General features: G+C 31.5%; 46 protein-coding genes. 25 read left to right on the forward strand and 21 right to left on the reverse strand.

What is annotated here, in order from left to right:
- The 8 genes from N4A42_RS02080 to N4A42_RS02115 form a co-directional block, all read right to left on the reverse strand.
- Positions 1-227 (reverse strand): SDR family oxidoreductase (locus tag N4A42_RS02080; RefSeq protein ID WP_294069191.1); only part of this gene is annotated, 227 nt, incomplete at its 3' end.
- 101 nt (positions 228-328) lie between these two features.
- The gene (gene recN / locus N4A42_RS02085; RefSeq protein ID WP_294069194.1) at positions 329-1981 is read right to left on the reverse strand and encodes a DNA repair protein RecN; all 1653 of its coding nucleotides are present in this window, start codon (positions 1979-1981) and stop codon (positions 329-331) included.
- A gap of 168 nt (positions 1982-2149) precedes the next feature.
- The gene (locus N4A42_RS02090; RefSeq protein WP_294069197.1) at positions 2150-3037 is read right to left on the reverse strand and encodes a DUF4835 family protein; all 888 of its coding nucleotides are present in this window, start codon (positions 3035-3037) and stop codon (positions 2150-2152) included.
- A complete protein-coding gene (gene coaBC, locus N4A42_RS02095) occupies positions 3030-4241 on the reverse strand; it encodes a bifunctional phosphopantothenoylcysteine decarboxylase/phosphopantothenate--cysteine ligase CoaBC (protein ID WP_294069200.1) in 1212 nt (403 codons plus the stop codon). The genes N4A42_RS02090 and coaBC overlap by 8 nt, the downstream gene beginning before the upstream one ends.
- Positions 4242-4247: 6 nt before the next feature.
- The gene (locus tag N4A42_RS02100; protein WP_294069203.1) at positions 4248-4574 is read right to left on the reverse strand and encodes a DNA-directed RNA polymerase subunit omega; all 327 of its coding nucleotides are present in this window, start codon (positions 4572-4574) and stop codon (positions 4248-4250) included.
- A 12-nt stretch (positions 4575-4586) separates the two neighbouring features.
- A complete protein-coding gene (locus N4A42_RS02105) occupies positions 4587-5384 on the reverse strand; it encodes an outer membrane protein assembly factor BamD (protein ID WP_294069207.1) in 798 nt (265 codons plus the stop codon).
- Between the two features lie 108 nt (positions 5385-5492).
- Positions 5493-6377, reverse strand: a complete 885-nt coding sequence (gene dapA / locus N4A42_RS02110; protein ID WP_294069210.1) for a 4-hydroxy-tetrahydrodipicolinate synthase — start codon at positions 6375-6377, stop codon at positions 5493-5495.
- Positions 6377-6895: a hypothetical protein gene (locus N4A42_RS02115; protein ID WP_294069213.1), complete on the reverse strand. Its 519-nt coding sequence runs from the start codon at positions 6893-6895 to the stop codon at positions 6377-6379. Before N4A42_RS02115 ends, dapA begins: the two co-directional genes overlap by 1 nt.
- Before the next feature lie 70 nt (positions 6896-6965).
- On the opposite strand from N4A42_RS02115, the gene N4A42_RS02120 reads away from it, so the two are divergent.
- Genes N4A42_RS02120 through N4A42_RS02130 form a run of 3 tightly spaced genes read left to right on the forward strand, consistent with a single transcriptional unit; the run spans position 6966 to position 9085 of the window.
- The gene (locus tag N4A42_RS02120) at positions 6966-7727 is read left to right on the forward strand and encodes a 5'-nucleotidase C-terminal domain-containing protein (RefSeq protein ID WP_294069216.1); all 762 of its coding nucleotides are present in this window, start codon (positions 6966-6968) and stop codon (positions 7725-7727) included.
- Positions 7724-8635 carry a bifunctional UDP-sugar hydrolase/5'-nucleotidase gene (locus N4A42_RS02125; RefSeq protein WP_294069219.1) on the forward strand — a complete coding sequence of 304 codons (912 nt, stop codon included), beginning with the start codon at positions 7724-7726 and terminating at the stop codon, positions 8633-8635. Before N4A42_RS02120 ends, N4A42_RS02125 begins: the two co-directional genes overlap by 4 nt.
- 57 nt (positions 8636-8692) lie before the next feature.
- Complete coding sequence (locus N4A42_RS02130; protein WP_294069222.1) at positions 8693-9085, forward strand: DoxX family membrane protein; 393 nt, start codon at positions 8693-8695, stop codon at positions 9083-9085.
- Here N4A42_RS02130 and N4A42_RS02135 read toward each other — a convergent pair.
- The 6 genes from N4A42_RS02135 to N4A42_RS02160 all read right to left on the reverse strand — a co-directional run bounded on the left by N4A42_RS02135 (position 9082) and on the right by N4A42_RS02160 (position 15455).
- Positions 9082-9816 (reverse strand): hypothetical protein, encoded by a 735-nt coding sequence (locus N4A42_RS02135; protein WP_294069225.1) that lies wholly within the window; start codon positions 9814-9816, stop codon positions 9082-9084. The genes N4A42_RS02130 and N4A42_RS02135 overlap by 4 nt on opposite strands.
- A gap of 99 nt (positions 9817-9915) precedes the next feature.
- The gene (ligA, locus tag N4A42_RS02140) at positions 9916-11910 is read right to left on the reverse strand and encodes an NAD-dependent DNA ligase LigA (protein ID WP_294069228.1); all 1995 of its coding nucleotides are present in this window, start codon (positions 11908-11910) and stop codon (positions 9916-9918) included.
- Between the two features lie 43 nt (positions 11911-11953).
- Positions 11954-13387: a hypothetical protein gene (locus tag N4A42_RS02145; RefSeq protein ID WP_294069231.1), complete on the reverse strand. Its 1434-nt coding sequence runs from the start codon at positions 13385-13387 to the stop codon at positions 11954-11956.
- 28 nt (positions 13388-13415) lie between these two features.
- Positions 13416-13997: a TIGR00730 family Rossman fold protein gene (locus N4A42_RS02150; RefSeq protein ID WP_294069234.1), complete on the reverse strand. Its 582-nt coding sequence runs from the start codon at positions 13995-13997 to the stop codon at positions 13416-13418.
- Positions 13998-14085: 88 nt separating this feature from the next.
- On the reverse strand, positions 14086-14961 hold the full coding sequence (prmC, locus tag N4A42_RS02155; protein ID WP_294069236.1) for a peptide chain release factor N(5)-glutamine methyltransferase: 876 nt from the start codon (positions 14959-14961) through the stop codon (positions 14086-14088).
- 2 nt (positions 14962-14963) lie between these two features.
- Complete coding sequence (locus N4A42_RS02160; RefSeq protein ID WP_294069238.1) at positions 14964-15455, reverse strand: GNAT family N-acetyltransferase; 492 nt, start codon at positions 15453-15455, stop codon at positions 14964-14966.
- A gap of 33 nt (positions 15456-15488) precedes the next feature.
- Between N4A42_RS02160 and N4A42_RS02165 the strand changes: the two genes are divergently transcribed.
- From N4A42_RS02165 to N4A42_RS02180, 4 genes are read left to right on the forward strand one after another with little or no spacing between them, the layout of a single operon-like run.
- Positions 15489-15974 (forward strand): LEA type 2 family protein, encoded by a 486-nt coding sequence (locus N4A42_RS02165; RefSeq protein WP_294069241.1) that lies wholly within the window; start codon positions 15489-15491, stop codon positions 15972-15974.
- Entirely contained in the window at positions 15975-16982 is a 1008-nt protein-coding gene (gene ribD, locus N4A42_RS02170; RefSeq protein ID WP_294069244.1) for a bifunctional diaminohydroxyphosphoribosylaminopyrimidine deaminase/5-amino-6-(5-phosphoribosylamino)uracil reductase RibD, read from the forward strand. It begins immediately after the preceding gene.
- A 39-nt stretch (positions 16983-17021) separates the two neighbouring features.
- Complete coding sequence (locus N4A42_RS02175; protein ID WP_294069247.1) at positions 17022-17633, forward strand: HAD-IA family hydrolase; 612 nt, start codon at positions 17022-17024, stop codon at positions 17631-17633.
- Entirely contained in the window at positions 17630-18478 is an 849-nt protein-coding gene (locus N4A42_RS02180; protein WP_294069250.1) for an EamA family transporter, read from the forward strand. Before N4A42_RS02175 ends, N4A42_RS02180 begins: the two co-directional genes overlap by 4 nt.
- A 38-nt stretch (positions 18479-18516) precedes the next feature.
- Here N4A42_RS02180 and N4A42_RS02185 read toward each other — a convergent pair whose 3' ends face one another.
- Complete coding sequence (locus N4A42_RS02185) at positions 18517-20109, reverse strand: aryl-sulfate sulfotransferase (protein WP_294069253.1); 1593 nt, start codon at positions 20107-20109, stop codon at positions 18517-18519.
- A gap of 198 nt (positions 20110-20307) precedes the next feature.
- Between N4A42_RS02185 and N4A42_RS02190 the strand changes: the two genes are divergently transcribed.
- Positions 20308-20916, forward strand: coding sequence for a YigZ family protein (locus N4A42_RS02190; protein ID WP_294069256.1), 609 nt, complete (start codon positions 20308-20310; stop codon positions 20914-20916).
- Here the strand turns inward: N4A42_RS02190 and N4A42_RS02195 are convergent.
- Entirely contained in the window at positions 20911-21324 is a 414-nt protein-coding gene (locus N4A42_RS02195; RefSeq protein ID WP_294069259.1) for a thioesterase family protein, read from the reverse strand. The two genes, N4A42_RS02190 and N4A42_RS02195, sit on opposite strands and share 6 nt — an antisense overlap.
- A 192-nt stretch (positions 21325-21516) precedes the next feature.
- Between N4A42_RS02195 and dnaA the strand changes: the two genes are divergently transcribed.
- From dnaA to N4A42_RS02215, 4 genes are all read left to right on the forward strand, one after another.
- Positions 21517-22944 carry a chromosomal replication initiator protein DnaA gene (gene dnaA / locus N4A42_RS02200; protein WP_294069263.1) on the forward strand — a complete coding sequence of 476 codons (1428 nt, stop codon included), beginning with the start codon at positions 21517-21519 and terminating at the stop codon, positions 22942-22944.
- 12 nt (positions 22945-22956) lie between these two features.
- On the forward strand, positions 22957-23421 hold the full coding sequence (locus N4A42_RS02205) for a low molecular weight protein-tyrosine-phosphatase (protein ID WP_294069266.1): 465 nt from the start codon (positions 22957-22959) through the stop codon (positions 23419-23421).
- A 64-nt stretch (positions 23422-23485) separates the two neighbouring features.
- Complete coding sequence (locus N4A42_RS02210) at positions 23486-24877, forward strand: PQQ-dependent sugar dehydrogenase (RefSeq protein WP_294069269.1); 1392 nt, start codon at positions 23486-23488, stop codon at positions 24875-24877.
- 2 nt (positions 24878-24879) lie between these two features.
- Positions 24880-25596 carry an SAM-dependent methyltransferase gene (locus N4A42_RS02215; RefSeq protein WP_294069272.1) on the forward strand — a complete coding sequence of 239 codons (717 nt, stop codon included), beginning with the start codon at positions 24880-24882 and terminating at the stop codon, positions 25594-25596.
- Here the strand turns inward: N4A42_RS02215 and N4A42_RS02220 are convergent.
- The 5 genes from N4A42_RS02220 to dapF form a co-directional block, all read right to left on the reverse strand.
- Entirely contained in the window at positions 25593-26249 is a 657-nt protein-coding gene (locus N4A42_RS02220) for a peptidoglycan-binding protein LysM (RefSeq protein ID WP_294069275.1), read from the reverse strand. The genes N4A42_RS02215 and N4A42_RS02220 overlap by 4 nt on opposite strands.
- 117 nt (positions 26250-26366) lie before the next feature.
- The gene (locus tag N4A42_RS02225; RefSeq protein ID WP_294069278.1) at positions 26367-27272 is read right to left on the reverse strand and encodes a DUF2279 domain-containing protein; all 906 of its coding nucleotides are present in this window, start codon (positions 27270-27272) and stop codon (positions 26367-26369) included.
- 3 nt (positions 27273-27275) lie between these two features.
- Positions 27276-28319: an endolytic transglycosylase MltG gene (mltG, locus tag N4A42_RS02230; protein WP_294069281.1), complete on the reverse strand. Its 1044-nt coding sequence runs from the start codon at positions 28317-28319 to the stop codon at positions 27276-27278.
- Between the two features lie 3 nt (positions 28320-28322).
- Positions 28323-28847: a GNAT family N-acetyltransferase gene (locus N4A42_RS02235; RefSeq protein ID WP_294069284.1), complete on the reverse strand. Its 525-nt coding sequence runs from the start codon at positions 28845-28847 to the stop codon at positions 28323-28325.
- Entirely contained in the window at positions 28841-29620 is a 780-nt protein-coding gene (gene dapF, locus N4A42_RS02240) for a diaminopimelate epimerase (RefSeq protein ID WP_294069286.1), read from the reverse strand. Before dapF ends, N4A42_RS02235 begins: the two co-directional genes overlap by 7 nt.
- Before the next feature lie 150 nt (positions 29621-29770).
- Here dapF and N4A42_RS02245 point away from each other — a divergent pair, with 150 nt between their 5' ends.
- From N4A42_RS02245 to N4A42_RS02305, 13 genes are all read left to right on the forward strand, one after another.
- Positions 29771-31183 carry a trypsin-like peptidase domain-containing protein gene (locus N4A42_RS02245; RefSeq protein ID WP_294069288.1) on the forward strand — a complete coding sequence of 471 codons (1413 nt, stop codon included), beginning with the start codon at positions 29771-29773 and terminating at the stop codon, positions 31181-31183.
- 141 nt (positions 31184-31324) lie between these two features.
- Complete coding sequence (locus N4A42_RS02250) at positions 31325-32773, forward strand: glyceraldehyde-3-phosphate dehydrogenase (protein ID WP_294069290.1); 1449 nt, start codon at positions 31325-31327, stop codon at positions 32771-32773.
- Positions 32774-32967: 194 nt separating this feature from the next.
- On the forward strand, positions 32968-33594 hold the full coding sequence (locus tag N4A42_RS02255) for a tRNA (guanine-N1)-methyltransferase (protein WP_294069293.1): 627 nt from the start codon (positions 32968-32970) through the stop codon (positions 33592-33594).
- Positions 33595-33740: 146 nt separating this feature from the next.
- Positions 33741-34067 carry a hypothetical protein gene (locus tag N4A42_RS02260; protein ID WP_294069295.1) on the forward strand — a complete coding sequence of 109 codons (327 nt, stop codon included), beginning with the start codon at positions 33741-33743 and terminating at the stop codon, positions 34065-34067.
- A gap of 90 nt (positions 34068-34157) precedes the next feature.
- Complete coding sequence (locus N4A42_RS02265; protein ID WP_294069298.1) at positions 34158-34559, forward strand: hypothetical protein; 402 nt, start codon at positions 34158-34160, stop codon at positions 34557-34559.
- Between the two features lie 64 nt (positions 34560-34623).
- The gene (gene trmD / locus N4A42_RS02270) at positions 34624-35301 is read left to right on the forward strand and encodes a tRNA (guanosine(37)-N1)-methyltransferase TrmD (protein ID WP_294069301.1); all 678 of its coding nucleotides are present in this window, start codon (positions 34624-34626) and stop codon (positions 35299-35301) included.
- Positions 35302-35578: 277 nt separating this feature from the next.
- Positions 35579-35929 carry a 50S ribosomal protein L19 gene (gene rplS, locus N4A42_RS02275; protein WP_294069304.1) on the forward strand — a complete coding sequence of 117 codons (351 nt, stop codon included), beginning with the start codon at positions 35579-35581 and terminating at the stop codon, positions 35927-35929.
- A gap of 727 nt (positions 35930-36656) precedes the next feature.
- On the forward strand, positions 36657-37229 hold the full coding sequence (locus N4A42_RS02280) for a pentapeptide repeat-containing protein (protein WP_294069306.1): 573 nt from the start codon (positions 36657-36659) through the stop codon (positions 37227-37229).
- A gap of 150 nt (positions 37230-37379) precedes the next feature.
- A complete protein-coding gene (locus N4A42_RS02285) occupies positions 37380-39599 on the forward strand; it encodes an NADP-dependent isocitrate dehydrogenase (RefSeq protein WP_294069309.1) in 2220 nt (739 codons plus the stop codon).
- A 130-nt stretch (positions 39600-39729) separates the two neighbouring features.
- Positions 39730-42105 carry a TonB-dependent receptor gene (locus N4A42_RS02290; RefSeq protein ID WP_294069312.1) on the forward strand — a complete coding sequence of 792 codons (2376 nt, stop codon included), beginning with the start codon at positions 39730-39732 and terminating at the stop codon, positions 42103-42105.
- 5 nt (positions 42106-42110) lie between these two features.
- Complete coding sequence (locus N4A42_RS02295; RefSeq protein ID WP_294069315.1) at positions 42111-42926, forward strand: DUF4249 domain-containing protein; 816 nt, start codon at positions 42111-42113, stop codon at positions 42924-42926.
- A gap of 132 nt (positions 42927-43058) precedes the next feature.
- Positions 43059-43871, forward strand: coding sequence for an N-acetylmuramic acid 6-phosphate etherase (gene murQ / locus N4A42_RS02300; RefSeq protein ID WP_294069318.1), 813 nt, complete (start codon positions 43059-43061; stop codon positions 43869-43871).
- Entirely contained in the window at positions 43858-44103 is a 246-nt protein-coding gene (locus N4A42_RS02305) for a DUF6095 family protein (RefSeq protein WP_294069321.1), read from the forward strand. Before murQ ends, N4A42_RS02305 begins: the two co-directional genes overlap by 14 nt.
- The last annotated feature ends 55 nt before the right edge of the window (positions 44104-44158 follow it).

Below are 44158 nucleotides of genomic sequence, written 5' to 3' on the forward strand. Positions count from 1 at the left end.
ACAAGGTTTTGTAAATCTTCTTCAGACGTTGCATCTGCAGGAATTATTTGAGATCCTGTTTTCTCAGCTAATTCATTAATTTGCCCCATACGCATTGCTATAGGTGCATTAGTAAGCACAAATTCACCACCTTCTTCATGTACACGTTCTGCTGTTTTCCATGCTATTGAGTCAGCATTTAATGCTCCAAAAATAATTCCTTTTTTTCCTTTTAGTAAGTTATACATAGTGTCTATTTTTAGTCAGTATTTTTATTTGTAATTCAATGTTCAAATATACTATTAAATTGAACATCTATAATAAGATTATTACCTATAAGACTAGCTTGCTAATTAAGTAATTGTTTAGCATGTGCAACTGCAGATTCTGTAATATCCAAACCACCTAACATCTGCGCAATTTCTACAACACGCTCTTCTTCTTCTAATCGTTTTAACCTAGTATGAGTAGCATCATCCTTATCAAATTTAAAAACTTTAAAATGAGAATTACCCTTTGCGGCAATTTGCGGCAAATGTGTTATGGCAAATACTTGCATTCTAGCGCTCATTTGCTTCATAATATCACCCATTTTGTTTGAAATTTCACCAGAAACACCTGTATCTATTTCGTCAAACATAATAGATGGTAACTGAATATATTCAGACAAAATAGCCTTTATAGTGAGCATAATTCTTGATAATTCACCTCCTGAAGCCGCCTTTTTTAACTCATTATAATTTGAACCTTTATTTGCGGTAAATAAAAACTGTAAATCATCTTTTCCGTTTGAAGAAAAACCATCTAAAGACTTAAGTTCTATTTTAAACTTAGCATTTGGCATTCCTAAATCTGAAAGTTTACGCTCTAACTTTTCTATTAATTTAGGAGCTACAGCCTTTCTCTTTTTACTTATTTGCGCTGCTATTTCATTAAGCTTGTTTTCATGTTTTATAAGCTCTTGTTCTTTTTCTTTAATAGCATCATCTAAACTTTCAGTTTTAAAAAGCTTAGATTCTAATTCCGTTTTTATTTCAATTAATTCTTCAATGTCAGAAACTGAATGTTTTTGAAATAAATTATTTATAATTTGAAGCTTAGAATTTATCTGCTCTAATTTTTGAGGATCTGAAGACAGTTGTTCTTCAAGATTATCTAGTTCTGCTAAAACATCGTCTAATTCTATAGTTACACTAGAAACCCTTTCATACAAAGATTCATAAGCTTTACCAAAACCCAAGATTCTATTTAGCTCTTGCTTTGCAGTATTTAACTGATCTATTACACCTTGGTTCTCTAAACTTAAAATTGACTTTACATTACCTAACTTCTCTTCTATTATTTCTATATTATTGAGTTGTTCGTATTGCGATTCTAACACTTCAATATTTATAGATTCTAAATTTATTTCGTTAAGCTCCTTAGTTAAAAAGAGATTATAATCATACTCTTTGATCATTTCTGCCTTTGAAGATTTTAAAACTTCTAAAGCTTTCTGAAGCGATTTGTAGGCGTTTAGTTGATTACTGAATAACTCTAATTTTTTATCATTATCTGCTAACGCATCAATGACTTTAAATTGATAATCATTTTCTGTAAGTTGTTGTGTTTGATGCTGCGAATGAATATCTATAAGATGCGAGCTTAGAGCAGAAAGACTCTCTAAAGTTACAGGAGTATCGTTTATAAAAGCACGCGATTTACCCGAAGGCAAAATCTCCCTTCTTATTATAGTTTGCACATCATAATCTAGATCTAAAGAAGAAAAAAGCGATTTTAAGTTGTAGTTTGCAATATCAAAACCTGCTTCTATAATACATTTTTCTTCTTTGTTTTTTACCTGACTTATATCTGCGCGTTTGCCTAAAACTAGAGATAAACCTCCCAAAAGAATAGATTTACCTGCACCTGTTTCGCCTGTAATTATGGTTAATCCATTATTAAAACCAACATTAAGTTCATCAATTAATGCGTAATTTTTTATGTAAAGTGTATTTAGCAAGTACTTAGAATTTGTTTTTACAAAAATATATAATTACAGATGTAAACTTCAGGTTGGTACTGAATTATTTAATTACAATGCATCTCTATTTACCTATAAAATTTTATCAAATTAAGTGAAACGCAATCAACACAGAGAAGACACCTACTCTTTCTATTAATTAGAAAGCTAAAATTTTATTTTTCGCCATTTTTGGGAATGCATTGGCGCAATTTTATTAAGAATATTTACAGCTTCTGTAATGTTAACGCTTGGACCACCAGAAAGTATATCTGCTAATTCGTCTGATTTAGCATCGAAAAACACTCGCAATAGATACGAGTTTGGTCTTTTTCTGTGGACTTTTTGAAGTTCTGATAAAGCAGAAATAATCTTTGTCTTACCTTTTTTTGCATCTTCTGCCATTACATCCATAGCTTCAATATGGTAGCTATACATTGTAGACCTCATTTCTTTAAATGTAGGCGACAGCAAATTATCTATTAAAGCAAAACGCGATTGCAGTCCATCTTCTAACTTCCAACCTTGTCCGCTTAATTGCTGAGAATAAGTAGCAATAGTCTGCGCTTGTGCAAAATAATCGTCACCACCATTGAGCGCAAAAGAATCTGCATCCATACCCAAAATCATAAACACATGAAAGGATAGCACAGAAACTAAATTAGACTCAAATTGAAGTGGATTAAATACTATATTTTGAAACTCTAAATACTGAAAATTAAAGTCTTTATCGTTATAATTATAAACAGGTGAACTGTATGTAGAGTTAAAAACAGGTCTTGAAGATGATACTTGCAAAGTGGCTTTAAATCTATCGTTTTCATAGCTCGTTACACTAATAACCATACTACAATTAATACGTTCTTCAGCTCCAAATTCTTTTTCTGTCCATTTTGTATTATTAATGAACTCATTTAATTGCTTTTCTAGCGTTTTAAAAACAACATTATTATCGTTTCCTGTTAACTGAGAAATAACATTTACTGTACAATTCAACTCTTGTGAAAACACAACCGTTGAACATAAAAAGGTTAATAAAACTAATATCTTACGCATGTAATTGTTTTAATATCTGCTGCAATAAATCTTCTGCAACTTCTGTTTTAGATTTAAGTGGTTGTTCCATAATATCGTTAGACGACGTTATAAATGTAACCTTATTTGTTGATACACCAAAACCAGCGCCTTTGTCTTGCAAAGAGTTTAGAACAATTAAATCTAAATTCTTTGACTTCAATTTTCCTTTAGCGTGTTCTAACTCGTTGTTAGTTTCGAGTGCAAAGCCTACTAAAAATTGTTCTCTTTTTATTTCACCAAGTGACTTTAGAATATCCTTTGTTTTTTCTAACTCTATACTAAACGTAGTATCCTTCTTTTTTATTTTCTGATTGGCTATAGTTTTTGGCCTGTAATCTGCAACTGCAGCAGAAAGTATTGCAATATCTGAAGACTTAAAATGCTTATGTACCTCATCGTACATATCTTCTGCGCTTACTACTGGTTTTACACTAACCAAACTATGCTCAATTTTTTGATGCGTAGGACCTGTAACTAAAATCACCTCAGCACCAAGATTTGCTGCCGCGTTAGCAATTTCAAATCCCATTTTACCGCTAGAATGATTACCAATAAAACGAACAGGATCTATAGCTTCATATGTTGGTCCTGCTGTAATTAAAACTTTTTTTCCTCGTAATGGAAGTTGATTTAATACATCTTTCTCTATAAAACCAACAATATCTTCTGGCTCTGCCATACGACCTTCACCAACCAAACCACTTGCCAATTCACCTGTTCCGGCAGGAATCATTTTATTTCCGTAAGAGGTTAGTTTTTCAAAAGATGTTTTTGTGGACTCATGCTTATACATATCTAAATCCATTGCTGGAGCAAAATAAACAGGGCATTTTGCTGAAAGATAGGTTGCCAGTAGGATATTATCGCAAACACCATTAGCCATTTTGGCCATAGTATTAGCTGTGGCAGGAGCTATAACAAAATAATCTGCCCACAATCCTAAATCAACATGATTATTCCACACCTCACCATCGTGCTCTTCATCTACAAAAGATGAACAGACTGGGTTTTTAGATAATGTAGAAAGTGTGAGTGGAGTTATAAAATCTTTAGAAGCAGGCGTCATAACAACTTTTACGTTAGCGCCTGCTTTAATGAATAATCTTACTAAACTAGCAGATTTATATGCGGCAATACCAGCAGTAATGCCTAATAAAATGTTTTTGTCTTTTAGGATAGACATGAAAACTTATTCCTGAGTATCCTCAGTATTTCTGTGATAAATCTTATCATCTAACCACTCTTTAACTGCTAAAGCGTGTGGCTTTGGTAATTTTTCGTAAAACTTAGAAACTTCAATTTGTTCTTTGTTTTCAAAAATTTCTTCAAGACTATCGTTATAAGTTGCGAACTCTTCAAGCTTATCAATCAACTCACGTCTTATATCTGTGTTAATTTGTTCAGCTCGTTTTGCTATAACAGAAATAGCTTCATAGATATTGTCTGTTGCCGCATCAACTTCATTTCTGTTATACGTTACTGTAGAAACAGGTGCATCTGTCTTTTTTAAATCCATTGTTATTAATGATTAACTTTTAGTAAATGTACTTAATTCTTTATTTAATTCTTCATTCATTTTATCAGCATCTTCCATAAATTCTGAATTTGGAAATGACTTCTTTAATGAATTAAAGTAACCAATTGCATTATTTAATCGCTCTTCTTTTAATTGGTCTATACTTAAAATAGCCAAATTATAGGCTGCATCTAATCTGTAAAACATGGCTTCACCTCTTAACGAAGTACCAGGGAATTCTAACAGAAAATTGTTAAATGACTTTATTGAAGCTTTATAATCTCTAATTTGATCATATTGCTTTGCTATCTCAAAAGCTTTCTTTTCTAATTTAAAATCTAACTCTTTAACTAAAGCATTAGCTTCTGCTAAATATTTAGAATTTGGGTACTGATTTACGAACAATTGAAATTTCTCTAATGCCTCAATAGTTTCCTTTTGTTCTTTTGAGTATACTGGCGAATTATAATAATAGCCTTTTGCAGCTAAAAACGCTGCTTCCTCAGCTTTTTCGCTTTGAGGATAAATATCTGTAAACTTATCAAAATGATAACTAGATATATAATAATCTTTCACCTGATAAGAGCAATACGCATGCATAAATGTTACCTTCTCAGCTTGTGGCTTGCCTCTATACTTAGGAAGAATTTGATCTAACAATCGTTTAGATTTGGTCCACTTCTCAGCTTCGTATAGCTCTGTTGCCATTTTAAATTTCTCTGAAACATCTTCAGATTTTAAAGCTCTCTGAAAATCGCTACAAGAGGTTAATAAAATAGCTATGAATAGTATATAAATTCCTTGCTTCATAAATTTTAAACAGGATGCAAAAGTACGCATTAATAACGGATTTTAAAAACAAAAATTATATGCTAAAATAAGCCTAGTTTTTAATGCTATATATAATTTAAATTAAGTTTAACTTTTACCTAAAACGGCAAGTGCTTCTTTAATATTCTTTTTGAGATTATCTGTTGCTTCCACCAATGGTAAACGCACATAAGACTTAGAGATATTTATTGCTTCTAACACAGCTTTAATACCAGCAGGATTATTTTCAGAAAAAATTAAACCCGTTATTGGCATTAGATTATAATGTATTTGATAAGCTTCTTTAGCACTACCTGCAATACCTAAACGAATCATTTCTGAAAATTGCTTTGGTAGGGCTTGCCCTATGACAGATATAACACCCGATCCGCCTGCTAACGCTACACCTAATGCTAAATCGTCATCTCCAGAAATCACTAAAAAATCTTTAGGTTTAATTCTTAACAATTCTAAATATTGTTGCATATCTCCTTTTGCTTCTTTTACAGCAATAATATTTTCACAATCATTTGCCAACCTAACAATAGTTGCCGGAAGCATATTAGAAGATGTTCTGCCTGGTACATTATAAAGTATTATTGGTTTTGGTGAAGCTTTAGAAATAGCTTTAAAGTGTTGATAAATGCCCTCTTGTGTTGGCTTACTATAATATGGAGACACAGATAATATAGCATCTATGTCAGATAAGTCTGTAGATGTAATTTCGTTAATAATAGATGCCGTATTATTACCACCAATACCAAGAACCAAAGGCAATCTATTATTATTTACCTTGGCTATAAATTTTATTAATTCTTTTTTTTCTTCGGCAGTTATCGTAACACTTTCTCCTGTGGTACCACTTATTACTAAATAATCTGTACCGTTATTTATATTATGCTCTACTAATTGCTTTAAAGCATCAAAATCTACACTTAAATCTGCTTTAAAAGGTGTGATTAACGCAACTCCTGTACCTATAAATTTGGTCATTATAATTTGTTTAAAATGTTTAAATATTTTTTTAGTTCTTTTTTAAATATCTCAATATCCTTGGGATTTACATCTATTATTAAATCGTACAAACGCTCATCATTTCTGCTAAGACCAACTTTTAAATTCGCTTTAGATGACGCTGTAATTAAGTTTAACTCTGGTGTTTCATTTTTATAATAACTTATTAAAACATCAAAGGTTTCATCAATAAATAATTGTAAATCAGTATTATTTATTTTGCCTTTCCACCCAAAATCTTTTGGTGTATAATAAGTCTCCCACTGGCTACCTTCATACTTATTATCATTAACAAAAGTCACAATCTTATGCTTTGGCGAAATTAAGTTTAAATCTTTAAAATAGCGTCTAAACACTTCAGAATCATTAAACTCATCTGCATTAAGTAAAACCGCAACTACTTTTATCTTATTGTTATTTACAATCGCCTTACGAACAGATAACAATTTGTTTATGTATTTTTGATTTGATTTTTCTTTAAATGCCTTTAAAATCATTTATCTTTAGCCTTTGTGCAAATTTAACAAAAGCCAAAATATTATTTAATCCTATTTTGAAAGTTATACAATGATTAAAAACACTCTTTTAATTGTTCTTTTATTGTTTCTAACAATTTCTTGCAAAGAAACTCCTAATAAAATAGAAGGAAAACGTATTGATATAGATGAAAATATCACCTCTAATAATGCAATAGAAGACTTTATAGCACCATATAAAACACAACTTAACAAAAACTTAGATAGCGTTATTTCTTATGCGCCAGAAACCTACTCTAAGACTGATGGAGAGCTTAATACAGCTATTGGTAATTTAATGGCAGATGCTGTATTTAGTGAAAGTAATCCAATATTTAATAAAAGGACTGGTAAGAATATAGATTTAGTTTTACTAAACCATGGAGGTATTAGATCTATAATTTCTCAAGGAAATATAACATCAAGAACAGCCTATGAGGTTATGCCTTTTGAAAATTCTGTAGTCGTTGCTGCAATAAAAGGAAAACAGGTAAGCGAAATGATTTCGTTTTTAGCAAAAGCTAAAAGAGCACATCCTGTGTCTAAACAATTAGAAATTTTATTAGATGATGATTTCAACATTAAAAAAGCACTTATAAAAGGCAAACCCGTTTCTGAAGATAAAATGTACTATATAGCAACTAATGATTACTTATACAATGGCGGTGATCGCATGTCTTTTTTTCATCCTAGCGACAGCTTATATGTTTTAGATTATAAAATAAGAAACGTATTAATAGATTATTTTAAAAAGACTGATACCATAAAACCAAAAATAGACAACCGTTTCACGAAACTTCCATCTAAACCATGAAAAGAAGAGATTTTATACAGCAAACAACTGCAGCAACAGCAATGCTTGGTTTAGGTGGATTAAGCCTTCAATCTTGCAATAACAACCAAAAGCACATTACTATTCTACATACTAATGATGTGCATAGCCATATAGACCCTTTTGGCCCTGATAATAAAAGAAATGCAAACAAAGGAGGTATTGCTAGACGTGCTACTTTAGTTGAATCTATTAGAAAAGAAAACCCTAATACTTTACTTTTAGATGCTGGTGATATTTTTCAAGGCACACCTTATTTTAATTATTATGGAGGTGAGTTAGAGTTTAAATTAATGAGTATGCTTAAATACGATTTGGCAACCATTGGTAATCACGATTTTGATAATGGTATTGATGGGCTTTACGCACAATTGCCTAATGCAAAATTTGAATTTGTATCTGCTAATTACGATTTTTCAAACACAATAATGGACACTCATGTAAAACCTTACAAAGTTTTAGTTAGAGATGGTGTTAAAATAGGTGTATTTGGCTTAGGTATTCAGCTCGAAGGGCTTGTAAATAAAAAGATGTACAAAGAAACCGTATATCATAATCCTATTGAGATAGCCCAAGATATGTCTCGTATTCTTAAAGAAGAAGAAGGTTGTGATTTGGTTATTTGCTTATCTCACATTGGCTATCATTATAAAAAACACCCAGATCGTGTTTGCGATTTAAATCTTGCTAAAGCAACAAAAGATATTGATCTAATTATAGGTGGTCATACACATACTTTTTTACCTAAACCAACTATTGCAAAAAATAGTGCTGGAGAAAATGTACTTGTAAATCAAGTTGGAGCTTATGGTTTGTATTTAGGCAGAATTGATTTTTATTTTGAAAAAGGTAAACCTGTTTATTCAGACAGCACAACTATTATTGTTTAGTTTTTTTGTAAGTAACTAAAAATGTAACGTCTAAGATTTCAATAAATTATATGTATTATGAAGTCTGACAAAATTATTTTAGTATTAAGAATAGCTGTTGCAATTATTTTAATTCAAACTCTTCGTTTTAAGTTTACAGCGCATCCAGATAGTGTTTACATTTTTGAAACTGTAGGCTTAGAACCCTTTGGAAGAATTGGAATAGGAGTCCTAGAACTCATTGCTGGTATATTACTTTTAATACCAAAAACTGTTTGGGCTGGCGCATTATTAACTTTAGGTCTTATTGGTGGTGCAATAATAATGCATTTAACACGGTTAGGAATTGAAGTAAAAGGAGATGGAGGTGTATTATTCTACACAGCATTAATAACTTTTATACTAAGTGCTATACTTCTATATTATTACAAAAATGAAATTCCCTTTATTGGTAAAAAACTAAGCTTTTAACCGTTCGTTATATCAAAATATTCAGGCTCCGGGTCACTAAATTTTAGTTGTGATTGTACATAAAAGAACACAAAAGATACGACTAAGAAAAACGAAAATATAAAGGCTAAGGTCTTATCATCTATTATATAATAATATGCTAGCTGAATAATTTCTGAAAAAACCATACAGATAGAACCTACAAGAAACAACATAGATTTATTATCATTTTTATACATATAATCTAACAACGCTACAGATAATAACACCATTATTACTGCATTATACACAAACTCTAACATATATTCATTATTAGAAAGTGTACCTTTTGTAGTGTCTGTAACCAAAATAACACAAAACACATCTAATGCAAAAAGAATAACTATAGGTATTACTAACTCTTTAAAAACTTTTTTAATATTAACAGGTAAAATGATTTTGAAAATTAAAAACAAGTACGAAATAATATATAAAATGTTAGAACCATAATAATAATAATCAACCTCTCCTTCTTTAACCTCAGCACCATACCAAGCTAAAAAACTTAATATATGCCCTAAAGTAAACGCGATTAAAAAACCAATGAAAAGTTTTGATTTTCTTTTAGTCCACACACAATATAAAATAGTCAACAAAACAAGCATTAAAGCACTTAGTGTGTCGCCTTCTTTTTCTAGCACAAATCCTTGTAATACTATAAAAACTCCACCTAAAAGCAATAGCACTACTTTTAAGATTTTATTTAATAACATAATTAATCCCTTATTATGGGAACGAATATAATAAAAAATTGCAATTAAACGGTAAAATATTACTTTTTATCGGTAAAAAACTTGTTTTTACGTAGGAATTCACCTCAAAACATCTAAAAAGGCTTGCTCTGTAAGAATTGTAATGTTTAAATTTTCTGCTTTGATACGTTTGCTTGGTCCCATTTTATCACCTGCAACAACATAACTTGTCTTAGAGGATATGGATGAAGATACTTTCCCACCATTATCTTCAATAAGTTTTTTAAGTTCATTACGAGATACTGTTTCAAACACACCAGATACCACAAAAGTTTGTCCTTTTAACTTTTCGGTTTGGTTAGCTAGCTTATCTGCCGACACTCGAAGTTGAACTCCATGTAATTTTAATTGTTCAACAATATTTCTATTTTCTTCAGAAGAGAAAAATTCCACCACACTTTCAGCAATACGTTCACCTATTTCATCTACTGCTACTAAATCTAACATTGACGCAAACATTAATGCATCTATTGACTTGTAATGCTTAGCCAGTTTTTTGGCAACAGTTTCACCAACATATCTAATTCCTAATGCAAACAAGACACGCTCAAAAGGAATTTGTTTTGAAGCTTCAATACCATTAACTAAATTTTCTGCACTTTTTTCCGCCATACGTTCTAATGGAATGACTTGCTCAATAGTTAATTCATATAAATCAGCATAATTCGTAATTAACCCTTCATTGACAAGTAAAGCAACTGTTTCGCCACCTAAACCTTCAATATCCATTGCCTTTCTAGAAATATAATGCTGAATTCGACCTACAACTTGCGGAGGACAACTACTATAATTAGGACAATAATGTTTTGCCTCACCTTCTGGTCTTATTAATTCTGTATCACACTCTGGGCAATTAACAATATATTCTGTTGGTTGAGAATCATTAGTTCGCTTAGATAGATCTACTGATATAATCTTCGGTATAATCTCACCACCTTTTTCAACATATACCTCATCACCTTCTCTAATATCCAGCTTTTCAATCTGGTCTGCATTGTGCAATGAAGCACGTTTTACAATAGTACCAGCCAATTGTACAGGCTCTAAATTAGCCACTGGAGTAATCGCACCTGTACGACCTACTTGATAAGTTATTTTATTAAGTTTAGTAGAAACCTGCTCTGCCTTAAATTTATATGCCATTGCCCAACGTGGTGCCTTGGCTGTAAAACCTAACTCTTCTTGCTGATACAAGCTATTTACTTTCACCACTACTCCATCAATCTCATAAGGCAAATTATGCCTATGTTCATCCCAATAGGCTACATAATTTAAAACCTCGTCAATAGAGTTTACCAATTTTGCTTCTTTTGGCACTTTAAATCCCCAAGCCCTAGCTTTATCTAACCCTTCAAACTGCGTTGAAATATTTAAACTATTCCCCTTAATACTATACAATAAACATTGTAATGGTCGTTTTGCTACTTCAGCACTATCCTGGAGTTTTAAACTTCCTGAAGCTGTATTTCTAGGATTTCTATAAGGTTCTTCATCATTAGCAATACGCTCTTCATTCATTTTTTGAAAACCTTTTATTGGCAAAATAATTTCGCCTCTAATATCAAATCGCTCTGGATAATCACCTTTTAATTGCAACGGCACTGTATTTATGGTTTTCACATTTGCCGTAACCTCATCACCTTGCACACCATCACCTCTAGTCACTGCTCTTAGCAACTTTCCGTTTTCGTAAGTAAGATTCATTGACGCTCCATCATACTTCAGCTCACAGGTGTATTGCACTTCACCATCTACCATTTTTTTGATACGTTTTTCCCAATCGAGTAAGTCTTCTTTTGAATATGAATTATCTAAAGAATACATTCTAAAATCATGAACAACCGTATTGAAATTCTTTGTTATCGTACCACCAACTCGTTTGGTTGGTGAATTTTCATCAAAAAACTCAGGATTTGCTTCTTCTAAAGCCTGAAGTTCTTTTAATTTCATATCAAACTCATAATCGCTAATAGTAGGATTATCGAGTATGTAATAATTATAATTGTGTTGACGTAGTTCGTCTCTAAGGTTTTGTATTTTTTTTTGTGTGTTCATGGTTTTCATGCTTCCCTCGAAATTAGGAATCCTTTTAACTAAATTAAAATTTTAGTTTCACTTTTAAATATTGCGTCTTGTAACCTCCTCTTCCTTTTTCATCTACAAAGCTTATCGTCATTAGGAATTCGTTATTGGAAATCCACTTTAATTTATTCGTTGCATTTTCTGCCCAAAACATAAATTGAAATCCTTTTTCAAAATTAATCGTCTTATCTGGGTTTATTTTAAAAATTTGCAAATAACTTTTATTCTCATAAACATCGTAATGAAATGCTACAATTCTGTCTTTATTTGGTGAAATATTAGGAAACCCATTAAGCATTAAAGTTTCCTTGCCAGTTGTTTTATCTACAAAAGCATAAAATGCTTCTTCTGCTTTATAATACACGTGAAACATTAAATATTGATTTAAAAAACTGACATCACCATAAAAAGTATGGGACGACTCATTATAATCTATTTTGCTATTATAAATTAGAGTAGAATCTTTTAATGGCAAGCTAACATTCGTAGTTTCATCCTCATTTTTTGTAATAATAACAGCTTTATTTTCTTTGTAAAGATCTGTACTAATTTCTGGTGCAGAATCATACTCTCTTTTTGAAATAAGTTGAAAGTCGAAATATGTATTTAGACACTCTGGATAAGCATCATCTAAAACCTCATAAATTTGCTGATTTTCAAAAGTAGTTCCGTAACAGATTTTATCTTCAAAAACTTTAACATCCTCTCTACCTCCCAAGTAACCATTAAAAACATATCGTTTTTCAGTCCATCCATTTTGTCTCCATTTAATAATTGCCCAAACATCTTTAATCCATTTTTCATCACCCTCTATTTCTACAGAATCTTGTGTATACCCAACAATTTCTACAGGTTCACCATAATTATATTTTCCTATTTTATTGCCATCTTCATCTCTTACATTCAATCCGTTTTGTGCTATTACATATTTATGGCTAATTGTTTTTTCAAACCTAAAATTATTTCTATAGAACTTATCAATTTCATTAAACAAAGTACTCTCTTCATTATAATTTTTTACAAATTTTGAAGTTTCATTGTACATTAATAACATACCATAATTACTTTTAAAATCATCTAATCTGTCTTTATAACGAATCCTATTTCCATCATCAACTGCAATTATCCGTTTAGATGATTGAGATATTTTTATAGCCTTAGGAAATTTTAAATACTTCTTTATTTGCTTAATGTGTTCCTTGTATAATGAGTCTTGATATAATAAATCTTTGTTATGAATTGCTATTATATTCAACTCTTCTTTTGAAGGTACAAAGAAAACTATTTCTTTTCCATAAACCAGTAACGTATCTTTCGCTACACCACTAAAATCATACTGAAATCCTATAGTTTCCTTTTTCGCAACTTCTGTTTTGTCTAGAAGGTCATTCTTCTCTTTTTTACAACAAAGACAAAGAATTAAAGTTAATATAAACATGATCTTTTTCATAGAATGCAATTTCTATCTAAATAGAAATCTATAACCCTTCTTTATTCAACCATTTTGGTGCTGGCAGTGGCACATAATTATTCATTTTATTAAATAAACCTTCAATAGTATTATCTACAACTACAGCATCTAGATTTTCTTGTTTTAAAAAACCTCTTTCAACCATCATCTTACATTGCGTAATTAATGCATCATAGTAACCATTGATATTTAAAATACCTATTGGTTTTGTATGCAAACCTAATTGTCCCCAAGTAGTGATTTCAAAAAACTCATCCATAGTACCAAATCCACCAGGAATAATAATAAAACCATCACTCTTTTCGTACATAAGTATTTTACGATCGTGCATATTATCTGTTACAACTAATTCTGTAAGCTCTGTATGAACTATTTCTTTTGTTTTTAAAAAATGAGGGATTACACCAATGGTTTTTCCATTAGCATCAATAGCACCTTGCGCTACTTTACCCATAACACCAATCTTTGCTGCGCCATAAACCAAAGCTATATTTTTCTTAGCCATATAGAAACCTAATTGATATGCTGTTGTAATAATATCCGTATCATTACCCTCACTGCTTCCGCAAAAAACTGATATACTTTTCATATTCATTTCCCATGCAAGCGGGAATCTTTTAATTATTTTTTTTTAGTCTTAACTACGCTCAATCTAGCAATTCAAATCTGCTTCATCTTCAACTTCTTGTGCCCTTCAACATTCTATCATTTCCGTTTAAATCTTTTTTTAATTCTATATTATGGAAATTAGCATCTACTAAAAGCTGTTTTGTTTCTTCACCAAGATACTGGTTAATTTCAAAATAAAGCTGCCCTTGTTCTTTCAAATTATCAGCAGCAAAACTGGTTATAGTTTTATAGAAAATCAACGGGTTTTCATTTTCCACAAACAATGCTAAATGTGGTTCATTATCAAGTACATTTGGCTTCATTTCTTGTTTTTCGAGATGACGTACGTATGGTGGATTGGATACAATGATATCAAACTTCAAATTTTTCAACTCCAAATTCCAAGTACTATCATCTAAAATGTCAACTTCCAAAAAATTAATATCAACTTGATTTAATTCTGCATTTGCTTTGGCAACGTCTAGGGCTTTATCTGAAACATCCAAAGCACAAACCTTTGCGCTTGGCATAAACTTTGCCAAACTAACTGCTATTGAACCAGAACCCGTTCCGATGTCTAAAACCGTTGTTGTTTTGGGATTTGTCTTTTTGTTTTTGGAATTTGCGATGATAAGAGACACGAGCTCCTCTGTTTCTGGTCTAGGAATTAGCACATTTTCGTTTACTTTAAAAGTAAGTCCGAAAAATTCTGTCTCTCCTAAGATATATTGAATAGGTTTTTGCTGTTTTAAATCTTCAAGTGTCTTAAAAAAAGTATCTGTTTCAGTTTTTGAAAATGTAAAACCTGGCTCTAATGCTAATTGAATTCTGGAAACATTAAGATAGTGTTCCGTTGCTAAAAAGAAGAAACTTTCTACTTCAGCTTTACCATAAATTGCATCCAATTCTGTGTGAAAAATATGTTTTAAATCTAAAGCTTTCAATATTAAAGAGTTTTAAGCATCCAAACTGTACACGAATAATGACCTGTATTCCCCATAGGTTTATCAATAAACTCAAAACCTACTTTTTTGTATAATTTTCTAGCAGCATCCATATATGGCATGGTTTCTAAATAACATTTATCAAAACCAGCATCTTTTGCAAATAACAGGCATTTTTCCATCATTTTACTGCCAACACCTTTTCCTCTTGCTTCAGGCATAAAATACATTTTTTGCAATTCGCATACATTACCATTATAATTATCTAATGGAGAAATACCTGCTCCACCTATAATCTCACCAGCTTTTTCTACTACATAATAAATTTTGCGTGCCTGGTCATAAGTTTCGGTCATACAATCTAAAGCTTTATCCTCATAAGCTGTACCAACTTTTGGCACACCAAATTCTATTAAAACACTACGAATAGCTTTAGCAATTTTAGGATTATCCTTTTGTTCTATTTCTCGAATAACAATAGTATCTTTACTCACTTAAATTAAGATTTAATACTGATTAATTTCGGTATGAAGATAGCTATAATTATCTATGTTATGCACAAAAGAACTATTCTCATTTTATTGTTTTTTTCACTGGTTTTCAACTGTACTGTAAATGAACAACCTCAGTTTTCTGGACTAGAAAACATAAAAGTTGTAGACTCTAACATTAAAAACATTACACTTAGTGCAGATGCTTTATTTGTTAACCCTAATGATGTTGGTGGCATATTAAAAGCTGAGGACTTAAAAGTTTACATAAACGATACCGAAGTAGCCACATTAATTTCTGAAGAGTTTAAAGTACCATCAAAGAAAAATTTTAAAATCCCACTAACTGTAGCTGTGGCAACTGATAGTATTGTTGACAAAAAAAGCCTTGGAGGTTTAATCGGTAGCTTAATTTCTCAAAAACTAAAAGTGCAATACAAAGGTGAAATTAAATACAAAGTACTCGGTTTTTCCTCTACTTACAATGTTGACGAAACTCAAAATATTAAAATTAAGCTGTAATTGAATACCAATGAATATTATATAAAGCGCTGCTTACAGATTGCAAAAAATGGATTAGGCTCTACACAACCAAACCCAATGGTTGGTGCTGTTATTGTACACAAAAACAATATAATTGGTGAAGGTTACACAAGCCCTTATGGCGGACCACATGCAGAAGTAAATGCAATAAATGCTGTAAAGGATAAAACATTATTAAGCAAAAGCACACTTTACGTTACCCTAGAACCTTGTAGTCATTTTGGAAAAACACCACCTTGTAGCGACTTAATTGTGAAACATAAAATTCCGAAAGTGGTTATTGGCTGTGTAGATGATAACCCTGAAGTTGCTGGTAAAGGTATTACTAAACTAAAAAACTCTGGTTGCCACGTTATTGTTGGTGTACTCGGAAAAGAATGCAAAACACACCATAAACGATTCTTTACCTTTCACAATAAAAAGCGTCCATATATCATTTTAAAATGGGCAGAAACTAGAGATGGATTTATAGCTCCTAAAAGTAAAGATAAGCAAAAGCCAGTATGGATTACCAACAAATACTCTAGACAGTTAGTTCATAAATGGCGCGCTGAAGAACAAAGCATCCTTGTAGGAATCAACACTGTAATAGAAGACAACCCTAGTTTAACAGTTAGAGATTGGACAGGAAAACATCCTGTTAGAATTGTTTTAGACAAAAAAAAATCACTCTCCTCAAGCCTGAACGTTTTTAACAACATCACTGAAACCATAAGAATAACAAATTCGCATATTGATTTTAACCAACCAATTGCTACCCAAATTTGTAAGCTATTGCATAAAAAAAGTATTAACTCGGTAATTATTGAAGGAGGTGCAAAAACACTTCAAGCTTTTATTAACGAAAACCTTTGGGACGAAGCGCGAATTTTCACAGGTAATGCTGAGTTTAATAACGGTATAAAAGCTCCAAAACTTAATGGAACATTGAATTTTGAAACTAGTATTTTAGACGATATACTTAGGATTTATACTAGAGAAGACTAAGAACAAATTAAAAGACTCCTGTTTACACAGGACATAGATATGATTAAAACGTTAATATTCGATTTTGGCGATGTGTTTATCAACTTAGATAAACTAGGCGCAATGCAAAATGCACTAAAGCTTTTTGGCTTAAATACTTTTGAAGAAGATATGATAGCCGCTAATATTCAGTATGAAATTGGCAAAATTTCCACTACTGAATTTATTGAATTCTATCAATCTAAATTTCCACACTTAAACGAAACTCAAATTGTTGATGCTTGGAACTATATTATTAAGGATTTCCCTAAATATCGTCTAGATTTTATCGAAAATTTAGCTAGAAACAATCAATACAAATTGATTCTTCTTAGCAACACTAACGATATGCACATAGATTTTATTAAGAATAATGTATGCTTCTATGAAGACTTTAAAAATTGTTTTGACAAATTCTACCTTTCTCAAGAAATTCATCTAAGAAAACCTAATAAAGACATTTTTGATTTTGTTTTACAGGAAAACAATTTAATTCCAAATGAATGTTTGTTTATAGACGACACTAAAGAAAACACAGATATGGCAGCTACCATGAAAATAAACATCTGGAATATTGACGAAACCAAGGAAGATGTTGTGAGCCTATTTGAAATTAAAAAAGATCTCTTTTGATTTCCCTTACACTAAGCATACTATCTTCTACAGCAATTTTTGTGCTTTTTAAACTTTTCAATAAGTATAACGTTAACACACTACAAGCCATCGTCATTAATTATATTACTGCAAGCACTTGTGGTATTTTACTTTATGATCAACAAATTGAATTATCTAAAATAATTAATACTAACTGGTTATACTCTGCTATAATTCTAGGCTTTTTATTCATTAGCATTTTTAACGTTATGGCACTTACAGCTCAAAAAAATGGATTATCTGTTGCTTCTGTAGCGAGTAAAATGAGTGTCATTATTCCTATTCTTTTTGGAATACTGATTTATAACGAAAGCTTAGGTATTAGAAAAATTTCAGGAATAATTCTCGCTTTGGTTGCTGTTTACTTAACGTCCATAAAACCAAAAAAAGATGTAGTACTAACCAAAGCTGTTTACCTTCCTATTATATTATTCTTAGGTTCTGGAACAATAGACACTAGTGTAAACCATTACGCACCTGAAGGAAAAATGCCCTTATTTTTAGCTGTAATTTTTGCAGTTGCAGGGATTATAGGCTTATTTGTTTTGAGCTATAAATCACTAAAAAAGCATCAACAATTCAATAAAAAAAGTATTCCTTTTGGCATAGCATTAGGCATCGTTAATTATAGCTCTATGTTTTTTTTATTAAAAGCTTTACGAGTAGATAACTTTGAAAGCTCTTCTGTATTTACAATAAATAATGTAGCTATAGTTGCCGTTTCTTGTTTGACAGGTCTTTTATTATTTAAAGAACAGATTACAAAAACAAATTGGTTAGGAATCTTTATAGCACTATTATCTATAGTTTTAGTAACACTATAGCCACATAAAACCACTTAATCTTTAGAAAAACGGCATATTTAATTCTTCAATACTTTCACATATTTAGAAGTATTACCTACAGAAATTTTCACCATATACAGTCCTTTTGTTATATTTTCTAAATTAATAGAATTAGAATCTGTTTTTCTCAAAACCATTTTTCCAGTAATGTTATAAACTTCTATTTCATCTATAAGTTGAGTAAAATCAAAATTTAAAATATCTTCCGTAGGATTAGGATAAACTTTAAGACCTACTAATTGAGAATCTTCAATTGACAATCGATTAACACAATCATCTGTTAAGACATTTACATCTTCTATCTTTCCTGTATTGTTAAAAGTAACACCATTAAAGCCAACATAATTAGAAGGATATCTATGAGCCCTAAAAGACGCATTATCACTAGGATCATCTGTTTGATTAAAAACTGTATTGTTAGCAACTGGAATTATATATACCCAAACCACGTTTCCTAAATTATCAACCTCAGTAATCCTACCTTTTTCTGACTCATTTATTAAAGCGTTTCCATTAGACATAATTTGCATGCCGCATCTAGAGCTTCCTAGCATAGTTTCACCCAATATAACACCATCGTATGACCAAAAATAATCTTCAGGTAAAAACTTACCCAAACTCATACTATAGATCCCATTAGAATCATTTTGATCTATTATATGAATTGAAGATGCTGTTATATCAACTCCATAGCCATCATTAGAAAACACAGACATTTTACCTTGATTAGGACCTTCAGTTATCCATTTTATATCATGTTGTCTCCCTAGTTTTCTATCGTCTATAGTTCCCATGTTATAAACCGCTGGATTACCCCATCTCCATAAAAAATCACCTCCTTTATTATAAATTCCACCTGCATGAGAAGCTGCTTCTGCTGTTGTAGTACTGTGGTCTATTACAAACACTTCATTTAGGTGCCTAGATGATATAGCTATTTGATCTAATTCTTCATTATAATCTATTGCATTTGCGTGAACAAAATTTTCAGGGTTACCTCCATCGTAATTCATATTCAATAACTGAGGGTTATCAGCAACGACTCCATAATTAGGTTTAGAACTATCAAAATCTTGTATTAAATGATCAAACAGCTTCCATTCCCAAACAATATTTGCAGAATTAGCACCAACAGGTTCAATTTCAATAATTTTTTCTAACATAAAATTATTACCACTAAAAGACGTATCCTTTCCTTCTGCAAACATTTCTGTATTAGAATACACATCCCTAACTAAAACCAAGAAATTCCCATTAGGCAATGGCTCTATATCGTGATGAATACGAAAACCAAACTCATCTTGATAATTAATTCCCCATAAAATATTATTATCCCAATCTCTTAACTGCGCCTCAAACCCACTACTTTGCAAAAGGTTTCCATTTTCTAAGAAATAATTATTACGACTTCCATCAATAGAGTTATTCCATTGATTAACCACCTCACCGCAATTATTAATTAAAAACACCCTTTCATCTGAAGTTGCTTTAAACAGAGTAAAACCTTCAGATTTTTCTTTATTAATATCATCAAAAACCAAACCGATTGTCTCTTGCCCATTAGACAAATTAATGAATAAGAGTAGAATAGAATAAATAAAATTTTTCATAACTTTTTTTTACGCTAATATAATCTAGGAAATTATTTTAATCTATCACAAATCACATTTTAACACAAAATCACAAGTCGTTTTTAGTCTATTTAATTCAGAAAAATTGAATATAAAAAAACGATTGAGAAGCTAATAAATATATAAAGTTCTTTTATAAAGATTTCATAATTTTATAGTAGTTTCGTACTAATGAACATGAATCTTAAGGACACATACAAAACCATAGCTAAACCAGCATACGGCGAACTATTTAAAGATAAAAACAGTAAGTTTTATGGTTACGCATTTCCTGTAACTTCAGAAAATGAGATAAAAACTCATCTGAATAACGTAAAAAAAGAACATTATTCTGCAAGACATTGGTGCTATGCTTACCAATTAGGAACAGAAGTGACAAATTACAGAGCAAATGACGATGGAGAACCTAACAACTCTGCTGGTATGCCAATCTACGGACAAATTCAATCATTTAATGTTACTAATGTTTTAGTTGTTGTTGTACGCTACTTTGGTGGAGTTAAGCTAGGTGTTGGTGGTTTAATTAATGCCTACAGAACAGGAGCTCAATTAGCCTTAGAAGCCTCAGACATTATTGAGAAAACAATAGATAAAAGTTTTCTACTTCAATTTGAATATAAAAACATGAGTAAAGTAATGCGTATGTTAAAAGAAAATAATGTAGAAATAAATAATCAAACTTTAGAACACAACTGTTTGTTAGAAATATCTGTCAGAAAAAGTAACGCTTTAAAGGTTTTTGAACTTTTTAGTCAATTTTACGGTGTGAAAATCAATGAATTATAACGAATAATTTTGCAGTTTATCTAAAAGATATTTTGGACATCGAGTCGGTCTATTTCGCTTTGCATCAATAAAAGCTAAAATTGTATTTCCAGTAGCCAATATTTCACCCTTATCATTTCTCAATTCGTAATCAAATTCTATTGAAGCAGTTGGCATTTTTTTCAACTGAGTTTTTACTTTAAGCACATCATCATAACGTGCTGAATTTTTGTAATTTATACTTAACGAAACTACAGGCAACATAACTCCTTCTGCTTCCATAGCACTATAACTAAGCCCAAACTCTCTTAACCATTCTGTTCTACCTACCTCAAAATAAACGGCATAGTTAGCATGATAGACAACTCCCATCTGATCTGTCTCACCATAACGCACTCTTATTTTTGTTTCGTTAAAATTAAATTTCAATGTTGTATTTATTAAAAAATTTGTAAATTTAAGTGATTTTAAACATGCTAAAAAAATTCTAAAAATTCAACCAGAATTGATTTTTTTTTTAATTTTTTTGTTCACATATTTGTCATGTTCAAAACGGTAAGAGAATCCTAATTCTCTTTTTTTTTGCTAAACTAACTATCAATTATAAACTAATACTAACTAATGGAGATCACAGCGGAATCTGTATGGCGTAATTGTCTCAATTTTATTAAAGATAATATACAACCTCAAGCCTACAAAACATGGTTTGAACCCATACAAGCTGTTAAAATTTCTGGTAATGCACTAAGTATACAAGTTCCTAGTAAATTCTTTTATGAGTGGCTAGAGGAACATTACGTAAAAATACTTAAAGTAGCTTTAACCAAAGAGTTAGGCAATGATGCAAAGTTAGTATATGTCATAAAGATGGAAAACACTTATGGCAATAAACAACCGTTTACAGAAAAAATTCCTAGTGCTAATAGAACACCTGTTAAGTCTCAAGATGTTGATGTTCCTTTTAATAATAAAAGTCCTGAATTAAAGAACCCTTTTATTATTCCAGGTATAAGAAATGTTAAGATTGAATCGCAACTAAACCCTAGTTATACGTTTGAAAATTTCTTAGAAGGTGACTCTAATCGTTTGGCTAGAAATGCAGGTATTGCAGTTGCTAATAAACCAGGAGGCACTTCGTTTAATCCGCTTTTAATTTTTGGTGGAGTTGGCTTAGGAAAAACTCATTTAGCACATGCTATTGGTGTTGATATAAAAGACAAATATCCTGAAAAAACAGTTCTATATATTTCTGCTGAAAAATTCACACAACAGTATATTGATTCTGTAAAAAAGAACAATAGAAATGACTTTATACACTTTTATCAAATTATAGATGTGTTAATCATTGACGATGTTCAATTTTTATCTGGAAAAACAGGCACTCAAGATGTTTTCTTTCATATCTTTAATCACTTACACCAAAATGGAAAACAGGTAGTACTAACAAGTGATAAAGCACCTGTAGATATGCAAGATATTGAGCAACGCCTATTATCTCGTTTTAAATGGGGACTTTCTGCCGAATTACAAACGCCAGATTTTGAAACCAGAGTTTCAATCTTAAAAAACAAACTCTATAGAGATGGTGTAGAAATGCCAGAAGAAATTGTAGAGTATGTTGCTAAGCACATAAAAACTAATGTAAGAGAATTAGAAGGAGCAATCATTTCCTTAATTGCTCAGTCTTCTTTCAATAAAAAAGAAATAACTCTTAGTTTAGCTAAAGACATTGTAGATAAGTTTGTAAAGAACACAAAACGTGAAGTTTCTATAGATTACATTCAAAAGGTGGTTTCAGACTACTTCCAAATGGACGTAAGCACTTTACAGTCTAAAACTCGTAAGCGTCACATTGTACAAGCACGTCAACTTGCTATGTTCTTTGCTAAAAAATACACAAAAGCGTCTTTAGCTAGTATTGGTTCGCAAATTGGTCAGCGCGATCACGCTACTGTATTACATGCTTGCAAAACAGTTGACAACCTATCTTCTACTGACAAACAGTTTAGAAAATATGTTGAGGATTTAGCTAAAAAACTATCACTTTAAAAACACTTAGACATGACTCGTATTTTAATGGTGTGTCTCGGTAATATTTGCCGTTCACCATTGGCTCATGGTATATTAGAATCTAAACTTAATAATCAATTATTCTATGTAGATTCTGCTGGTACAGCTGCTTACCATGTAGGCAACAAACCAGATCATCGCTCAATACAAGTAGCGCTAAACAATGACATAGATATAAGCACACAAAGCGCAAGACAATTTAAAGTATCAGATTTTGATACTTTTGATTTTATCTATGCTATGGACTCGTCTAACTACAATAATATTATTAGTTTGGCTAGGAACAATGAAGACCTTGGCAAGGTAAAATTGTTTTTAGAAGAAAACACTCAAATTTCTAATAAAAATGTACCAGATCCTTATTATGGTGACATAAGTGATTTTGAATATGTTTTTGATATCATTGAAGCTACTTCTACTATAATGGCAAAAAAACTACAAAAGACAAACATATAAGCATTTCATATCATTTCTTTGATTTTTTGTAATTTAGGAATGTAAACAACTCAAAATTAAAGCTATGAAAAAATTATTACTACCACTTTGCGCTTTGTGCTTTTGCTTTTCTTTTTCTCAAGATATAGAATTAGAAGCATTTGCTTCAGGATTTAATAGACCTGTAAACATTAAACATGCTGGTGATGATCGATTATTTGTTGTTGAACAAGATGGTGTTATTAAAATTGTAAATACTGATGGATCAACAGAAAGCACCAACTTTTTAGATATCGATTCTAGAGTCGGAAGCTCAGGTAACGAACAAGGTTTATTAGGTTTAGCATTTCATCCTAACTACGCTACAAATGGTTATTTTTTTGTGAATTATACAAACAACTCAGGCGATACTGTAATATCTAGATTTTCTAGAATTAGTGTTAATCCAGCCATTGCAGATCCTAATTCTGAATTAATTATACTCACTTACTCACAACCTTACAGCAATCATAACGGAGGTGAATTACAATTTGGTCCAGATGGCTATTTGTATATCTCTAGTGGAGATGGAGGTTCTGGTGGAGATCCACAGAACAACTCTCAGAATACCAATAGCTTATTAGGAAAACTCCTAAGAATAGATGTTAATAATTCATCAGCTTCTAACCCTTATGCCATACCTTCAGATAATCCTTTTGTTGGCAATTCTGCTAGTAGAGAAGAAATTTGGGCTTATGGTTTGCGTAATGCATGGAAATTTTCTTTTGATAGCCTTAATGATGATTTATGGATTGCTGATGTAGGACAAAATTCAAGAGAGGAAATTAATATGGTAGCATCAACAGATGCTGGCCTTAATTACGGCTGGAGATGTTACGAAGGCAACAATACTTACAACACCAGCGGCTGTCCAAATAGCAACACTTTAACGTTTCCAGTATCTGAATATTCACATTCAGGTGGAAGATGCTCCATAACAGGAGGTTATGTTTACAGAGGATCAACTTACCCAAATCTAGAAGGCTTATATTTTTTTGGAGATGTATGCACTCAAGAAATAGGATATTTAAGATATGAAAATGGCAACTGGAACTCTACTTTTGAAGGATTTTCTGGTAATTGGGTTGCCTTTGGTGAAGACATCAATGGTGAACTTTATGTATCTAGTCTTGGCGGAAGTATTTTTAAAATTACTGACACACTTCTCAGCATAGATGACAACTTATTAAATTCTATTTCAATTTCTCCCATTCCTGCTAAAAACATTTTAAATATTGATTTCTCTAATGTTAATGTTTCATTTTCTGCAAATATTACTGTTTATGACATACAAGGAAAAACAGTTAAAACCATATTTAAAGATAAAGAGAATAAAAGCACAAGCATTAACACCTCTGACTTAAAGAGTGGTTTTTATATTTTGAAAATAGAAACCGAAAATGGCAGACAAATCACAAATAAGTTTATTAAAAACTAAACATGAACAACGCAAAAGGCACTTTATATCTTATACCTACAAGGCTTGGTGACAATCCACCTCTTGAAGTATTACCAATTTCTATAAAAAAAATCATAGAAGATGTAGATTATTATATTGTTGAAAATGAAAAAACAGCACGACGTTTTATAAAGCGTGTTTCACCCAGCAAATCTCAACCCTCATTAAAATTAAGTGTTTTAAACAAATACACTACAGAAAGTGAACGAGACACCTATTTAAATGCTTGCTTAGAAGGACACTCTGTTGGTCTTCTTTCTGAAGCTGGCTGCCCAGCAATTGCAGATCCTGGATCTGATATTGTAAGTATGGCTCACAGAATGGACATTAAAGTTATTCCACTTGTTGGACCATCATCAATAATTTTAGCCCTTATGGCATCTGGCATGAACGGACAAAGCTTTTGCTTTAACGGTTATTTACCAATAGATAAAAGCGAAAGAAAATCTAAATTAAAAACTTTAGAGCGTTTATCAGCAGAACACAATCAATCTCAGATTTTTATAGAAACTCCTTATAGAAATATGAAAATGTTAGACGACTTAGCAAACACACTACATCCTCAGACTAGAATTTGTGTTGCCTGCGATTTAACTTTACCAACAGAATTTATTAAAACAATGCCTGCCAAAGCATGGAAAAATAATACAGAAGACCTTCACAAAAGGCCTGCAATATTTATAATACACAAAAATTAAAGGATAGCCTTAGCCTTCTTATTAGGCTTAATTAGAGATGTATCGTAACCAGAAAACTTTTTCATGTAATATTTTACTGTAGAACCGTAGGCGTCTGCAAAATTATTGCTACCATAACTACGTAAAAATTTCTTCACACTACCAGGTCCAGCTAGGTGAGCTGCTGCCAAAATACCAGATTCGGTAACCTTAACTCCTCCTATCCATTTTCCATCAAAACGTTGAATATCTCTTCTTAACACCCATTTATTTCGCGAGGCATTTGCCATAAATGCTTTTTCTTGTAATTCTGGATTATACAGAAATTGATTAGGATTATAGATACCGATCAGTTTTAATGTTTCTGAACCAAATTGATATTTCCCTAAATATCCAAGTGTATTAACCGTAAAATAATTCCCTCTAGATTCTTTAAAAGCTAAAGCTTCTTTAAAACCTTCAAAAGATTTTCCTAAATGAGGTGTGAAAATATTTGATTTAGATGTTTCCAAATCCTCAGCCATTGCTAATTCTTCAGAAATGTTATAATCTAAATGAAGTCCATCAGTAGAATATAACTCAGAATCTAAATTAGAATCTGGATATATTGCTAATGCAATAAACAAACAAATTGAAAAAGGCAGTAAAAAATTCTTAACCCTATTTTTTGTCATAACAGCCAATTTTAAACTCATAAAACTTTCCCCTTTAAGCTTTAGTAAATTCGCGTGCAAATATACAATATTTTTTTAACATTTGAAAACCAACTACTTAAAGCTCACCAAAAGTTATTAATAGTACAAATAATGCAGCTTTAAACGACCTTTACTATTTAGTTCTAAAGCAGGAAAAGGTATTTTAATAACGTTGAAAACGTCAAAAATAGTTTTAAGAACACTCGATTTTGTTTTAATTCTGCTTAAATCAATATCTAAGCTAAGGTAATATTGGCGTGTTCTATTCTGGTTTAAAAACAAAGGATCGTAAGTATCTCCTGTTAACATACCATTTGCTCCATAGCCAAAAGCTAGATTTAACCAATTAGGAATATGTTCTGATTTTAAAAATGAGTTAATGTTGGCACTCAACCAATAGGTTTGGCCATTATAATCTTTCAAAAATTCTTCTGCTAAACCACTACCTAATTTTTCTGGTCGTTGTTTTGCAAATCGTGTACGGTGAAACGAATACTTTAGTAAAATACGCTGTTCCTCCCATAATAGTTCTTGCCCAACATATAATCCTGTTCCTGCTGCGTTAGCCGCCATATCAGTCCAAGAAAATCCCCATTCTTCAGAAAAACCATCCATTACCTCAACAGCTGTTAAAAAAACCAACCCTAAAGTTGAACCGTATATTAATTGGTCTTTTTTACTAACTCCTGCCCAATTCAACACATTAGCACCTAATCTTCCTAATTGATAAGATGAAAATACATGTCCCATTTTATCCATTTGCAACCATTCATCACTATCGTTTATAGTTTTAAATTTTGAACGTGGATAATCTGCATACCATAATTGGTCTAAACCAACAAGAGCTACAGAAGCTAAAGAAACTTCTGTAAGAACCACAGCATTTCTTCTAGATATATTTAAAGAATCGCTTGGCTTTAAAAACTGATTAAATTTTGATTGCGAATGAAGTGATCCTGAAATACAAATCAGAAAAACTATATAATATAAAGACGATTTCAAAATTTAGCGATTAATACCTTGAGACGATAAGTATCTTTGATATTCTCTAGCATTATTATTGTGCTGCGCTAAGGTTTTAGCAAACTTATGATAGCCTATACGCTTTGCATCTGCTGCAAAATAAAGATAACTATGTTTCTCAGGATTTAACACTGCATTTATAGCCGACAAATCTGGCATAGCAATTAGTCCTGGAGGTAATCCTAAGTTTTTATACGTATTATAAGGCGAATCTATTTCCTTATGTACATTAAGCACACGACGAATAACAGTATTCTTGTATTTTGGCAATTGATAAGCTGCATACTTAAGCGTTGGATCTGCCTGAAGTGGCATTCCAATTCTTAAACGGTTAAGGTAAACACCTGCAACTCTAGGTTGCTCGTCTCGTTGCTTAGATTCTTCATGCACAATAGAAGCCAATGTCATCACCTCATCTGGCGAAAGATTTAATTTTTTGGCTCTATTTAATCTGTCTTCATTCCAAAAGCGTTCATATTTTTTTAGCATTTTATTTCTAAACCCTTCAGCTGAAGTGTTCCAAAAAAATTCATAACTATCTGGCAAGTACATTCCTAAAGCTGTTTCTTTAGTAAATGTACTCTTGCTAAAAAAAGCATCATCTGTCATAGCTTTTAATAAAGATAAACTATCAGCTTCTATTTGATAACTAATTCTTCCTGCTAAATCTGCTAATGTATGCTGATTATTAAAGGTTACTTTAATAGGCAAATTTTTGCTTCTAATGGAATTTATAATATCATTATTATTCATATCCTTAGAAATAGCAAAACGACCAGCTTTAATATTAGAAGTATATTTTTTTTGTTTCGCCAAAGCATCAAAAGCACTCATATCATTCAATAAAGGCTCTAGTTGCTTTCTAACCATTAAATAATTAGCATCTGTAGGAACATTAATGTAAACCTTGTCTTCTGTAAACTTGGTATTAGGCTGAAACATAGCTCCATAAATATAATAGGCCATAAAACCAAAAATCACTAAACCTATTATGGCAACTGCCCAAAGAATTTTCTTTATGTACATAAATTAATCGTTAATACGTTGTAAAATATATTCGTTTAAAAACTTTTGACCATTAAAGGTCCAATCTTTTTTTAGCCCAATTTTTTTAAATCCGTTATTCTCAAATAACCCTAAACTGGCTTCATTATTTTCAGAAATATTAGCATATACCTGATGTAAATGCAAAACACTAAAACAATAATCTATCAAAAGCCTAAGTGCTTCGCTTCCAAAACCGCTATTTCTGTTTGGTTGGTCTTTAATTAGAATTCCGATACCAGCACGTTTATTTTTAAAATTGAAATCAAAAACATCTATCAATCCGATAGCATCATCATTTTGAGTACAAATTACTAAACGTAATTGTTTAGCTTCAAAAATGTCTTGCTGTGCATTTTCGAGATATTGCTTTATTAAAAACCTAGAATATGGTGTTTGAGTATCACTCAATTCCCATAGTGATGCATCATTTTCTACCTGATATATAAAATCTAAATCCTCAGGTTCTAAAGCTCTTAAATAAATATGTTCGCCTTGCAAGCTTACCATTCTATATTACCTTTAAAAACTTGTTCTGCTAAACCGATAAGCCAAATATCTTTATAGCCATTTGCATCAGCTAAAAAACTAACTTTTAGTTGACCACCTTGGGTTTTAAGGTGTATTTCATTAGTTAAAGCTTTGGCTGTTTTATGCATTGCCAAAGCTACTGCTGTAACTCCTGTACCACAAGATAGGGTTTCATCTTCTACTCCACGCTCATAAGTTCTTACAGCAAATTGGTTATTAGAAATTTGCTCTACAAAGTTAACATTACTTCCTGCTTTGCCATAAGGCTCACCATATCTAATAGCTGCGCCTTTTTCCTTTACATTATATTCATTTAGGCTTGAGACCATTTCTACATGATGTGGAGATCCTGTATCTAAAAACAAATGCTGACTATAAACATTAATTTCATTAACATCTTGCATCTGCAAATGCACTATATTGTTTTCAATTTTAGCTTTATGTAAACCGTCTATAGCATGGAATGCTGCTTTATTTTTAATAATTCCAAGAAACTTTGCAAATGCTACGATGCAACGACCACCATTGCCACACATGCTACTTTCGTTACCATCAGAATTATAATAAACCATCTTAAAATCTGACGCTACATCATTCTCCAATAGAATAAAACCATCAGCACCAATGCCAAATCGTCTATCACATAACTCAGCTATACGTTTGGTATTGTTTTTGTCTATGATTTGTAAACGATTATCAACTATAATAAAATCGTTTCCTGTGCCTTGGTATTTGTAAAATGTCATTATCATAATTATCGCACAAATATAAGAATAATAGGATGCAAATAGACTTGTTAAAGCGTCGTTAAAGTTGGCGTTAAATAGTCGTTAAAATAGAATTTAAAATTCAATATATATCTAAATTTAAACGTTAAAAAGTAATTTAAATCCTGAAAAATTATGAAGAAGATTTTAACTTTAGTAGGAGTTTCGGTATTAGGTGGTATACTAACCTTAGGTGGATACAAACTTTTTATAGAAAAAAAACACAAAGAACAACTAGCTGTTGAACAGGTTTCGGATTTACCAGTTTTTGTGCCTACAGCTACGAATACAAATAACAACGCTTTAATAGTACCAAACTTTACTGATGCTGCAGAAAAATCTTTAGATGCTGTAGTACATGTTAAAAACACAGCCATTGTTTCCTCGCCTGCAACTATGTCTGACTACTTTTTTGGTAGAAGTCAGCCACGTGCGCAAGTTGGTACAGGTAGTGGAGTTATCATTTCACCAACGGGTTATATAGTCACTAATAACCACGTTATACAAAATGCAAATGAAATTAGTATTACCTTAAATAATAACAAATCTTATATGGCTGAGTTAATAGGTACTGATGAAACCACAGATATTGCACTCATTAAAATTGACACCGATGAAGATTTACCGTTTTTAGCCTTTGGAGATTCTGATAACGCCAAGATTGGCGAATGGGTTTTAGCGGTTGGTAATCCGTTTAATTTAAATTCTACAGTTACTGCAGGTATTATTAGTGCAAAATCTAGAGACTTAAGTGGTAGAAACACACAATCGTTTATACAAACAGATGCAGCTGTAAACCCAGGAAACTCTGGCGGTGCTTTAGTAAACACTAATGGAGACTTAATAGGTATTAATACAGCTATATCATCTAGAGATGGATCTTATATTGGATATTCCTTTGCAGTACCAAGCAACATTACCAGAAAAATTGTTAACGATATTATGGAATATGGTAATGTACAAAATGGCATACTTGGTGTTGTTGGAGGTGCTTTAAATAGTAAAGCTGCAGAGCAACTTGGCACAGATATTACTGAAGGATTTTATGTTAGTGATGTTACTGAAGATACAGGAGCTGAAAAAGCAGGCATTCAATCTGGTGATATCATTAAGAAAATAGATAATGTTGAAATTAATAAATCTTCAGACCTAACAGGCTATTTAAAAACAAAAAGCCCAAATGATGTGGTTAATGTTACTCTACTTAGAGATGGAGATGAAGAAATCTTACCTGTAACATTATTAAAAAATTCATTACTTGAGATTCCTACTATAGGTGTCGTAAAAAATATTTCTACCGAAGAATTAAAAGATTTTAATCTTGACTATGGATTGAAAATTTCGCGCCTTACAGAAAGTCCAAGACTTGAGTCTTATTGGAGAAAAAATGGTGTTGAAGAGGGCAGCATTATTACAAGATTAAACGGTAAAAAACTATACTCTATAGACGATGCACAAAAAGCTCTAAAAAGCCGTAGTTATAATGAACCTTTACAAATTGAAATTATAAACAAACAGGGAGAAAAAGTTGTATATAACTTTAGATAAGACAATTAAAAAAACAAGTTAAAACGTCCCTTTAAAGAACGATTCTTTAAAGGGACGTTTTATTTTCGTTGAAATACACAACGAAAACGTTTGAAATATGTATTTTTGCGCCTAATAAAAAAATCAATAAACCAAAACAAAATGGGTTTTAACGACACTTACGAAAAAGAGTTAGCGTTTCAAGCAGATCGTCGCAGAGCTACGGTAGAATTTATTAAAACCGTCAACGACCTTTGGTACGACAACTCAATTGAACTTGTTATATTTAGAAATCAATTAATTGATAGAAAAGTGAGCGAAATTTTAAATCTGCACGAGTATGCAGGTGAATTTGTTCAAAAACCTATTTCTATTTTTGATTCTGTAGAGATTGCACAAGCAATTAAGAAATTAAACTTACCACCTGCTAAATTAGATATTGGTAAACTAACTTATGAGTACCACTTAGAAGATCAAAAGCACGAAAATGCAACGGCTTTTGTTTCTGCTAAACTAAAAGAAGCTAATAATTCAAAAGAATTAGAACCAAAAGATGTTGTTCTTTACGGTTTTGGTAGAATTGGAAGATTAGTAGCTCGTGAATTGATGACACGTACTGGAAAAGGTACTCAATTACGATTAAGAGCTATTGTAACGCGTGGAGAAATTAACGAAACCGTTTTAGAAAAGCGTGCTTCTTTACTTAGAAACGATTCTGTGCACGGAGATTTCTCTGGTATGGTAAGTGTAGATGTAGAAAATAGTGCTTTAATTATTAATGGTACTACTGTAAATATTATTTCTGCAAATGCACCTGAAGATATAGATTATACAAAATACGGTATAGACAATGCATTAGTTATTGATAATACTGGTGCTTTTAGAGATGATAAAGCTCTTGGCAGACACTTAAATGCTAAAGGTGTTGACAAGGTATTATTAACTGCACCAGGAAAAGGTGTACCAAACATTGTACATGGTGTTAATCACCTAGAGCATAACCCAGATGAAGTTAATATTTTCTCTGCTGCTTCTTGTACTACAAATGCTATTACACCAATTTTAAAAGCTGTTGAAGATTCTTACGGTGTTAAATCTGGTCACTTAGAAACGATTCATGCGTACACTAACGATCAAAACCTTGTAGATAACTTCCACAAAAAATACAGACGTGGTAGAGCTGCTGCTTTAAACATGGTAATTACAGAAACTGGAGCTGGTAAAGCAGTAAGTAAAGCATTACCATCATTAGAAGGTAAATTAACTTCTAACGCTATTAGAGTACCTGTACCAAACGGATCTTTAGCTATTCTTAATTTAGAATTAGAAAAAGAAACTTCTGTAGAGAGCATGAACGCTATCATGAAAAAATACGCACTTGAAGGTGATTTAGTTGAACAAATTAAATATGAATTAAGTGACGAATTAGTATCTAGCGATATCGTTGGTAGCTCTGCACCTTCAATCTACGATAGTAAAGCAACTATTGTAAGAGCTGATGGTAAGAATGCAGTATTATATATATGGTATGATAACGAGTATGGTTACAGCCACCAAGTTATTAGACTTGCAAAATATATTTCTAAAGTAAGACGTTTTACTTACTATTAGAATGATTATATCATTTAGATTAAAAAAATCTTGTCTTACGGCAAGATTTTTTTTTTTGCTATATGCATCCAAATACAGAGTATAGTCGTATATAAAAATGGCTCATCTATTGAGATGACCAAAAGCCTTAAAATTTATTTATAATTACTATCTTGGCACCTAATTAATTTAACTGAACCAAAAATCTTATTAAGATGAAGCTTTTCACCAAAGTTGTTGTAATTCTTATAGTTATATTTAACCTACAAACCACAAATGCTCAAGAACAGCAAGACAATACTGAGGAGCAATACTCATTAAACAAAGGCAATATAGACAGCCAATTTGAGTATGTTTTTAGAAAATCTGGAAATTTTAAAGGTACTAACGGCCAACCATACGAAGCCGTAAAGCAAGCTTGGTTAATTAAACTAAAAGCAAACGTATTAGATTCTCTAAAAACCACATATCAAAACTTAGCAAACTCTAAAACAACAGTTGCTAACCAAGCCAAAGAAATAGAAGACCTTAAAGCAAAATTAGGCAATACTCAAACAACACTAGACCAATCCAACGAAGAAAAAAACAACATGGCTTTATTAGGTATGCAAACTAGTAAAACCAACTATAATGTAATTATGTGGTGTATTGTAGCAGCACTTACAGCACTACTGTTGTTTTTTATCTATAAATTTAAGAATAGCAACTCACTCACAAAAGAAGCAAAGCACAAACTCGAAGAAGTCGAAACCGAATTTGAAGAACACAGACGTGTGGCTCTCGAGCGCGAACAAAAAGTAAGACGTCAATTACAAGACGAGATTAACAAAAATAAAGCATAACATTTATGTTATTATAAACGCAAGTGAAAAATCCACATATAATCCGCAATGCTTATTGCGGATTTTTTTTGTTGTAACCTAGGTATTAATGTGTTAAGTTTACTTGCATTTGATAAGCATAAATATATATCATCAATGGATTAAACATGACAATTGAAAAAATAAAACATAAATTGGAATCTTACGCTCATGAAGTTAATGAGTTTCATCCTTTTTTACAAAATTTTCTTGGACAGATTCCTACAATTAAGCATGTTGAATACACCCATGGAAATAGAGAGTATGGTGCAGATTTTATTTTAATTGTTGAGGATGAAATTTTGCTCAAGGAAACTTATATAGGTGTAGTTGTTAAAAGTAAAAAAATACTACAATCTGATGTTGATAATATTGAACGCCAAATAAATGAATCATTTCGTTTACCAAAAATTATTTTCAACGGTAAAAAAAAAGTTTCATTGGACACCGTATAGTTATTAACAAATAAAACCATTACCACTAATGCCAAAGAAAAAATTAGAGAATACTTTAGAAATAAAAACTTATCAATTATAGATATTGATATGCTTGCCAATTTAATAAATAAGCATCATCGAGAATTTATAAATGAAATGAAAGATGATATTTTTACCATAGAGAATAATCATATTGACAGTTGTGGAAAAATACCTAGAGTCAATACAAAAGACAAATACTTAGGATATTATGAAAATGAACATAAAGAACAATTCTTCTTTATTGGAGATTATGATGAGAAAAAGGCTATTATTCTTGGCGGAGATTTTGGTTGGGAAGAAGAAATTGAGATTCATTTAGGAATGACTAAATTTGATTTCATTTTTTCCAAACCTGAAATTTTATGGATAAGTAATTGTTTTTCAACAATGATTAATAAAAATTTCATGAGTATTTATGAAGATTTCATAGATATATTAGGTTTTCCCAAAAAAACACAAAAGCGGTGAAGTTTATAAAATAACGACTAAATTACTCAATTAAACCTATCTTTGCACTCTATTTTCATTCACCATGCGTATAGATATCATTACTGTTTTACCAGAATTGTTAAAAAGTCCGTTTGAAGCTTCAATACTTAAACGTGCTATTGATGCCAATTTGGTAGAAGTTCACTTTCATAACCTTAGAGATTACACCACAAATAATTATAAATCTGTGGACGATTACCAATTCGGTGGTGGAGCTGGTATGGTTATGATGATTGAGCCTATAGACAAATGCATCTCTGGTTTACAAGCTGAGCGCAATTATGATGAGATTATTTATATGACGCCAGATGGTGAGCGCCTTAATCAAAGTATTGCCAACCAAGTATCGCTAAAAGAAAACATAATCATTCTTTGTGGTCATTACAAAGGTGTAGATCAACGTGTGCGCGATAAATTTATAACCAGAGAAGTATCTATAGGTGATTATGTACTCTCTGGAGGAGAATTAGGAGCTGCTGTGTTATGTGATGCGGTAATTCGGTTAATACCAGGTGTATTAGGTAATGAGACTTCTGCACTAACTGATTCGTTTCAAGATAATTTATTAGCACCACCAATTTATACCAGACCAAGAGAATATAAAGGTATGAAAGTGCCAGAAGTTTTGTTTAGCGGTAATTTTGGAGAAATAGAAAAATGGCGTGAAGAACAAGCCTACGAAAGAACTAAAGAAAGACGACCAGATCTTTTGAATGATTAGTGATTAGTGATTAGTGATTAGTGATTAGTGATTAGTGATTAGTGATTAGTGATTAGTGATTAGTGATTAGTGATTAGTGATTAGTGATTAGTGATTAGTGATTAGTGAAACTAAATAATCAACTAATCACTTAAAAGATTAAACAACTAACATTAAAACTTTTCACTTTTACACCTCATACTTTATACTTTTTAACTATCTTTGCAGCCAATTTTGGATTAACCTCTGGCGAAAACCGTGAATGTTGATTTAAAACAACCATAATAAAAGAAAAAACATGGATTCTTTAGTAAAATTTGTACAAGACGAATTTGTAACAAAAAAAGATTTACCAGAATTTAGTGCTGGTGATACAATTACAGTATATTACGAAATTAAAGAAGGAAACAAAACACGTACTCAGTTCTTTAAAGGTGTAGTTTTACAGCGTAAAGGAAGTGGAACTTCAGAAACATTTACTATTCGTAAAATGTCTGGCACTATTGGTGTAGAACGTATCTTCCCAATAAACTTACCAGCTTTACAAAAAATTGAAGTAAACAAACGTGGTAAAGTACGTAGAGCACGTATATTCTACTTTAGAGGTCTTACTGGTAAAAAAGCAAGAATTAAAGAAGTTAGAAGATAATCTAACACACATACTATTTAAAAAGCCTTCAATACTGAAGGCTTTTTTAGTTATTAACCATTGTTAATAAGTGTAGTTTATAAATTGTGCACATCTAAATTGTTAAAAAATTTGAATATTCGCAATCTAAATGTAATTTAGCTAAACAATTAACAAGAAACATGACTTATGTCTAAATTTATGTTAAATTGTATTTAAAGAAACGTTCTTTACATATTGAGTTAGTTTTTTGAGGTTAGCTAACCTCTTGTTTATACAAGTATTGGGTAATTAACCATGAAGCTTACGTTTTACAGCATGCTTGCAGGTTGTAAAGTAATAGTGAAAAGCTCTGAGAAAGTAATGGAATCGAAAGTGAACACGAAAAAGATGAGCAATGTTTTTTAGAAGTATAGAACACGTAAGTGAAGCATAAAAAAGAAAACATCAAGAAAAACTAATCTTAAAGGAGCTTAGTAGTATCAGGTCAATACATTTTGAAAGATATGAAACGTTTCATTGAAACAGAAACACTTGAACTGAAAAGGATGATGGTAAAAACCTTACAGCCGATTTTGTGAAAGCTTAATAAGTCACGTTAGTACTGTTTCAAGAAAAGCCATGTCAGCACAGATTTTTCTGAGTGATATGGCTTTTTGTTTAGCTAAACTTATAAGCTTTCTAATCCTAAATTTACTTCTGTATTTTAGAACTTCATTTATTTTTGTTCTTACACTATATTTACTTCATGAATTTACAAGTAATAGACAGCAAAACCTTCAGCCATAAAGATTATACATCTATTATTTTACCTAAAGCAGAATACAGCTATTGCACCTTTACTAATTGTAATTTTGAAAATTCTGATGTTTCTAATAATGTATTTCTAGAATGTGAATTCAATGACTGCAACTTTAGCAATGTTAATGTTAAGCACACCACATTTAATGATGTTATTTTTAATTCTTGTAAACTGGTTGGTTTAAATTTTAAAAACTGTAACGACTTTTTGCTAGCTTTTGGTTTTAAAAATTGCAACCTTAACCTAAGTTCATTTGCTGAAATGACTATTAATAAAACTCAATTTACTAATTGCAAAATGAATCAGGTTGATTTTTCTCAAGCCCAAGCCAAATCGTGTCTATTTCAAAAATGCGACTTAAAGAATTCTATTTTTGATAGCACCAATCTTCAAGATTCAAACTTTTCTACTGCATTTAATTTCATAATAAATCCTACCTCCAACAACATTAAAAATGCTACCTTTTCAAAAGAAAATATTGTAGGACTCTTAAAACCCTTTGGTATAAGAATAATGTAGTAATTATCATTTTTTGATAACTATTTTTATCAAATTCATAATTTTTTAGTCATGCTCTTGCTAATCTCATACCTATAAAACTGTAGGGTTTTTGTATATTTGCTCAGCTTAAATTTAAGCCTAATACAATCACTATATTTTTTACTTCCTATGACTAAAACAGCAAAGATTGTTTATACAAAAACAGATGAAGCACCAGCTTTAGCAACACGTTCTTTTTTACCAATTGTTCAATCATTTACAAAATCTTCTGGGATTACTATCGAGACAAAAGACATCTCATTAGCTGCTAGGATTTTAGCAGTTTTTCCAGATTTCTTAACAGAAGAGCAACGCGTTAATGATGCATTAGCAGAACTTGGTGAATTAGCTAAAAAACCAGAAGCTAATATTATCAAATTACCAAATATTAGTGCATCTATTCCTCAGCTAACAGATGCTATTGAAGAGCTACAGGCTAAAGGCTATAAACTTCCAAACTATCCTGAAGACCCAAGTAACGATACCGAAAAAGAAATAAAAGCACGATACGATAAGGTAAAAGGTAGTGCTGTTAATCCTGTTTTAAGAGAAGGAAACTCGGATAGACGTGCGCCAAAAGCTGTAAAAAATTATGCTAAGAAAAATCCTCATAGCATGGGAGCTTGGGCATCAGATTCTAAAACACATGTTGCAACGATGTCTCAAGGAGACTTTGCACATAACGAAACTTCTGTAACAGTTAATGAAGCTACAACAGTAAAAATTGTACACACAGATAACAATGGTAACCAAACCATTTTAAAAGATAATTTAGCCTTATTAGATGGTGAAATTATTGATACTACCTTTATGAGTAAGAAAGCATTGCTTAATTTCTTAGATAAAGAAATTAAAGATGCTAAAGCCAAGGATATTTTAATGTCTTTACACATGAAAGCAACCATGATGAAGGTTTCGGACCCAATTATTTTTGGTCATGCAGTTAAGGCTTATTTTAAATCTGTTTTTGAAAAGCATGCAGAAACACTAGAAGAGATTGGTGTAGATGTTAATAATGGTTTTGGTAATTTACTTGACAATTTAAACGATTTACCTGAGTCTAAAAGAAGTGAAATTGAAGCTGATATTAAAACTGCCTTAGAAAATGGACCAGATTTGGCCATGGTAAACTCAGACAAAGGTATTACCAATCTACATGTACCAAGTGATGTTATTATTGATGCTTCTATGCCAGCAATGATAAGAACTTCTGGACAGATGTGGAATAAAGAAGGAAAACAACAAGATACTAAAGCAATTATACCAGACAGTAGTTATGCTGGTGTTTATATTGCTACTATAGATTTCTGTAAAAAGCATGGAGCATTCAATCCAACAACTATGGGTACAGTTCCTAATGTTGGTCTTATGGCTCAAAAAGCTGAAGAATACGGATCTCACGATAAAACTTTTGAAATAACTACTAACGGAAAAGTAGAAGTAATTAACACTGAAGGTGATATTTTAACAAGCCATAATGTTGAAGAAGGTGATATATGGAGAATGTGCCAGGTTAAAGATGCACCTGTTCAAGATTGGGTTAAATTAGCCGTAACAAGAGCAAGAGCTTCTCAAACACCTGCTGTTTTTTGGTTAGATAAAAACAGATCTCATGATGCAGAATTAATTAAAAAAGTAAATCAGTACTTACCAAGCCATGATACTTCTGACTTAGATATTAGAATTTTATCGCCAATTGAAGCGACTGAATTTACTTTAGAGCGTGTTAAAGACAGTAAAGACACTATTTCTGTAACAGGAAATGTACTAAGAGATTATCTTACTGACTTATTCCCAATATTAGAATTAGGAACAAGTGCAAAAATGCTATCTATCGTTCCATTAATGAATGGAGGTGGTTTATTTGAAACTGGAGCTGGTGGATCTGCACCTAAGCACGTGCAGCAATTTGTAAAAGAAAATCACTTACGTTGGGATTCTCTTGGTGAGTTCTTGGCATTGGCTGTATCCTTAGATCATTATGCAGAAGTTAACGATAATGCAAAAGCTAGAGTACTTGGAGAAACTTTAGATATTGCAACTGAAAAATTATTAGAAAATAAAAAAGGGCCTTCTCGTAAAGTTAATGAAATAGACAACAGAGGAAGTCATTTCTACATAGCACTATATTGGGCTGAAGCTTTAGCTAATCAAGATAAAGACCAAGCGCTTAAAGCTGAATTTACTGAAGTTTACAATCAATTATCATCTCAAAAAGATAGTATCGATTCTGAATTGATAGACTGCCAAGGAGATGCTGTTAATATTGATGGGTATTATTTCCCAGATGAAAATCTTACCAGTAATTCTATGAGACCTAGCAAAACGCTTAACGCCATATTAAACTAAAATTTGATTAAAAAAGCTTCATTAAAAAATGAAGCTTTTTTTCTGTTTAAATTTGTGTAACAATAGTTTTTATGAGTCGTTTAAACAAATAGTAACATCAATCATCAATCAAAAGACATAGTTTTTAATTATGGTTACATCAAATAGAGTGTTATTACTCTTTCTTTTTCTAAATTCACTTGCCCTTTTAGCTCAAGAAAAATTCACTTTAAGCGGTACAGTAAGAGATAGCCAAAGTAATGAAACCTTAATTGGAGTAAATGTTATAGTTCCAGAAATACAATCTGGTACCATGACCAATGAATATGGCTTCTACTCCATTACACTACCAAAAGGCACATATAAAATACAAATTAGCTATTTAGGGTTTAAAACTATTACAGAAACCATAGCTTTAAATACTGATGTAGTTAAAAATTTTCAACTTACAGAAGCTGATGAAAGCTTAGATGAAGTTGTTATTACAGAAAATATAGAAAAACTAAACATTAGAAAACCACAAATGAGTGTTAATGCATTATCTATTAACACCATTAAGCAAATGCCTGTTGTATTAGGTGAAGTAGATGTTATAAAATCTATTACACTTCTTCCTGGTGTAACCAATGCAGGTGAAGGGTCTTCTGGTTTTAATGTTCGTGGAGGATCTGCAGATCAAAATCTTATTCTTTTAGATGAAGCTACTATTTTTAATTCATCGCATTTATTTGGTTTCTTTTCGGTTTTTAATCCAGATGCTATTAAGGACATTAAACTATATAAAGGAGGAATACCTGCAAAATATGGTGGACGTATATCTTCTGTGTTAGACATTTATCAAAAAGAAGGCAATAGTAGTAAATTTAACATGAATGGTGGCATTGGCTTAATATCTAGTCGTTTATTAGCTGAAGGACCTATTAAAAAAGATAAAGGCTCTTTTTTATTTGGAGGAAGAAGTAGTTATGTTCATTTATTTTTACCGCTTTTTGACATAGATAATGTCGCTTATTTCTATGATTTAAACACAAAATTGAGTTACAGACTTAATGAGAGAAATAATATTTTTCTTTCTGGCTATTTCGGTAGAGATGTTTTTGAACTAGCAGATAGTTTTGAAAACACTTACGGTAATACCGTTGTTAATTTCAGGTGGAATCATTTATTTTCCGATCAGCTTTTTTCTAATCTATCGTTAATATACTCCGATTATTATTACGGATTAAAGTTAGATTTCGTAGAATTCGATTGGGAATCTGGCATTAGAAATTTCAACCTTAAATACGATTTTAAGCATTATATAAACAATAATTTTAAACTCGAGTATGGTTTAAATAGCATGTACTATAAATTCAATCCTGGTGAAATAAACCCTACAACAGAAAGTTCTGGTATAAATCCATTTAAACTCATAGATAAATATGCTTTTGAAAATGCAATATATTTAGATGCCGAGCACAAACTGAGTAATAAGTTATCTGTAAGCTATGGTGTAAGGTTTAGTACATTTCATCGTTTAGGGCAAGATGAATTAAATATTTATGAGAACGATAATCCTGTAATTTTTAACGAAGATCTTGGTATTTACGAAAAAGCAGAACCATTAGGCACAGAAAGTTTTAGTAGAAGCGATGTTATTGAATTATTTTCCAATATCGAACCTCGTTTAGCAATCGCATACCAATTAAATGATAATGCTTCTGTAAAGGCAAGTTATAACAGAATGAGTCAGTATTTACACTTGCTATCTAACACAAATTCACCAACACCATTAGATGTTTGGACACCAAGCGGCAAATACGTAAAACCTCAATTACTAGATCAAGTCGCTTTAGGATATTTTAAAACATTTAAAGATAATCTGTTCTCTTTAGAGGTTGAGACATTTTATAAAACCATAAAAAACCGAATAGATTATATAGATGGAGCCGATTTAATTGCTAATAATGCTATTGAGCAAGTTATTCTTAATGGTGAAGCCAGAGCTTATGGTATGGAAATCTTATTTAGAAAAAACGAAGGCAAACTAAAAGGTTGGTTGGCATATACATTATCAAAATCAGAACAGCAAACATCAGGTAGAACACAAACTGAAAACGGAATCAATAATGGTAAATGGTATAACACACCTTTCGATAAAACCCACGATATTTCATTAACTGCCAGCTACGAATTAAATAAAAAATGGTCGTTAAATTCAAATTTTATATTTCAAACAGGGCAACCAACAACATTTCCTAACAGTCAATACGAATTTAATGGCATAGTAGTACCAAATTATGAATCCAGAAATTCTAGCAGACTACCCTCATACCATCGTCTAGATGTATCAGCAAATTATAACCCAAATTCTAATAGTAATAAACGATTTAAAGGCGAATGGGTTTTTGGTATTTACAATATTTATAATCGCAGAAATGCCACCAATATTACATTTAGAGAAAACCGAATAACAGGTACAAACGAAGCTATTAGACTTGCCATTTTTGGTATTGTTCCTTCTGTTTCATATAACTTTAAATTCTAGTACAAATGAAAAAAATAGCCGTTTTATTAGTATTTGTTCTCTTATTTTCAAATTGTGAAGACAAAGTAGATGTAGATCTCAACACCACCGAACCGCGTTTAGTTATAGAAGCATTTATTAATTGGTTTAAAGACACACCTGGAAACGAACAAAGCATTAAACTTAGTCTTTCAGCACCTTTCTTTGATGAAACTGTACCACCAGCCAACGGAGCCGCAGTATTTATTTCAGATTCTAATAATAATATTTATAATTTCACAGAAGACGGACTAACCGGAATCTATAAAAACAACAATTTTTCACCAATTATTGATGAAACATACACCCTAACTATAGTTTATAATGGTGAGACATATACTGGTACAGAAACACTTAAATCTGTAGTACCCATAGATTATATTGAACAAAATAATGATGGTGGTTTTACAGGAGAGGATATAGAACTTAAAGCATTCTATACAGATCCTGCAAATATTGAAAATTATTATTTCTTTGAATTTATAAGCGATATACCAGTAATACCAACATTAGAAGTTTACGATGACGAATTTACCGATGGTAATCAAATTTTCGGATTCTATACAGAAGAAGATTTAGAGTCAGGTGATATTGTAACAATAAGAAATTATGGGATTTCACAACGCTTCTATGAATTTATGTTCATTTTATTACAACAAGGTAGCGAAGAAAACGGAGGACCATTTGAAACACAGCCAACAACCGTAAGAGGCAATTGTATCAATACAACAAACCCAAGTAACTACCCATTAGGTTATTTCAGACTATCAGAAGTAGACGAACTAGTATATACCGTAGAATAGTTTAATATGGGCGTTACCTTGCGCTCGTCGAAATATCGTCGAGTACAAGGTCGCGCTATCCACTATATCTTTTGCCATGCAAAAGGATGCCGTTTCTATCGCTAACGCAAAGAAATTCTTTATTTTTATATCATGAATTTCGAAAAAACTACAGAGAAAGATTCTCATTATAATCATTTAGAAAAAATGTCTATTAATGAGATTATTACCAACATCAATGCCGAAGATAAAACTGTTCCATTAGCAGTAGAAAAATCGTTACCTCAAATAGAACTATTAATAGAAAAAGTAGTTGACAAACTTAAAACAGGAGGACGCTTATTTTACATAGGAGCAGGTACAAGTGGTCGTTTAGGTATTTTAGATGCCTCTGAGTGCCCACCAACATTTGGAGTACCTCATAATGTAGTTATTGGTCTAATAGCAGGTGGTGATAACGCAATCCGAAAAGCTGTGGAAAATGCAGAAGATTCAACCACTCAAGGCTGGGAAGACCTTCAATCTCATAGCATATCTCAAAATGATATTGTAATTGGCATTGCAGCTTCAGGAACAACACCTTATGTCGTTAGCACATTAAAAAAATGTAATCAAGAGCAAATAATTACTGGATGCATTACATGTAATAAAAATAGTCCTTTAAGCCAAGTAGCTCAATTTCCTATTGAAGTAATAGTAGGTCCAGAATTTCTTACAGGTAGTTCAAGAATGAAAGCAGGAACAGCTCAAAAACTAGTGCTTAATATGATAACAACAACAACAATGATTCAGTTAGAGAAGGTAAAAGGTAATAAAATGGTCGATATGCAATTAAGCAACAACAAACTAGTAAATCGAGGTGTAAAAATGATAATGAATGAATTAAATATTACTGAAGAAGAAGCTTCTAAATTACTACAAGAACATAAAAGTGTAAGAAAAAGTATTAGCTATGGACGAAAATAATAGAACAGATAAAGAATTGCTTAGCAAAGGTTTAAGACGAATGGGTATTTGTATTGTACTCATGTTTATTGGTCCAACATTACTTCATCTTTCTCTTAACAATGATGACAAACCACTATATATTCCTTTACTGATAATCTCAATACTACTATGCATATCAGCCATTATAATGCTCTATATAGGCTTATCGACTATAGTTGATAGTTTTTTTAAAAAGGGGAAAGGCAAGTAGTTATTTTCATTTGTTTTAATAAAAACAAAAAACCCAGCTCAATTAAGAACTGGGT

This window comes from Winogradskyella sp., from assembly GCF_025210595.1.
GTDB lineage: Bacteria > Bacteroidota > Bacteroidia > Flavobacteriales > Flavobacteriaceae > Winogradskyella.

Excerpts from the sequence above, each read along its gene's own strand:
- N4A42_RS02090 (WP_294069197.1), bottom strand. The coding sequence starts at position 3,037 with ATGCGTAAGATATTAGTTTTATTAACCTTTTTATGTTCAACGGTTGTG.
- coaBC (WP_294069200.1), bottom strand. The coding sequence starts at position 4,241 with ATGTCTATCCTAAAAGACAAAAACATTTTATTAGGCATTACTGCTGGT.
- N4A42_RS02100 (WP_294069203.1), bottom strand. The coding sequence starts at position 4,574 with ATGGATTTAAAAAAGACAGATGCACCTGTTTCTACAGTAACGTATAAC.
- N4A42_RS02105 (WP_294069207.1), bottom strand. The coding sequence starts at position 5,384 with ATGAAGCAAGGAATTTATATACTATTCATAGCTATTTTATTAACCTCT.
- dapA (WP_294069210.1), bottom strand. The coding sequence starts at position 6,377 with ATGACCAAATTTATAGGTACAGGAGTTGCGTTAATCACACCTTTTAAA.
- N4A42_RS02115 (WP_294069213.1), bottom strand. The coding sequence starts at position 6,895 with ATGATTTTAAAGGCATTTAAAGAAAAATCAAATCAAAAATACATAAAC.
- N4A42_RS02120 (WP_294069216.1), top strand. The coding sequence starts at position 6,966 with ATGATTAAAAACACTCTTTTAATTGTTCTTTTATTGTTTCTAACAATT.
- N4A42_RS02125 (WP_294069219.1), top strand. The coding sequence starts at position 7,724 with ATGAAAAGAAGAGATTTTATACAGCAAACAACTGCAGCAACAGCAATG.
- N4A42_RS02130 (WP_294069222.1), top strand. The coding sequence starts at position 8,693 with ATGAAGTCTGACAAAATTATTTTAGTATTAAGAATAGCTGTTGCAATT.
- N4A42_RS02135 (WP_294069225.1), bottom strand. The coding sequence starts at position 9,816 with ATGTTATTAAATAAAATCTTAAAAGTAGTGCTATTGCTTTTAGGTGGA.
- ligA (WP_294069228.1), bottom strand. The coding sequence starts at position 11,910 with ATGAACACACAAAAAAAAATACAAAACCTTAGAGACGAACTACGTCAA.
- N4A42_RS02145 (WP_294069231.1), bottom strand. The coding sequence starts at position 13,387 with ATGAAAAAGATCATGTTTATATTAACTTTAATTCTTTGTCTTTGTTGT.
- N4A42_RS02150 (WP_294069234.1), bottom strand. The coding sequence starts at position 13,997 with ATGAAAAGTATATCAGTTTTTTGCGGAAGCAGTGAGGGTAATGATACG.
- N4A42_RS02165 (WP_294069241.1), top strand. The coding sequence starts at position 15,489 with ATGAAGATAGCTATAATTATCTATGTTATGCACAAAAGAACTATTCTC.
- N4A42_RS02175 (WP_294069247.1), top strand. The coding sequence starts at position 17,022 with ATGATTAAAACGTTAATATTCGATTTTGGCGATGTGTTTATCAACTTA.
- N4A42_RS02185 (WP_294069253.1), bottom strand. The coding sequence starts at position 20,109 with ATGAAAAATTTTATTTATTCTATTCTACTCTTATTCATTAATTTGTCT.
- N4A42_RS02190 (WP_294069256.1), top strand. The coding sequence starts at position 20,308 with ATGAATCTTAAGGACACATACAAAACCATAGCTAAACCAGCATACGGC.
- dnaA (WP_294069263.1), top strand. The coding sequence starts at position 21,517 with ATGGAGATCACAGCGGAATCTGTATGGCGTAATTGTCTCAATTTTATT.
- N4A42_RS02205 (WP_294069266.1), top strand. The coding sequence starts at position 22,957 with ATGACTCGTATTTTAATGGTGTGTCTCGGTAATATTTGCCGTTCACCA.
- N4A42_RS02210 (WP_294069269.1), top strand. The coding sequence starts at position 23,486 with ATGAAAAAATTATTACTACCACTTTGCGCTTTGTGCTTTTGCTTTTCT.
- N4A42_RS02215 (WP_294069272.1), top strand. The coding sequence starts at position 24,880 with ATGAACAACGCAAAAGGCACTTTATATCTTATACCTACAAGGCTTGGT.
- N4A42_RS02220 (WP_294069275.1), bottom strand. The coding sequence starts at position 26,249 with ATGACAAAAAATAGGGTTAAGAATTTTTTACTGCCTTTTTCAATTTGT.
- mltG (WP_294069281.1), bottom strand. The coding sequence starts at position 28,319 with ATGTACATAAAGAAAATTCTTTGGGCAGTTGCCATAATAGGTTTAGTG.
- N4A42_RS02235 (WP_294069284.1), bottom strand. The coding sequence starts at position 28,847 with ATGGTAAGCTTGCAAGGCGAACATATTTATTTAAGAGCTTTAGAACCT.
- dapF (WP_294069286.1), bottom strand. The coding sequence starts at position 29,620 with ATGATAATGACATTTTACAAATACCAAGGCACAGGAAACGATTTTATT.
- N4A42_RS02245 (WP_294069288.1), top strand. The coding sequence starts at position 29,771 with ATGAAGAAGATTTTAACTTTAGTAGGAGTTTCGGTATTAGGTGGTATA.
- N4A42_RS02250 (WP_294069290.1), top strand. The coding sequence starts at position 31,325 with ATGGGTTTTAACGACACTTACGAAAAAGAGTTAGCGTTTCAAGCAGAT.
- N4A42_RS02255 (WP_294069293.1), top strand. The coding sequence starts at position 32,968 with ATGAAGCTTTTCACCAAAGTTGTTGTAATTCTTATAGTTATATTTAAC.
- N4A42_RS02260 (WP_294069295.1), top strand. The coding sequence starts at position 33,741 with ATGACAATTGAAAAAATAAAACATAAATTGGAATCTTACGCTCATGAA.
- N4A42_RS02265 (WP_294069298.1), top strand. The coding sequence starts at position 34,158 with ATGCTTGCCAATTTAATAAATAAGCATCATCGAGAATTTATAAATGAA.
- trmD (WP_294069301.1), top strand. The coding sequence starts at position 34,624 with ATGCGTATAGATATCATTACTGTTTTACCAGAATTGTTAAAAAGTCCG.
- rplS (WP_294069304.1), top strand. The coding sequence starts at position 35,579 with ATGGATTCTTTAGTAAAATTTGTACAAGACGAATTTGTAACAAAAAAA.
- N4A42_RS02280 (WP_294069306.1), top strand. The coding sequence starts at position 36,657 with ATGAATTTACAAGTAATAGACAGCAAAACCTTCAGCCATAAAGATTAT.
- N4A42_RS02285 (WP_294069309.1), top strand. The coding sequence starts at position 37,380 with ATGACTAAAACAGCAAAGATTGTTTATACAAAAACAGATGAAGCACCA.
- N4A42_RS02290 (WP_294069312.1), top strand. The coding sequence starts at position 39,730 with ATGGTTACATCAAATAGAGTGTTATTACTCTTTCTTTTTCTAAATTCA.
- N4A42_RS02295 (WP_294069315.1), top strand. The coding sequence starts at position 42,111 with ATGAAAAAAATAGCCGTTTTATTAGTATTTGTTCTCTTATTTTCAAAT.
- murQ (WP_294069318.1), top strand. The coding sequence starts at position 43,059 with ATGAATTTCGAAAAAACTACAGAGAAAGATTCTCATTATAATCATTTA.
- N4A42_RS02305 (WP_294069321.1), top strand. The coding sequence starts at position 43,858 with ATGGACGAAAATAATAGAACAGATAAAGAATTGCTTAGCAAAGGTTTA.